The sequence below is a fragment of the Pantoea sp. At-9b genome (assembly GCF_000175935.2).
Taxonomy (GTDB): domain Bacteria; phylum Pseudomonadota; class Gammaproteobacteria; order Enterobacterales; family Enterobacteriaceae; genus Pantoea.
In genome coordinates this window covers 2,989,352-3,047,022 of record NC_014837.1, presented here as the reverse complement: position 1 = coordinate 3,047,022, position 57,671 = coordinate 2,989,352, and the positions used below count along the sequence as shown (strand labels likewise).

The following is a 57,671-nucleotide window of genomic DNA, read 5'->3' as shown; positions in this document are numbered from 1 at the left end:
GCAGATTCGCGGCACCGCGCTGGGCGGTTTCTCGGCGTTTCAGGACATTGCTTACGGTGCCAGCGGCCCGTTGACCGGATTACTGGCCACGGCGCTGGGTTACGGTTCGGTCTATGCCGCAGGTGCCTGCTGCGCGGTTCTGGGCATCGTGGTCACCTGGCGTTTTGCCCGGAGCGCGACAACAGCGTAACCAGCTTATCGCAGGCACTGACAATTTCACCGGGTGTCAGTGCGGCGAAACCCAACAGCCAACCCGGCTGCCACGCCGGTCCCGCATACAGCGGCGACAGCCGTGGCAGCTGCAATCCTAATGCTTGCCCTTGGGCGGTGAGCGTCGCTTCTTCCCCCTGTAATAACCGTACTGTCAGTTGCAAGCCGCCGGTCGCCGGGAACGCTGCCAGCCACGGGGCACAGCGCGTGCTGAGTTGTTGGAGCAGCACATCACGACGGCTGTGGTACAGCTGGCGCATCAGGCGCAGGTGGCTGGCGAAATGTCCCTGCTGGATAAATTCGGCGGTGATCGCCTGTGGCAGCAACGCGCTGTGGCCGTCCAGCACGCTGCGGGCACGGCCCAGCGCATCTACCAGCGCGGGAGGCACCACCATCCATGCCAGTCGCAGCGAGGGAAATAAGGATTTGGAAAATGTCCCAAGACTGATCACCCGGCTATCCGCTTCCAGTCCTTGCAACGCCGGTTGCGGACGTTCGTCATAGTGAAATTCGCTGTCGTAATCATCCTCAATCAGCCAGCTCTGCTGCTGACGCGCCCAGGCCAGCCACGCAAGGCGACGTGCGAGACTCATCGGTGTCCCGGTCGGATAATGGTGTGACGGGGTGAGATAGACCAGCTTTGCGTTGCCATCGAGTGGCACGGCACCGGCGGCATCCAGCGGCATCGCCCGGCAGCGGGCACCCGCAGCGAGAAACGCATTGCGCGCACCGGGATAACCCGGTTCCTCCAGCCAGACATCGTCGCCACTATCCAGAAACATCAACGCCAGCAACTGTAACGCCTGCTGGGAGCTGGTCAGGATCAACACTTGCTCGGCGCTACAGCGTACACCGCGTGACAGCGCCAGATAATCAGCCAGCGCCTGGCGTAGCGGCGCATAGCCACCAGGGTCGCCATACCCCATCACTTGACTGCCGAGTGAACGTTGTACGCTGGCGCTGATGCGACGCCAGGTGGTATGCGGAAAGGCGCGTAGTTCCGGCGAACCGGCGGCAAAGGCAGAGGGAAAAGGCGGGTCCTGACACCCCCCGGTCGCCAGAACCTGGCTGCCACGCGCAGAAAAGCGCAGGCCACTGCGCGGCTGCTCTTGCGGCGTGCGCGGCGGCATAGCAATCGCAACAAACGTGCCACGTCCGCTGTGACGTTGCAGATAGCCTTCACTCTCCAGTTGGGCATAGGCGGCCTCCACCGTTACCCTTGAGAGGCTGAGGTCACTGGCGAGCTGACGACTGGAAGGGATCTTCTGCCCGTAACGCAGATGGCCGCTGGCAATCGCCTGACGTAATGTCGCGCACAACCGTTCGCGCAGACCGCCCTGGCTTTGATGGCTGAACAGGGTCAGCAGAGGGGATGGTGTCATAGTGGTCTTATCATCGGGTGAAAAGTGGTATCAATATGCAGACCACTTTGCCGTACACTGAAGGAAATTCAAAGCAGGAGAATGCGATGTCATCTGTCTTAGCCTTTCCCCCAGCCAGCGCCTCCGCAAGCATGGCCTATTTACAACACAAGCTGGCGTACTACACCGACGCCTGGGATTTAGCCGAAGATATGGCGAACGGTTGCGATGCGATCGTGGTATTCGACGCCCGATCGTATGAGGTGTATCAGGCCGGACATCTTTGCGGTGCTCTCTCGTTGCCGCACCGCACCATCAGCGCCGCCACCACTGCGCATCTGGATCGGCAAAAAGTCTATATCACCTATTGTGATGGTATTGGCTGCAATGGCTCGACCAAAGCGGCACTGAAGCTGGCGGCATTGGGTTTTCAGGTGAAGGAACTGATTGGCGGGTTGGATTTCTGGAAACGTGACGGTCATCCGCTGGCATGGGGCAGCGCGCCGGGCGAATGGCCTGCCGCCGCGCCTGCCGCCTCGTGCGGTTGTTAAATCACAGGAAAATCCACAGCAGGAAAATAAACACCACCAGCGCCAGACTGAGGGTCAACGCCGGGCGCTGGGCCAGCGGTGCAGGCAGTTGACTGAGCCAGGAGGGTGCCCAGATCGGTTGCGGGCGCAACTCGCTGCCGGCCAACGGCTGTTCGAGATTTTTCTCGGCGCGACGGCTGAACAGCAGGTTGAGTAAATCCTGAGTTTGCGCGGGCGTCAGCACCGTCTGCGGTGTGGCCTGGAAACGCTGCTGGCTGTAATCCTCCAGCAGGCGTTGTTCGCTGGAGGTTAGCGGCTGTTTGAGCGAACTTTCCAGCATGTGCAGCGTGGGGGCGCTCTGTTGACTGAGCGTCTGGCGGACCTGCAAATATTGCGTCAGCAACGGGAAATGGCGCGACGGAATCGGGTCGCCACTCTTCAGATTCACCAGCTTGAGCACATCCTCCAGCACCTTCACCGGCGACTCACCGGTCGTGGCGGCCAGACGTGTCACTTGTTGATTCAGTGCCTGATGTTCAGCAGGCAGCAGGGTACGATCGCTGATGCGCGTTTGTTGTGGCTGCGGAATCGCTATCTGCCCATTCTGCAACATGGTCAGCACCTGACGCAGTTGATCCGGCGACAGCGCGCTCAATACCGTCTGATTAAACTGCTGGCGGATAAAATCACTCACCGCCTGACGATTGTTCCCCTGCGGCAGTTTTTCCAGCAGTTGCTGCAACAGCTGGCGCGTGGCATGGCTATCCTGCACCTGAGTCAGGCGACTGTTGAGATGTTGTTCGGCAGCAGGAAAATGGCGCGATTGCAGTTCCGCATCGTTCTTGACGCCAACTTCATGACGCACCCCGGCCCACAGTTCAGGGGCTTTCAGGGTGCTGAGCGACATAATACGCACGATCAGGCGTTCCAGCGTGGTGCGCTGTGCCGGGCTTAACGGCTGCTCGCCAGCAGGTCCGCCGGGACGGCCAGTGGCGTTGGTGAGAGGGGAACGATCGCCCGCGGGCACACCGGGACCGCTAATAGGTTGCATGGCGGAATCCTTGAAAACCGAGTCAGATCCGGGTGCGCCGGAAAAACGAGGCCATATGATAGCAAATGCCCCCGGGAAATCCACGGGGGCAGCCGAAGGCAGGGAATTATTTTAGCTCAACCAGACGCACGCGTTTACGCCGCCAGCGTTTCCAGAGGGGGGGAACAATCAGCACCGCCACGGCCAGTACCAGCAATACTTTGCAGATCAGGCTTTCCCACAGGATCGGCAGGTTACCGTTGCTGATCGACAATGCGCGACGCAGGTTTTGCTCCAGCATCTCCCCCAGCACAAAGCCGAGGATCAGCGGCGACATCGGGAAATCCATTTTACGCAGGATATACCCGAAAATGCCCAATCCGACCATCAGCAGCAAGTCGAAGGTGGTACTGTGCACCGCATACACGCCCACCGCCGAAATGGCCGCAATCGCCGGAACCAGAAACCACAGCGGAATCGTCAGCATGCGCGCGAACAGGTTGATCATCGGGATGTTCATAATCAGCAGCATGACGTTGCCAATCAGCAGCGCAGCGATCAATCCCCAGACGATATCCGGCTGTTCGGTAAACATCGCCGGGCCAGGGGTGATGTTATACAGCGTCAGTGCGCCAACCATCACTGCTGTGGTGCCGGAACCGGGAATGCCCAGCGTCAGCATCGGGATAAACGAACCGCAGGCCGAGGCGTTATTCGCCGCTTCCGGGGCGGCCACACCACGAATGTCGCCTTTGCCAAACTGATCGCTACCGCTGATCTTTTTCTCGCTCATATAGGCGATGGCGCTGGCAATGGTGGCCCCGGCACCGGGCAGTACGCCAACAAAGAAGCCGATAAAGGAGGCGCGCAGGGTGGCACCGGTCGCCATCGCCGCTTCTTTCATGTTGAACAGCATGCGACCGCTGGCGCGTACCATCTTCTGACCGCTGCTGGTGGATTCCAGCATCAGCAGAATTTCGCTTACCGAGAACAAGCCAATCACCACCACCACGAACTGAATGCCGTCGGAGAGATGCACGCTGTCAAAGGTGAAGCGATAGACGCCGGTGTTGGCATCGACGCCCACGGTCGCCATCCCCAGCCCCATCAGCGCCGCGAGGAACGACTTCAGCGGGTTGTGGCTCATCATGCTACCGAGGCAGGCGATGGCGAACACCATCAACGCAAAATACTCCGCCGGGCCAAACGCCAGCGACCAGTTCGCCAGTAGCGGCGCGAACAGGATGATGCCGAGGATGGCAATGGTGGAACCGACAAACGAACTGACGGCGGAAATCGACAGCGCCACCCCCGCTTTGCCCTGCTGCGCCATTGGATAGCCATCCAGTGCCGTCATAATGGCTCCGGCGTCACCCGGCACATTGAGCAGAATCGACGAGATGCGCCCACCATATTCACAGCCGATATACACCGTTGCCAGCAGAATCAACGCCGATTCAGCGGGGAGGTGCAGGGCAAAGGCCAGCGGCATCAGGATCGCCACGCCGTTAATTGGCCCAAGCCCCGGCAGCAAACCGACAATGGTGCCAATAAAACAGCCGATCAGGGCGATCATCAGGTTTTCCGGCGTCATGGCGACGGCGAAACCTTGCATCAGAAAAGACCAGGTATCCATCATAATCTCCCGTTAACTGAACCAGCTACCCACCGGCAGCGTGACATCCAGCAGATGATCAAAGGCGTAAAACAGCGCTATGCCCATTACGCCGCCAGAAATCACCGCCGCCCACCAGCGTGCGCCAAACAGCAGGCCAATGCCGAAGGTCAACAGGGTGGTGCAAAGGGCAAACCCCATACGTTCAAACAGCCAGCCATACAGCATCAACATCAGACACAGAACGATAAGTTTTCTCAGCGTGGCTGGCGCGGGCCAATGTACGGCATCGGGTTGGCGCAACAGCATCAACACCGAACACAAGGCCATCAGCCCGAGCAGCAGCATCGGGAAGGGGCGTGGGCCGACCGGCTCGTAACTGTATTCGCTCTGGATTTGCCAGGCGATAAACAGTCCGGCGATACACAGCAACAGCCAGACGGAGGCAAAAATACGATCGCTCATATTGCCCCCTTATTTCGCCAGACCGAACGATTTAGCCTGTTCACGATAGGTGGCGACCTGTTTTTTGACATACGCGTCTAACTCGCTGCCAAACAGGTTGAACTCAAACAGGCCGCGCATATCGCGCTGCTGCTGGAACTCTTTGGTGGTCACCAGCTTTTTAAACGCATCCTCCCACCATTGATAATCGGCATCGCTCACTTTTGGCCCCAGGTAGTAACCACGGATAATCGGCCATTCAACGTTGAAGCCCTGTTCTTTGGCGGTGGGAATTTGCGCCAGTTCGCCCGGTAGACGTTTGTCAGCCATCACCGCCAGCACACGCATTTTGCCACCTTGCAAATGGGGCACCATTTCACTCATATCACCCGAAACCACCTGGATATGGTTGCCGAGCAGCGCCGTCACCGGTTCGCCACCCCCTTCAAACGCGACATAACGCATGTTGCGCGGATCAATACCGGCCTCTCGCGCCAGCAGCGCGGTTTTCATCCAGTCCTGACTGCCGATTGACGCACCGGCACCCACCACCACTTTGGTAGGATCTTTTTTCATCGCTTCCATCAATTCACCGAGGGTTTGCCACGGTGCATCGTTACGTACCGCCACCATGCCGTAGTCCGTACCGATGGCGGCCAGCCACTTCACGTCGTCCACCGAATAGCGGCCAAACTTACCTTGTGACAGGTTAAGTAGCGAACCACCGGAGAAGGCGACCAGCGTGCCTGCTTCCGCCGGGCGCTGGGCAATAATGGCGTTATAAGCCACGGCACCGACGCCGCCCGGCATGTAAGTGACGCGCATCGGCGTGGTAATTTGCCCGGTTTCCTGCAATGACACCTGCAACAGCTTGCAGGTGAGGTCAAAACCGCCGCCGGGTTTAGCCGGGGCAATGCATTCGGTGCGTTCCGGCGTTGCCGCCCATGTCAGCGAAGCAGCCAGCGCCAACACGCTGGCAGCAAGGGAGGTGCGAATCTTGTTTTTCATGTGTCGCTCCATTGAGGGTTACAGTTTGTGATTGCCGCCGAACATTCGCGGTTAATGGATTGTTAAGGGGTTAGCCTTTCATTTACCTTTCACTTTTCAGGGAAAATGGCGGGGTGTGACATGCGTCTCTTACTGGTGGAAGACACGGTTGAGCTGGCGGGCTGGTTGCAAAAAGCACTGACGCAAAAGGGATTTGCGGTGGATTGGGTCGCGGATGGTGTGGCGGCGGACCATGTGCTACAAAGCGAAGAGTATGCGCTGGTGGTGCTGGATGTGACCCTGCCGCGTATGAATGGTCTTGAGGTGCTGGCGCGTCTGCGGCGACGCGGGCAGCAGGTACCGGTACTGCTGCTGACCGCGCGCAGTGCACTGGCACAACGGGTGCAGGGACTCAACGCCGGAGCCGATGATTATCTCACCAAACCTTTCGAACTGGATGAGCTGGAGGCACGCTTGCGTGCCTTGCTGCGTCGTGGTCACGGCCAGATGCCACAATCACAGGTGATAGGCCAGCTTGAGCTGGATAATCAGGGTTGTTTCCTGCTGAATCGGAAGCCTTTGCGTCTGACGCCGCGCGAAGCCAGCGTGCTCACCACGCTGATGCGCCGACCTGGCCATCCGGTATCGCGCCAGCATCTGTATGAACAAACTTTCACGTTATGTGATGAAGCCAGCCAGGAAACGATTGAGTTATATGTCCATCGGGTGCGCAAAAAACTGGCGGGCAGCGACGTGGCGATTGTCACGTTGCGCGGCCTGGGCTACAGCCTTGAGTGCCAGCGATGCGGTTGATCCACTCACTGCGCGGCGAGCTGCTGGCATGGTTGGGGCTGCCGTTGTTGCTGTTGTGGGGCGTATCGGTTTATACCCACTACTACAGCGCGCTCCAGGCGGCCAATCAAGCCTATGACCGATCGCTGCTGGCTTCAGCGCGCACCGTGGCTGAACGGCTGGTGGTGCGTCAACAGCAGTTACAGGTGGATGTGCCTTGGGTGGTGCTCGACAGTTTTGAACGCAATATGAGCGACCAGCTTTTTTATCAGGTGATTTCGCCGCAAGGGCAAACCCTGTCAGGCTATGACGATTTGCCGCCACTGCCGCGCAATGCTCCACTTTCTACGCTGTTTCCGGCATTGGTGCATTTTTACGATGGGCGCTACCGTCAGCAACCGATCCGCGTGGTGGCCCTGTGGCAGCCGGTGAGTGACGAAGGCGTGCAGGGCATGGCGCTGGTGCTGGTCGCGGAAACACTGAATTCACGCCATGCCTTTGCGGAAGGGTTATTGCGTACCGCGTTGATTAGCCAGAGCATTCTGGTACTGATGACGCTATTGCTGGCCGGTTGGTTACTGCGCAAGGTGCTGCGCCCGTTGCGGCGATTGTCGCGGCTGATGCTGCGGCGCGCACCCGGCGAACTGACGCCGCTGCCATCGCTGTTGCCATGGTCAGAACTGCAACCGCTGATCATCGCCTTCAACCGTCATCTGGAGCGTTTGCGCGGTTTGCTGGCGCGTCAGGAGCGCTTCAGCGCCGATGTGTCGCATCAGTTGCGGACGCCGTTAACCATTTTGAAAACCCAGGTGGGCGTCGCGTTGAACAGCGACGATCCACAGCAATGGCGCGAAAGCCTGCACGGTATGCGTCATACGCTCGATGACACCGTACAGCTGACCGATCGCCTGTTACAACTGGCACACATCAAAGCGCGTCACGGTGAAGATAAATCCATGACGCGTGTTGATCTGGCGGCGATAGTGCAGCAGGCGTGCTTTAGCGGCTATGCGGCGGCGCGACATAAACAGATCGATCTCGGCTATGAGGGAGCCAGTCATTGCGAGGTACAAGGTGATGCCCTGTTACTGGCCGAACTGTGTGCCAATTTACTGGATAACGCCATCAAGTACACCCCGGCGCACGGCACCGTCACGGCAAGAATCAGCGCCGTAGGGCTGGAGATTGAGGACAGCGGTCCGGGGATTGAGGATGCGCACCAACAGCGGGCGCTGCAACCGTTTTCCCGACTTGATCATGGACAGCAGCAACCTGGCACGGGCATCGGGCTGGCGTTAGTGAAGGATATCTGCACCTGGCACGGTGCACATTTGCGCTTGGATCGTAGCCCGCAGTTGGGCGGGCTACGGGTGACCATCAGTTTTCATTGACCGGCGGTGACACGACGCGGACACGACGCAGTGGCGTGCGCAGACGCTGCGCCAGAATCACCCCCAGCAGCGTCATCCCGCCGCCGATCCAGTGATACGCATGCAACTGTTCATGCAGAAACAGCACCGCAATGATGGCGGTGAATGCCGGGACGAAATTCATAAAGATGCTGGTGGTACTGGCACCCAGGCGCTGTACGCCAAGGATCCACAGGAAAGGCGCGATAATCGACGCGAACAAACCGGCAAACAGCACCAGCGGGATATTGTGCGTGTTCAGTGACACATCCGGCGCGCGCAGGAAACCGGGCAACAGCAACAACACACCAAAAACAATCTGCACATACAAACTCTGCCAGGTGGGCAGCGGAATTGCCCAACGTTTGGTGAGCACGCCGTACAACGCATAAGAGGTGGAGGCCGCCAGCATCATCAACTCACCGTTGCCGAGACGCTGATCCAGCAACTGGGCCGGGTTACCGGCGCTCACCAGCCACACCAGACCAGCAAACGACAACAACCCGCCAAACAAAATGCCGCGTGTCGGTGCCAGGCGTAATACCACCAAGCTCAGCAAAATGGTCAGCAGCGGAATGGTCGCGCCGAGGATCCCCATCATCACTGCCGATACGCTGTGCGCCGCATAATAGGCCAGGCTTTGATACAACACCATGCCAAGCAGACCGAGGATCAATAAGCGCCCGCTACTGGCCACAATTTGGCGACGATGACGCCAGACGCCCGGCAACGCAAACGGCGTCAGCACCACCAGCGCCAGAATCCAGCGATAGAATGAGATCGCGGCAGGATCGATGCTACCGGCGGAGAGTTTGCTCACGATGGTGTTGATCGACCAGATCAGCACCGCCACCAGTGGAAACAGAAAGTTCATCGTACAGCTCCTGAAAGTAAACGCGAATAGTTTACATTTGACCGGTTTAGAGCAGATAATTAAAATCGGACAAAAATCATTGATGACCGGACAGAATGAATTTACAGGTCGAGTATCAGCCGCCCGTTGATGCGTCGCAATTGCGCTACTTTATGCGCTTCGAACAGGCCAACGCTAAAACCGAATACCTGCCGCATGCTCACGCCTGGGGGCAGGTGATTTTCGTCAAAAGCCACGTGCTGGAGATGGAGGTGGAAGGGGAGCGTCTGCTGACCCCGGCTGATATGCCGATCTGGATACCTCCCGGTCATCGCCACAGTAGCTATAACCATCGGCAGTCGCTGTTTCGTACCTTTAATCTGGCGACGGACTTGTGCGATGGCTTGCCGCAACAAGCTTGTCTGCTGAATGTCGATACCATCGTTCATGCCATTATGGACGAGTTTGCCCGGCGTGGCCTGGAGCAGCCGCTCAGCGATGCCGACTGGCGCTTGTGTGAGGTACTGGGCGATCGACTGCGCCTCGCGCCAGTCCAGAAAAGTTACCTGCCTGGCTCGAATGACAAACTTCTCGCTCCGATCCTGCATGCTTTGCAGGTGCACCCTGGCGATAACACGACGCTGGCACAATGGGCAAAGCGCGTATTTACCACCGAGCGCACGTTGGCGCGACGTTGCCAGCAGCAACTGAATATGTCGTTTAGCGAGTGGCGACAGCGCCTGCGTTTTTTACGTGCTATCACCTTGCTGGAGCAGGGCATCAGCGTCCAGGCCATCGCCCATGAGCTGGGCTACAGTTCCGCTTCTGCACTGATTGTGATGTTTCAACATCAGGCGGGCACGACACCGGATCGCTATCGTAGTCGGTTAGGTTAATCAAAGGCTTTGTGCCAGAATATGGCCCTTGCGAATTTACAGGACAGCCGTGGTGAAAATTCTCGTCGATGAAAACATGCCTTACGCCCGTGAACTCTTTAGCCGTACCGGCGAAGTGCGGGCCGTGCCGGGACGTCCCTTACCGGAAGCGGAACTGGCCGATGCCAGCGGGCTGATGGTGCGCTCGGTGACCAAAGTCAACGCCGCATTACTGGCGGGCACGCCGGTGAAATTTGTTGGCACCGCCACGGCGGGTACTGACCATATCGATGAGGCTTCGCTGGCGGCGGCGGGCATCGCGTTCTCGGCCGCGCCGGGCTGTAACGCCATTGCGGTTGTGGAGTACGTCTTCTCATCGTTGCTGTTGCTGGCAGAACGCGATGGCTTTGCGCTGCGCGATCGTACCGTGGGGATTGTGGGTGTCGGTAATGTTGGTGGCCGCCTGCACAAACGTTTGCAGGCCTGGGGGGTGAAAACCCTGCTGTGTGACCCGCCGCGTGCCGATCGTGGCGATGCGGAAGATTTCCGATCGCTGGATGAGGTAGTGGCCCAGGCGGATATCCTGACCTTCCATACCCCGCTGTTTAAAGATGGGCCCTATAAAAGCTGGCATTTGGCCGATGCGGCCTTGTTGATGGCGCTGAAGCCCAACGCCATTCTGATCAATGCCTGCCGTGGCGCGGTGGTCGATAACGCCGCGTTGCTGGATGTATTGAACATTCGCCAGGATCTCAGCGTGGTGCTGGACGTGTGGGAACCGGAACCGGAGCTGTCGCTGGAATTGTTGGATAAGGTGGATATCGCCACCGCCCATATCGCCGGTTATACCCTCGAAGGCAAGGCGCGCGGCACTACGCAGGTCTTTGAAGCCTGGTGTGCGTTTCTCGGCCAGCCACAACAGGTGCCGCTGGAAAGCCTGTTGCCCGCACCGGAATTTGGCAGCATTACCTTACACGGCAAGCTTGATCAGCCAACGCTGAAACGCCTGGTGCACCTGGTGTATGATGTGCGCCGTGATGATGCGCCGCTGCGCAAAGTCGCGGCGATTCCGGGCGAGTTTGATCGCCTGCGTAAGCAATATGAAGAACGTCGGGAATGGTCGTCATTGCAGGTGATCTGCGATGATGCAGAGGCGGCGGCGATGTTGAATCAACTCGGTTTCCGCGCCAGTCTGCAGCACAGTTAAACGGCCCCTGGCGGGATAAATCTTAATTCTTGGGCGGTGAAGGTCACCGCCTTCTGTTTTTATGTCATTGTCTGGAGTAAACCAACATGTCTGACGGCTGGAATATTGCGCTATTGGGCGCGACAGGCGCAGTAGGGAACGCTGTACTGGAACTGCTGGCTGAACGCCAGTTCCCGGTTGGTGAGATATATCTGCTGGCGAGCGAGAACAGCGCGGGTGAAACTCTGCGTTTTGATGGCCGTTCGGTACGGGTACAGGATGCGGCGGAATTCGACTGGGCGCAGGCGCAGCTGGCATTTTTTGCCGCGGGTCGTACCGCCTCAGCGCGTTACGCCGAAGAAGCGGCCAGCCAGGGTTGCCTGGTGATCGACAGCAGCGACATGTTCGCGCTGGAGCCGGACGTGCCGCTGGTGGTGCCGGATGTGAATCCACAGGTGCTGGCGGATTATCGTAATCGCAACATCATCAGCGTGGCGGATAGTCTGGCCAGCCAGTTGCTGAGTGCAATCAAACCGCTGGTGGATGCGGCTGGTCTGGGGCGTTTGCAGGTGACTAACCTGATTTCGGTCTCCAGTGATGGCAAGAGCGCCGTGGATGCTCTGGCGGGTGAAAGCGCGCGTTTGTTGAATGGCGTACCGGCGGATGAACATTATTATGGCCGTCAGCTGGCGTTTAACCTGTTGCCACAGCAGGTCGACAGCAACGGCAGCGTCGAGAGCGAACGTCGTCTGGTTGATCAGGTGCGCAAAGTGTTACAAGACGAAGGCCTACCGATTGCGGTGAGCAGCGTGCAGGCTCCGGTGTTCTACGGGAATGCGCAGATCGTGCATCTGGAGAATCTGCGTCCGTTGTCGGCAGAAGAAGCACGTGATGAGCTGGCACGCGCCGAGGATATCCGCCTGAGCGACGAAGGCGATTATCCGACGCAGGTCCAGGACGCCTCCGGTAACGGCGAGCTGAGCGTGGGCTGTGTGCGCAACGATTACGGTATCCCTGAGTTGCTGCAATTCTGGTCAGTGGCGGACAACATTCGCTTCGGCGGTGCGCTGATGGCGGTAAAAACCGCTGAGAAGCTGGTGCAGGAGTATTTGTATTAATGTTGTCTGAAGGTAACACGCATAAGCTGGCGCTGGGTATTGAGTATGACGGCAGCCGTTATTATGGCTGGCAGCGGCAGCAGGAAGTACGCAGCGTGCAGGAAAAGCTGGAAAAAGCGCTGTCGAAAGTGGCTAACCATGACGTGAGCGTGTTCTGCGCCGGACGAACCGATGCCGGTGTGCATGGTACGGGGCAGGTGGTGCATTTCGAAACCACCTCACAGCGTGCCGATGGGGCCTGGACGCTGGGCGTCAATGCCAACCTGCCGCCGGATATCGCCGTGCGTTGGGTCAAAGCGGTGCCGGAAACGTTTCATGCGCGCTTCAGCGCGACGGCGCGGCGTTACCGCTACGTGATTTACAATCAGCGGCTGCGTCCGGCGATTCTCGGCAGCGGTGTCACGCATTTTTATCATCCGCTAGATGTGGAAAAGATGCAGCGCGCCGGGCAATGCCTGCTGGGCGAAAATGATTTCACCTCATTTCGTGCCGTGCAGTGCCAGTCACGGACACCGTGGCGCAATGTGATGCATCTCAACGTCACGCGCCAGGGACCGTATGTGATTGTGGATATCAAAGCGAATGCGTTTGTGCATCATATGGTGCGCAACATAGTAGGCAGCCTGATGGAAATTGGCTGCGGCAATCAGCCGGAAAGCTGGATGGCAACGCTGTTGGCAGCGAAAGATCGCACGCTGGCCGCAGCGACCGCCAGAGCCGAGGGGTTGTATTTGGTGGCGGTGGATTATCCATCCCACTTTGCGTTACCTCAGCCTGCGCTGGGACCATTGTTCCTCGCGGATTAATTGTTACTCGAAGGATGTAAGGAGCCTGGCTTTATGGAGTTCATCCATTTTATCGTCGATTTTATTCTGCATATTGATGTGCATTTGGCCGAGCTGGTGGCGCAGTACGGCATCTGGATTTACGCCATTCTGTTCCTGATTCTGTTCTGTGAAACCGGCCTGGTGGTGACACCGTTCCTGCCGGGGGATTCGCTGCTGTTTGTTGCCGGGGCGCTGGCGGCACTGCCGAGTAATGATCTCAATGTGCATCTGATGGTGGCCCTGATGGTGATCGCTGCCATTCTCGGTGACGCTGTGAACTACACCATTGGCCGTCTGTTTGGCGAGAAGTTATTCCGTAATCCCAACTCCAAGATTTTCCGTCGCAGCTATCTGGATAAGACCCACGCTTTCTACGATCGTCACGGTGGCAAAACCATAATACTTGCACGCTTTGTACCAATCGTGCGAACCTTTGCCCCCTTTGTGGCAGGGATGGGGCACATGTCCTATCGTCACTTCGCGCTCTTTAACGTTGCGGGTGCATTGCTGTGGGTATTGCTGTTCTCTTACGCGGGCTATCTGTTTGGTGATTTGCCGGTGGTGCAGGAGAACCTGAAACTGTTGATTGTCGCTATCATTGTGGTGTCGATTCTGCCGGGCGTGATTGAAGTCTGGCGTCATCGTCGTCAGGCGCGTCAGCAAAAACCTCAGTAAGCCCGTAACCAGATTTTTATCCACAGCGAGAAGCGGTTGTGGTTTAATGAGCGACATTTACGGCCTGCTGAAGGTGATTTCAGCAGCAATGAGAAGACTGGACCAGGTCGGTTTTAAACAGAAAGGTCATCAATGAGCTGGATTGAACGCATACTTAACAAAAGCAATATTACGCCGACGCGCCGTGCCAACATCCCGGAAGGGGTCTGGACCAAGTGCGACAGCTGTGGCCAGGTGCTGTATCGCGCCGAGCTGGAGCGTAATCTTGAGGTCTGCCCGAAGTGCGACCATCACATGCGCATGCACGCCCGTGAGCGCCTGCATAGCCTGCTGGATGAAGGAACGCTGGTAGAATTAGGTAGCGAGCTGGAACCGAAGGATCTGTTAAAGTTCCGTGACTCGAAGAAGTACAAAGATCGTCTGGCGGCGGCTCAGAAAGAGACCGACGAGAAAGATGCTCTGATCGTGATGAAAGGCCAGCTGCACGGCATGCCGATCGTTGCTGCTGCGTTTGAGTTCTCCTTTATGGGCGGCTCAATGGGTTCTGTCGTGGGTGCGCGTTTCGTGCGTGCGGTTGAGCAGGCGTTGGAAGACAACTGCCCGCTGATCTGCTTCTCCGCCAGTGGCGGTGCGCGTATGCAGGAAGCGCTGATGTCGCTGATGCAGATGGCGAAAACCAGCGCAGCACTGGCGAAAATGCAGGAACGCGGTCTGCCGTATATTTCAGTACTGACTGACCCGACCATGGGCGGCGTATCAGCCAGCTTCGCGATGCTGGGCGATCTCAACGTGGCGGAACCGAAAGCGTTGATCGGCTTTGCCGGTCCGCGTGTTATCGAACAAACCGTCCGCGAAAAACTGCCGCCGGGCTTCCAGCGCAGTGAGTTCCTGATTGAAAAAGGCGCGATCGATATGATCATCCGTCGTCCGGAGATGCGCTTTAAGCTGGCCAGCCTGCTGGCGAAAATGATGAACCTGCCAGCGCCGCTGCAGGATGGTGATCAGCCGATTGCGGCTGAGCCGGAGAGCAACGAGGCCTGACAGGCAACGGAAAGGCGCAGTAATGCGCCTTTTCACCAATGCACCGTATAAAGTTAGTTAACGGGACACATGGACACTCTTCACCTTCCTCAAGCCACGTCGCCTTTGGCCACGTGGCTTCATTATCTTGAACATCTGCATTCTCAGCCTATCGAACTGGGGCTGGACCGTATTCAGCGCGTCGCCGCACGCCTTGACCTGCTCAAACCTGCGCCATTTGTCTTCACCGTTGCCGGTACTAACGGCAAAGGCACCACCTGCCGCACGCTGGAAACCTTGCTAATGGCGGCCGGATACCGCGTAGGCGTCTACAGCTCGCCGCATCTGGTGCGTTACACCGAGCGGGTGCGCGTTCAGGGCGCTGAGCTGGATGAAGCGCTGCACAGCGCCAGCTTCGCGGACATTGAAGCCGGGCGCGGTGACATTTCTCTGACCTACTTCGAGTTCGGCACCTTATCGGCATTAAATCTGTTCCGGGCGGCGAATCTTGATGTGGTGATCCTCGAAGTCGGCCTTGGCGGACGTCTGGATGCGACCAATATTGTTGATGCGGATGTTGCCGTGATCACCAGCATCGCACTGGATCATACCGACTGGCTGGGACCGGATCGCGAAAGCATTGGCCGCGAGAAAGCGGGCGTGTTTCGTGGCGGCAAACCGGCAGTGGTGGGCGAACCCGCTATGCCGCATACCATCGCCGAAGTGGCGGCAGAGAAGGGCGCGCAGTTGTCGCAGCTTAACCGTGACTGGCAATGGCAACAGCAGGGCGACAGCTGGACATTGCAGGATGCGCAGGGTGAATTGCGTGACCTGCCGCTTCCACAAGTACCGCTCCCCAACGCCGCTACCGCGCTTATCGCACTGCGTGCCTCAGGGTTGACGGTGAGCGAAGCGATCATCCGTCAACATCTGCCGCTGGCCATTTTGCCGGGCCGTTTCCAGACGGTGAGCACTGCGCCACGTGTGATCCTCGATGTGGCACATAATCCTCATGCCGCTTATTATCTGGCTTCACGTCTGGCTGAATTGCCGCGTGCGGGTAAGGTACATGCGGTGGTTGGCATGCTGCATGATAAAGATATCGCCGGGACACTGGCGGCGCTGGCACCACAGGTGGATAGCTGGTACTGCGCACCGCTTGACGGCCCGCGTGGCGCAACAGCGGAGCAGTTGATTGCCCACCTGGCGAGCGGCGAGGCATTTACTACCGTAGACTCAGCATGGCAGGCGGCACGTCAGCAGGCCAAACCCGAGGATGTGATTCTGGTGTGTGGATCTTTCCACACCGTGGCACAGGTAATGGAATCGATGGCAGCGGAGAACGGCAGTGGCAAGTAAGTTTCAGAACCGTTTGGTGGGCACGGTAATCCTGGTGGCGGTTGGCGTCATCGTGTTACCGGGTTTGCTGGACGGCAAGAAAAAGCACTACAAAGAGGAGTTCGCTGCCATTCCGCTGGTACCGAAACCGGATGACCAGCAGGACAGCGAAATGGTGCCGCCGGTAACGCAGTCACTGCCTGCCCAGCCGCCGGAAGGTGCGGGAGCAGCACAGAGCGAAGCCAATGGCAAAACCACCACCACCACCGCACCTGCTGAGAATAGCAGCCCGCAACCTGCGGAGCACAGCGAACCCACGGTGGTGACACCGCCGCCGGTGCATCAGACGGTGAAACCAAAACCGGTGGAAACGCCAAAACCCAAACCGGTCGAGCAACCGAAACCGAAACCGGTGGAGCCGAAGCCCGTCGAGCAGCCGAAGCCGGTGGAAACCGCTAAACCGGTTGAAACACCGAAGCAAAGCGAAGCGGAAGCCCCCAGCGGGCAGGCTTACGTGGTCCAGCTCGGCGCGTTGAAAAACGCGGCCAAGGTAAACGAGATCGTCGCACAGCTGCGCCTGTCGGGTTATCGCGCCTTTACCGTGCCATCGACGCCGGTACAGGGGCAGATCACCCGTATTTATGTCGGGCCGGATGCCTCCAAGGCGAAGATGCAAGCCGCTCTGGGTGAGCTAAAAAACCTCTCCGGACTGGGTGGGGTGGTGAAACCCTACAGCACACGCTAAACCGTTGATAAGCCGCGCCGATAGCTGAAAAAGGCGCGGCATAGCACGGAGTGTTCAGTGCGATGCTGGATAAAAATTGATTATATTTCAGTGGATTATAATGCTGAAGTGGCCTGGGGCGAGGAAAGTTTTTTTCATCGCCCTTTTTATGGATGCAGAACCGGAAAACCCTACGCAAACGTTTTCTTTTTCTGTTAGAATGCGCCCCGAACTGGATGCAGGGGTGCAATCGCGCTGGCGCTGGAAGAGTTCATGATCTGGATTGATTACGTCATTATTGCGGTAGTTGGTTTTTCGGCCCTGGTCAGCCTGGTTCGTGGGTTTGTCCGGGAAGCCTTATCTCTCGTTACCTGGGGATGTGCGTTTTTTGTCGCCAGTCACTACTACGCCTACCTTGCAGTCTGGTTTACAGGTTTTGACGACGAACTGGTTCGCAACGGCATTGCTATCGCGGTGCTCTTCGTTGCCACCCTGATTGTGGGTGCCATCGTGAACTATGTGATCGGCACGCTGGTTGAAAAGACCGGCCTGTCGGGAACCGACAGGGTGTTGGGGGTCTGTTTCGGGGCGTTGCGTGGCGTGCTGATCGTTGCCGCTATTCTCTTCTTCCTCGATACATTCACCGGCTTCTCGAAAAGCCCGGACTGGCAGCAGTCCCAACTCATTCCCCAGTTCAGTTACATCATCAGGTGGTTCTTCGACTATCTGAAAAGCACGTCCAGTTTTTTACCCCGGTGACGCCATCGGGAGTGCGGCTAATGAGGAAATGACAACATGTGCGGTATTGTTGGTATCACCGGTTTTATGCCAGTAAACCAGTCGATCTATGACGCGTTAACGGTGCTGCAGCACCGCGGGCAGGATGCCGCCGGCATTTGTACCATCGATGCGCTAAACTGCTTTCGTTTGCGCAAAGCCAACGGGCTGGTGAGCGATGTCTTCGAAGCACGCCACATGCAGCGTTTGCAAGGCAACATCGGGATTGGTCACGTTCGCTACCCGACTGCGGGCAGCTCCAGCGCCTCTGAAGCGCAACCTTTCTATGTGAACTCCCCTTACGGCATTACGCTGGCGCACAACGGTAACCTGACCAACGCGCACGAACTGCGTAAACAGCTGTTCGAAGTGGGTCGCCGTCACGTCAACACCACCTCAGATTCCGAAATCCTGCTGAATATCTTTGCGCAGGAACTGGACCGTTTTCAGCACTACCCGCTGGAAGCAGACAATATTTTTGCCGCTGTGGCTGCGGTGCACCAGCAGGTGCGCGGGGCATACGCGGTGGTATCCATGATTATCGGTCACGGTATGGTGGCCTTCCGCGACCCGAACGGTATCCGTCCGCTGGTACTCGGCAAGCGTGTCATTGCTGATGGTCGTACCGAGTACATGGTCGCGTCGGAAAGCGTGGCGCTGGATACGCTGGGCTTTGAATTTATTCGTGACGTCGCACCGGGCGAAGCGGTGTACATCACCGAGCAAGGCCAGCTGTCGACCCGCCAGTGTGCTGAAAACCCAAAAAGCAATCCGTGCCTGTTCGAGTACGTTTACTTTGCGCGCCCGGATTCCTTCCTCGACAAGATTTCGGTCTACAGCGCGCGCGTGCGTATGGGCACCAAGCTCGGCGCGAAAATTGCCCGCGAGTGGGAAGATCTCGACATCGACGTGGTGATTCCAATCCCGGAAACCTCCACCGATGTGGCGCTGGAAATCGCCCGTATTCTGGATAAGCCTTATCGTCAGGGTTTTGTGAAAAACCGTTATGTGGGCCGTACCTTTATCATGCCGGGCCAACATCTGCGCCGCAGCGCGGTACGTCGTAAGCTGAATGCCAACCGTGCCGAGTTCCGTGACAAGAACGTATTGCTGGTGGATGACTCCATCGTGCGTGGCACCACGTCTGAGCAGATTATTGAGATGGCACGTGAAGCGGGCGCGAAGCGCGTTTATCTGGCCTCTGCGGCACCGGAAATTCGTTTCCCGAACGTCTACGGTATCGATATGCCGAGCGCCACCGAGCTGATTGCGCATGGCCGTGAAGTGGAAGAGATCCGCCAGCTGATTAAAGCTGACGCGTTGATTTTCCAGGATCTGGATGATCTGATCGAAGCGGTACGCGAAGAAAACCCGGATATCGCGCAGTTCGAGTGCTCGGTGTTTAACGGTGTCTACGTGACCAAAGACGTCGACCAGCGTTATCTCGACTATCTCCAGTCACTGCGTAATGATGATGCCAAAGCCATTGCGCGCCAGACTGAAGTCGAAGGTCTGGAACTGCATAACGAAGGTTAAGTGGTGTTGCCCGCTTTTAATCAATGATTAAAAGCGGGCAACTTCGGCAAAGAGTTTGACTGCTTATATTTCCCGTCAGCCTTTCCTGAATAAACTTTGTTATTAATATCTTTCAAGGCAATCACTTCGGTGGTTGTCTTTTTTGTTTCGTCGAAAAACGTTCAGCTTCCCGTTCATTCCCTACTTATAAGTTCCGCTGGCTGCAAATGATAAAACTATGATAATGGTCTGCTTCCCTGGTGGAATTTTGTCAAAAAGTAACGCCGGCGGCTTTTCATACTTATCAGATTTAAAGTTTTAGCGCAGTCATGCAGTGCAGGATAATTATTGTGATGGATCATCTGGTTCGTCATTTTCATCGACGATTACGCGTTGGGGTTTTCAGATGTCATACCGGTCATGCCAGGAAATCAGGAAATAAAAATCAGGATAAACTTATCATAAATATCTGTGAAAAATCTCATTACTGTTTTTAGCGTAGTGAATAGAGAATGCCCGGCGAAAAAAGCACAGGAGGACATTATTTTGCCCCTTGCTTAATGATTACAAGCGTCTTCACTTTGCTGGGTTATTTATAAAATGAGATTTAAGAAGTTTAAACTTTCCGCTATTTATACCGCGATTTTTATGCAGCTGGCAGCGTCAACGGTGGGTGTCACCGGCCTCGCACATGCGCGGAGTACGCCATATCAGGATATGGCGGTTGAGTCGACGATCATAAAATCAGGTCAAAGCGTTGCGGATATTGCCCGCGATAATAACCTGATGATCGACCATTTATGGGAAATCAACTCTTTCGCCTATAGCAATAAAGCGGCTTTCCTTGCCGCGACGGCAGGCCAGACCATTTGGATCCCTGCGGCAAAACCGGCTGCTACCACGTTACCGCTGGCACCTGCCACGGTCCAGGTCGCGAAACCCGGCAAGGTTGATGGCAAAGTGGACGACAAAACCACTAATGTGCGTCAGTTCGGTCAGGACCAACTGAATACCTTGGCCAGCGAGCAGGCAGAAACCTGGCTGAACGGTTTCGGCGGCTCTTCCCGTGTCGCTATCAGCTCAACGCAAAATTTTGCGAAATACAACTATGCCGGTGATGTGTTGCTTCCGCTGTGGAACAGCCGTGAAGATTTCATGATCTTCAGCCAGTTGGGGGTACGCCATGCTGATGACCGTACTACCGGTAATATTGGCCTCGGTGCGCGTTATTTTGGCGAGGGCTGGATGCTGGGTAATAACGTCTTCTTTGATAATGATTTCAGCGGCAGCAACCGTCGCATCGGGCTAGGGGCTGAGCTGGGAACGGATGCATTGCGTCTGGCCGCAAATGGCTATTTTAAACTCACGGGCTGGCATGATTCGAAATTTATTGCCGATCACGATGAACGTCCGGCCAATGGCTGGGACATTGAGCTGTCAAGCTGGCTGCCGGTCTACCCACAGCTGGGAGGCAAGGTAAAATATGAACAATATTATGGTGATAACGTTGCCTTAATCAGCCGTGGCCGCCTGCAACATAACCCTTCCGCTGCCACGTTGGGCGTAAACTGGACGCCCATCCCGCTGGTATCGATTGATGCCGGTCATCGTATGAGTATGCAGCGCGGCGAGGACACCACGGTCGGGCTGAACCTGAACTGGAATTTTGGTCGTTCACTCGACTGGCATCTGTCGCCTGATGCCGTAGAAACGCAGCGTAGCCTGGCCGGATCGCGTTACGATCTGGTGTCACGCAACAACGAAATCGTCATGGATTACCGTGAGCAGACGGTGATCACCTTCTCGCTGGCAAATGCCATCCAGGGCGTGGAAAGCACGACACATTCACTTGGTGTCAGTGTTTGGGCGAAGCATGGTCTGGGCAAAATTGTCTGGGATGATGCGACGCTGGTTAATGCGGGCGGTAAAATTGTCGGCAGCGGTGCTAACTCGGTGCTGGTGTTGCCAGCCTATAAAGACGGTGCCGATAACCGTTACACCCTAAGTGCTATCGCATATGACAACAAAGGGAAAGCCTCTCCGCGTGCGCAGGTGCAGATCACGGTAGAAAAAGCGCAACAAGTGGTGCCAGATGTGCCGGAAGAGCCGGTTCAGCCTGAAGATCCGACCCAGCCAGAAGAACCCGCACAGCCGAATTACGCCGTTGCGACGCTCTCTCTGGGACAGGATGAACTCACGGCCAATGGTAGCGACCAGACTCATGCGGTGATTGAGCTGAAAGACAAAGACGGCAACCCGTTGAGCAACGAAGCCGGCAATCTGCGTCTTGAAGCGACCCTCCATGATACGATGCAGCGCGCCAGCTCCCGCGTGACCATTGGACAAGTCCGTGAGTTAGGTAAAGTGCAGGGTAACTATGTGGTGGATCTGACCGCCGGACATGAAACCGGTGTGGTAACCCTGGTGCTGTATCATGGCAACCAGCAGGTAGGACAGCCGCTCACGCTGAAGCTAAAAGCTAAAGAAGCGGAAGTGGTTAAGGTGACGAACCTGGCTTTTGTCAGCACGGAAAACAAGTTTGTCGCGGGTAGCAAGGCCACCTTCACGGTGAAAGCCACCGACATCAATGGTAAGCCGGTGAAGGATGCGATCCTCGAATTTACCGATCTCAATGGTAAAACTATCGCTGCTGACAATGGTGGCAAAACCGATGAGCAAGGTAACGTGTCGGCTTCACTGGTTGAGAAAAAAGCGGGTAACTACAGTGTGACCGTTCGTGTCGCGGGTGAGAAAAAACCGGTAGTGATGAAGCCTTATATCGTGATTGCTGATGTGAATTCGGCACGCATTTGGCAGAGTCAGTCGACAGAGGGGAAAATTAAACCCGGAACGATACAGATGAGTAAACCTGCGACCTTTACCATCATCCTGCGCGACCGTTATGACAACCCGATTATTGGTGAGAAGGTTTCCGTCCTGACGGAAGACGATAAAGACGGGAAACGGGTCAATATCCAGTTGCTCAACAATAGCAAGACGGATGTAAAAGGTGGCATCAGTGGAACAGCGGCCATTGCGGTACCACACAGTAAAACCACGACCTATGTGCTTAAGGTCATGCTGAATGGCAAACGCGTTGACGGTCCGAAACCTAAAATTATGTTTGTCCGCTGCTAATCATTTTAGGCAGTAACAATGCCTTATCCTGCAAGGTAATCGCTCCGGCGATTACCTTTTTTTGTTTTCTTTTCCTGCTGCGGGTTATGATTAGCTTTTACCTGCATAGCAAGATCATTATGAAACGACTCATCATTGGTATTTCCGGTGCCAGCGGCGCTGTTTACGGCGTGCGCCTGCTACAAGTGCTGCAACCGCTGGCGGAAGTGGAAACCCATTTAGTGATGAGCCAGGCCGCGCGTCAGACACTGGCGCTGGAAACCGATTTCAATCTGCGCGATGTGCAGGCGCTGGCTAATGTGGTGCATGATGTACGCGATATTGCGGCCAGCATCTCCTCGGGTTCGTTCAAGACCCTTGGCATGGCAATTTTGCCATGTTCGATGAAAACCCTGTCCGGCATTGTGCACAGCTACAGCGACAGTCTGCTGACGCGTGCTGCCGATGTGGTATTGAAAGAACAGCGCAAACTGGTGCTGTGTGTGCGCGAAACACCGTTGCATGTCGGGCATTTGCGGATGATGACCACCGCCGCAGAACTGGGTGCGGTAATCATGCCTCCGGTTCCGGCGTTTTATCATCGTCCGCAAACTATCGGGGAACTGGTAGATCAAACGGTCAATCGCGTGCTGGATCAGTTCGATATTGAGTTACCGCAGGATCTGTTTACCCGCTGGCAAGGCGCTTAAATGGTGCAGTCACGCACAAAAGTGGTGCAAAATATCGCGCGCGATCACTCTTCGTGCATTTCATGCACCAAAAGTTAACAATGTCGCTTTTTCCTGCTCACTTCGCTGTTATATTTCCCTCACAAACTAAGTGCTTGCGCCCCTGGTGGACGCAGTATTTAGTGCGCCTGTACAGGGTTTCGCCAATTTGCATAACTGGCATGAAACATGCACATTAATCAGCGCAAACACATCACGCAGCACATAACAAAAAGCACTTCACTTGAGGGTTACCTATGAAAAAGCGAGTTCTGGCTCTTTCTCTGATGCTGGCCATGTCCAGCGCCGCGAGCGTGTTCGCGGCGGTACCGCATACGCTACGCATCGGGACTGACCCGACTTACCCGCCGTTTGAATCCAAAAACGCGCAAGGACAGTTAGTGGGTTTTGATATTGATTTGGCTAACGAAATCTGTAAGCGCATCAAAACTAAATGTACCTATGTGGAAAGCGATTTCGATGCACTGATCCCCTCGCTGAAAGCGAAGAAGATCGATGCCATCATCTCTTCCCTCTCCATTACTGAGAAGCGTCAGGAAGAGATTGCTTTCTCTGAGAAACTCTACGCTGCCAACGCCCGTCTGGTTGCGCCGAAAGGCTCGACCATTCAGCCGACCATTGAGTCACTGAAGGGCAAAAACATTGGTTTGTTACAGGGCACCACGCAGGAAACCTACGCTAACGAATACTGGCGTCCGAAGGGTGTGACGGTTACGCCATACGCTAACCAGGACCTGGTCTATCAGGACCTGAATGCGGGCCGTATCGATGCCGCGTTCCAGGATGAAGTGCAGGCAAGTGAAGGCTTCCTGAAGCAGCCGGTAGGTAAAAACTACGCCTTTGCTGGCCCGGCAGTGAAAGATGATAAAATCTTTGGCGTCGGTACCGGTATGGGCCTGCGTAAAGATGATGCGGACCTGAAAGCGGCTATCGACAAAGCCTTCGATGCGATGCGCAAAGACGGTACTTACGACAAGATTGCGAAGAAATATTTTGATTTTAATGTGTACGGTGACTAATCGTCCTGTCTAAAAGGCTGCCCGCGTAAGGCGGGCAGTGCTTCGTTAACTTCCCCACGACAGGATCTATTCCATGCTGTATGGCTATTCTGACGTCATTTTGAAAGGCACCCTGGTCACGCTGGAACTGGCGCTCAGTTCAGTGGTGCTGGCCGTTGTGCTCGGTTTAATTGGCGCTGGCGCCAAACTTTCCCGCAGTCGCCCACTGGCGATGCTGTTCGAAGGCTACACCACGTTGATCCGTGGCGTGCCGGACCTGGTGCTGATGCTGCTGATTTTCTACGGTCTGCAGATCGCCCTGAATGCCCTGACGGATGCGCTGGGCGTGGCGCAATTTGATATCGACCCGATGGTGGCCGGTATTATCACGCTGGGCTTTATCTACGGTGCTTACTTTACTGAAACCTTCCGTGGCGCGTTCCTTGCGGTGCCGAAAGGGCAGATTGAGGCAGCCACCGCTTTCGGTTTTACCGGTTCGCAAACCTTCCGCCGCATTCTGTTCCCGGCGATGATGCGTTTTGCCCTGCCGGGCATCGGTAACAACTGGCAGGTAATCCTGAAAGCGACGGCGTTGGTGTCGTTGCTCGGCCTGGAAGATGTGGTAAAAGCCACCCAGTTGGCCGGGAAAAGTACCTGGCAGCCGTTTTACTTCGCGATTGTCGCCGGGGTGATTTATCTGGTGTTTACCACGCTGTCGAACGGCGTGTTGTGGTGGCTTGAACGCCGCTACTCGGTAGGTGTGAAAAGGGCAGAGCTATGATCGATATTATTCACGAGTATTGGAAATCCCTGCTCTGGACCGATGGTTACCGTTTTACCGGTGTCGCCATCACCCTGTGGCTGTTGATTATTTCAGTGGCGATTGGCGGCTGTCTGGCGGTGTTGCTGGCGATTGCTCGCGTGTCGCCCAACCGTTTTGTTTCCACCCCGGTGTGGTTATTTACTTACGTCTTCCGTGGCACGCCGCTGTATGTGCAACTGTTGGTGTTCTACTCGGGTATGTATACGCTGGAAGTGGTGAAAGGGTCTGAATTGCTCAACGCCTTTTTCCGCAGCGGCCTCAACTGTACTTTGCTGGCGTTTACCCTCAATACCTGTGCTTACACCACCGAAATCTTTGCGGGCGCGATTCGTGCGGTGCCGCACGGGGAAATTGAAGCGGCCCGCGCTTATGGTTTCTCCACCTTTAAATTGTATCGTTGCATCATTCTGCCGTCGGCGCTGCGCACTGCGCTGCCTGCCTATAGCAATGAAGTGATCCTGATGCTGCACTCCACCGCGCTGGCGTTTACCGCCACGGTGCCAGACCTGCTGAAAATTGCGCGCGATATCAACTCGGCGACCTATCAGCCGTTTGTCGCGTTCGGCATTGCTGCGGTGTTGTACCTGATTATCTCTTACGTGCTGATTAGCGTGTTCCGTATGGCGGAGCGCCGCTGGCTGGCGCACGTGAAACCCTCTTCGTCGCATTGAGTATCACTATGGCTGAAAATAAATTAAGCGTTACCGAACTGCACAAGCGTTACGGTGAACATGAAGTCCTGAAAGGCGTGTCATTACAGGCAGATGCCGGTGACGTTATCAGTATCATTGGCTCCTCAGGTTCCGGGAAAAGTACCTTTCTGCGCTGCATTAACTTCCTCGAAAAACCGAGTGAAGGCACCATCGCGGTCAATAATGAGCAGATCAACCTGGTGCGCGACACTGACGGTCAGTTAAAGGTATCCAACAAAGAACAACTGCGTTCCTTGCGTACCCGCCTGACGATGGTGTTCCAGCACTTCAACCTGTGGAGCCATATGACGGTGTTGGAAAACGTCATGGAAGCACCGATTCAGGTATTGGGACTGAGCAAAGCAGAAGCGCGTGAACGTGCCATCAAGTATCTCGACAAAGTCGGGATTGATGAACGCGCCCGTGCCAAATATCCGGTGCATCTCTCCGGTGGTCAGCAGCAGCGTGTCTCTATTGCCCGTGCGCTGGCGATGGAGCCGGAAGTGTTGTTGTTCGACGAACCGACCTCCGCCCTCGACCCGGAGCTGGTGGGTGAAGTGCTGCGCATCATGCAGAAGCTGGCCGAAGAGGGGAAAACCATGGTGGTGGTGACGCACGAGATGGAGTTTGCCCGTCACGTTTCCAGCCATGTGATTTTCCTGCATCAGGGGAAAATTGAGGAGCAGGGTGCGCCGAATGAGCTGTTCAACAACCCCAAAAGCCCGCGCCTGCAACAGTTCCTGAAAGGTTCATTGAAATAACCGATCCCGCGTAGCGGCGCGATTTATCGCGCAGATTTTACCGGCAGCGCGCCCGGAATTGCGCGATAAATCGCGCCGCTACGATCAGGTTCTCCGTTTATGCGGCGGTATCCTGTAATGCCTCCTGCAAGTCATACCAGCGGAAGCCAAATCCTGACTCCTCCAGCCGTTTCGGCAACACATGCTGACCACCCAGTACCAAAACCGCGGACTCACCCATCATCAGCTTAATGGCGCTGGCCGGGGTGCGCATAAAGGCGGGGCGGTGCATCACATGCCCCAGAGTGGCAGCAAACTGCTCGTTACGCACTGCATAGGGGGAGACCAGGTTAAATGGTCCCTCCAGCGGATTATCAATCAGCCACCAGATAGCATTGACCAAATCATCAATATGAATCCACGGCAGGTACTGTTTACCGCTGCCAATCGGGCCACCAACGCCGAGTTTGAACGGCAGTTTCATCTTCGGTAATGCCCCGCCTTCCTTCGCCAGTACCACGCCGGTCCGCAGCAGGCACACCCGCGTGCGTTCGCTCTGTGCCGCCAGCGCTAATTGCTCCCAGCGTGCGCACAGCATATGGGTAAACTCTTCGTGACCCGGATCGTCCTCCGTCAACACCAGATCGCCGGTATCCCCGTAGAATCCAGTGGCTGAACCAGAGATCAAAAATTTTGGCGGTTGGCTGCTGGCATTGATCAGCGATACGATGCGTTCGGTGATCTGCCAGCGGCTTTCACACAGCCGCTGTTTTTGTTCGGCGGTCCAGCGTTTGTCGGCGATCGGTTCACCGGCAAGGTTAATCACGCCATCCACCCCATTTAAATCTTGCTGCTGCGCCAGACCAGACCAGCAAGCCACGCGCGGGTCCAGTTTTTCGCGTGCGGCGGCGACATCGCGCGTCACCACGCTCACCTGCTGACCCAGTTGCAATAGCCGCGGGATCAGATGGCGACCAATTAAACCGGTGCCGCCGGTAATAAGCAGATGCATGTTGAGCCTCCTTGTGCTTGTTCTGTGCTCAGTTTCAGCATAGAAGAGAAGCGTATAGCTGGCGTGACCGCGCCGACGCTTACGATGAAAAAACCTCAGCCTCCACTGGTCTTACCCCATCAACAACCGGCCTGTCTGGCATTGCCTAACGCACTAAAAATCGGTAAACATGAAGCACTCCTGATGCATATCCGAGGCAGCCGATGAATTACCCGAACATGACGTTGTGGTCCGATGCTTCTTTCTTCAGCCCTTATGCAATGTCGGTCTACGTAGCACTGACCGAAAAGGGCATCCCTTTCACCCTGAAACGTGTTGACCTGTCGCGTAATGCGCAATGGGATGATGAATATCGTGCGTTGTCACTGACCTGCCGGGTGCCGACCTTGCAGATTGACGATCTGATCCTCAACGAGTCCTCGGCGATTGCCGAATATCTTGAGGAGCGTTTTCCGGCACCGGAATATGAACGCCTGTATCCACGCGATCGTGAAAAGCGCGCCCATGCCCGTGAGATCCAGGCGTGGGTACGCAGTGATTTTATGGCGCTGCGTCAGGAACGGCCTACCGAAGTGTTGTTTGCGGGCGAACGTTTTGCGCCGCTGACCCCGGCGGCCCAGCAGGCAGCGGAAAAGCTGATCAGCGCGGTACAGCGTCTGTTACCGGATGGGCAGCAGAATCTGTTTGGCGAATGGTCGATTGCCGATACCGATCTGGCGGTGATGATTAATCGTCTGGCGTTGCATGGCGATACGTTACCGGTGAAGTTACAGCACTATGCCGAGTTCCAATGGCAGCGTGCTTCTGTGCAGCTGTGGCTGGCCGAATCAGGCAAACAACGCTAAGCACGAAGAGGTCTTGCGATAGGGAAAAGAACCCTTTACCTTACCGCTCACTCTAATAAAGAACAGTAACAGGCGCGTGCCCGGCACGCCTAAACAGAAAAGGGTTACGGATGGTGGATCAACCTGCAGCTGACGGTATCGAATGGGTAGATATCGTTAACGAAGAGAATGAAGTGATTGCGCAGGCCAGCCGCGCACAGATGCGTGCGCAGTGCTTGCGTCATCGCGCCACCTATATCGTGGTGCACGACGGCATGGGAAAAATTCTGGTGCAACGTCGGACCGAAATCAAAGACTTCATGCCAGGCAAGCTTGATGCGACCGCCGGTGGCGTGGTGCAGACCGGTGAAGATATGCTGGAATCGGCGCGGCGCGAAGCGGAAGAAGAACTGGGTATCGCCGCCGTGCCGTTTGCCGAACACGGTAAATTCTACTTCGAAGATGAACATTGCCGCGTCTGGGGCGGTTTGTTCAGTTGCGTTTCACACGGTCCTTTTGCGATGCAAGAGGAGGAAGTGGATGAGGTGTTCTGGATGACGCCGGAAGAGATCACCGCGCGGTGTGATGAGTTCACCGATGATTCACTGAAAGCCCTGTCGCTATGGTTAAGTCGTAACAGCGATAACTAAAACAAAGGCGCCAGTTTGGCGCCTTTGGTCTTAATGGGCCGGATGCGACTGACGCATGCGCTCACCGCGACGCCGTAGGATCTCCATCACAATCAACAATATCAGCGATGCCCCAATCATCAGCGAGGCCGCTGCGGCAATGGTCGGGTCGAGGTTTTCACGAATCCCGGCAAACATCTGGATGGGCAACGTGCGCTGGCTCGGACTGGCGAGGAACAGCGTCACCACCACTTCATCGAATGAGGCGGCAAAGGCAAATAGCGCGCCAGAAAATACCCCCGGCGCAATCAGCGGCAGGGTGATTTTGCGAAACGTCAGCAGCGGAGAGGCACCGAGGCTGGCGGCGGCACGCGACAGGTTGGTGTCATAGCTTTTCAGCACGGCCACCACGGTAATCACCACAAAGGGTACGCCGAGCAAGGTATGGGCCAGTACCAGGCCGAAATAGCTATTCAGCAACGACAGCCGGGCAAAGAAGAAAAACATCCCCACCGCGATGATCACCACCGGTGCCACCATTGGCGAAATGATGATCGCCATCACGATGCCTTTACCGCGAAACTCGCCACGCACCAGTCCCATCGACGCCAGCACGCCGAGGATGGTGGCCAGCAGCGTCGCCAGTGGCGCAATCAGTAAACTGTTGCCCAGCGCCCCCAGCCACTCCTGGGAATGGAAGAAGGTTTGATACCAGCGCAGGGAAAAGCCGCTCAGCGGATAGCTGAGGAACGAGCTGGCATTAAACGACAGCGGCACGATCACCAGAATCGGCAGAATTAAAAACAGCAGTACCGCTGCGCCATAGAAGTTGAAGAACGCGCCCCACAGGCGCAGCAGGGTAGAACCTTGTTGTTTCATCTTCACCACTCCTTAACGCGCCGCCGCTTCGGCGGGGGTACGGGTAACACGAACATAGACGATGTACAGCAGCATCACGATGATCAACAACTGGCTGCCCAGTGCCGCGGCCATGCCCCAGTTCATGGTGCTGTTGGTAAAGAAGGCAACGAAGTAGCTGACCATCTGGTCGTCAGGGCCGCCAAGCAGCGCCGGGGTAACGTAATAGCCAATCGCCATCATAAACACCAGCAACGCACCGGCGGTGATGCCCGCGAAGGTTTGCGGCACATAGACACGCCAGAAGGCGAGGAACGGGTGCGCACCCAGCGAGATCGCGGCGCGCATGTAACTCGGCGAAATACCTTTCATTACCGCGTACAGCGGCAGCACGATAAACGGCAGCAGGATATGGGTCATCGAGATATAGACGCCGAGGCGGTTAAATACCAGCGTCAGTGGATGATCGATCAGACCAATCCCCATGAGCGCGCGGTTGATCAACCCGCCCGATTGCAGCAACACAATCCAGCTGGCGGTGCGCACAATTAACGACGTCCAGAACGGCAGCAGCACCAGAATCATCAGCAGGTTAGCGCGACCTGACGGCTGCTTCGCCAGCCAGTAGGCCAGCGGATACCCGATGCCCACACACAGCAGGGTCACGACGGTTGCCATCCATAAGGTACGCAGCAGCACATTGACGTACAGCGCCTGGTCAGCGGGTTGGCTGACGATTGCGCCGGTTTGGGCATCGACTTTACGGTCAAAGGCTGACAGCAGGTAAAGGCTGGTCAGGGGCCTGGCGGCGCGTTGCAGGGTGCGCCAGGTGGTGATCTCTCCCCACTGTGGCTGTTTGGCAATCAGGGTGTTTTTCACGTCAACACCATTGGCCGGTGCCTGGCGGGGGACCGCGAGGATCAGACGACGATAGCTGGCATCTTCGTAGCTGAGACGCTTCGCCACACTGGCGATTTGTCCCTGATCGCGAGCGGCGATTAACTCTTTCGCCAGCAGGGCGTAAAGATGTTCATCCGGCAGCGTTTCCCCCGACCATGCCTGCAAGGCTTTGCTGGTTTGCGGCAGCGCTTCAGGCAGCTCTGGGTTATTGATGCTTTGGCTGAGGATCGAGCCAATCGGGAAGAGGAAGCAGACCACCACGAACACCAGCAACGGCGCAATCAGCAGCAGCGAACGCCGGGTTTTGGCAAACTCACTGCGTTGCAGGCGCTGGCGCAGTGTCGGTTCGTTGGCGCTGAGCGCCGACTGTGCTGGAGGGTCCAAAACGGGATTTTGGCTCATGGCCGGACTCCTTACTATTCAACATATTGCACATCACCCTCTCCCGTCTTGCGGGAGAGGGGCGGGGTGAGGGGACAGACCGCAACACCCCGCGCGATAAATCGCGCCGCTACCGGAGGGTTTACTTCGCGGCCCAGCTGTTAAAGCGCTGTTCCAGATCTTCGCCGTGTTCCAGCCAGAAATTGGCATCCACCTGCACCGATTTCGCCAGGTTATCCGGCGCGGTTGGCAGCTGCTTCAGACGCGCAGGCTCCAGCAGCGATCCGGCTTTGATATTGGTCGGACCGTAAGGGATGTTTTCGGCGTAAACTTTCTGGTTTTCCGGCTGGTTGGCAAAGGCGATAAACTGTTCCGCCAGCGCCTTATGTTGCGAACCTTTGACGATGGCCCAGTTATCCAGGTCATACAGGCCGCCGTCCCAGACGATTTTGAAGTTGTGGCCTTCAGCCTGCGCGGTGCCGACACGGCCGTTGTAGGCCGAAGCCATCACCACGTCGCCCGACACCAGCCATTGCAGCGGCTGTGCACCCGATTCCCACCACTGAATGTTTGGTTTCAGTTCATCCAGTTTTTTGAAGGCGCGATCGACACCGGCCGGGGTCGCCAGCACTTTGTAGACATCTTCACGCTTCACGCCATCGGCCATAAGCGCGATTTCGAGGGTATATTTGGCACTCTTACGCAGCGCGCGTTTGCCGGGGAATTTCTTCACATCCCAGAAGTCAGCCCAGCTGGTTGGCGCGGTTTTCAGTTTGTCGGCGTCATAGGTCAGTACGGTTGACCAGACAAAAATCCCGGCACCGCATTCGCTCACACTGCCAGGAATAAAATCGCTTTTGTTTCCCAGCTTGCTCCAGTCAAGGGTCTCGAACAGTCCTTCTTCGCAGCCACGCAGCAGTTCCGGGGTTTCCAGCTCAACCACATCCCAGCCTACCTGTTTGGTTTCGACCATTGCGCGGATACGTGCCATTTCACCGTTGTACTCACCCGCGTCAATGGTGCCATGGCCTGCGGCGGTGAACGGTTTATAGAATGCTTTGTCCTGGGCGTCTTTATTGGTGCCACCAAAAGAGATCACAGTCAGGGTTTCTGCCTGTGCTTGCAGTGCTATGGTAGCGAAAATGAGTACAGCTAACTTTTTAACCATCCCACAACTCCTGAATTATTATTGATGTGCAGGCGAACCTGCGTGGTGTTTGCAATGCAGCTTTTATGCCAGGTAACCGGCGCGTCGCTGGAACGGAGCGACGCGCCGGGGGAGACTTAGTGTTGTGCCAGAATGCCGGTCAGCAGTTGCAATGCGCTGTTGAACTGCGCGTCCGGAATGGTGAGCGGATAGAGAAAGCGGATCACGTTGCCATGTACGCCACAGGTCAGCAGAATCAGACCCTGTGCCAGCGCCTGTTGCTGGATGGAACGGGCGATATCGGCAGAGGGTTTGCCCGCGGCATCGTTAAATTCTGCGGCGATCATCGAACCACGGCCGCGTACTTCAACCAGTGCGCGACAACCGGCACCCTGCAAGGTTTCGGTGAGTTTTGCACCCAGCTGATTGGCACGCTGGCACAGTTGTTCTTCATCGATGACGTCGAGCACCGCATGTGCAGCGGCAATCGCAGGTGGGCTACCGGCGTAGGTGCCGCCGAGGCCGCCCGGTTGCGGCGCATCCATCACTTCGGCCCGGCCCGCCACTGCTGACAGCGGCATACCGCCCGCGAGGCTTTTGGCCATGGTGATCAGGTCAGGTTTGACGTCGTAATACTCGCAGGCAAACAGCTTGCCGGTACGGGCAAACCCGCTCTGAATCTCGTCGGCAATCAGCAGAATGCCATGCTGATCGCACAGCTTGCGCAGTGCGCTGACAAATTCTGGCGGCGCGACGTTGAAACCGCCTTCACCCTGAATCGGTTCAAAAATAATGGCCGCCACCTGCTGCGGGCTGATGTCGCATTTGAAAATCGCTTCGATGCTTTCCAGCGCTGCGGCGACACTGTGGCCGTGCAGGGCATTCGGATAGCGGGCGTGGAATACCGAACTGGCGAACGGACCAAAGCCGGTTTTATACGGCACCACTTTGCCGGTCAGCGTCATGGTCATATGGGTACGGCCATGAAACGCGCCAGTGAAGGCGATGATGCCAGGGCGTCCGGTGGCGGCGCGGGCAATCTTCACCGCGTTTTCGACCGCTTCCGCGCCGGTGGAGAAGAAGGTGGTTTTAGCCGGACCGGCTACCGGAACGCGTTCGTTCAAACGTTCGGCCAGGCTGATGTAATTTTCGTAAGGGATGACCTGGAACGCCGTGTGGGTGAAGCAATCCAGTTGCTGCTTCACTGCCGCCATCACTTTGGGATGGCGGTGACCGGTGTTCAGCACCGCGATGCCTGCGCTGAAATCGGTGTATTCGCGGCCCTGATGATCCCAGAGCGTGGCATTTTCCGCTTTCACGGCATAGAAATCGCACATCACACCCACACCACGCGGGGTGGCGTTTAAACGACGTGCCTGTAATTCGCTGTTACTCATAGCTCAACCTCATCATGTGATTCGCCGGCTGATTGCATGCCGGAAAACTGCCCTGCTTGCTTTTTAGCGTTTTCAGGGTTTTATAATCCAGAGCCAGTTTTTTTTATTTTGAGGAACCAATTTTGCGCAGCTTACTGGGTGACCTGCTGTTTCAGCGTTTAAATCAGCTCTCCGGCGGCCCGTTGGCGAAGCGCCTGTACGATGCGTTGCAGGGGGCGATCCAGGAAGGGGCCATTGCCACCGGCGTGCGCCTGCCTGCCAGCCGTGACCTGGCGCGGGAGTTGTCGGTATCGCGCAATACGGTGCTGGCGGCCTACGAAAAATTGCAGTCGGAAGGTTATCTCGAGACGCGTACCGGAAGTGGTACCTTCGTCAGCCTGGTACTGCCGGAGGAAAGCCCGGAAGTGGCCCCGGCACCAGCGGTTGCCAGGTCACAGGGGATGAATACTATCCGCCTGTCCCGGCGTGGATCGCGATTACTGTCACAAAGTGGGGCGGGGGCGTTCCAGTGGGGAGCGTTTATGCCCGGCGTGCCGGACGTCAGCTACATGCCGCACGACATCTGGCGCAAAATCCAGCTGCGCATCAGCCGCCGCCTGCCGGTGGAATCCCTGAGCTATGCCAATCACGGCGGCTGCGTTGAGCTGCAACAAGCGCTGGCCGAGTATCTGCGCGTGATCCGTTCGGTCAACTGCACCGCGGAGCAGGTGCTGGTCACGGCTGGCACCCATCAGTCGCTCGATTTGCTGGCGAAAATGCTGTGCGATCCGGGGGATAGCGCACTGGTGGAGGAGCCGGGTTACTGGGGCATCCGCAATGTGCTGGCGGTCAACGGTATCGACTTGATCCCAACCGAAGTGGACGAGCAGGGACTGGTGCTGCCACCGGAGCAGCATGACCGGCCTGCACCACGCCTGATCTGCGTGACGCCTTCGCACCAGTACCCGCTGGGGGCGGTGATGAGCCTGCAACGCCGCCATGAGTTATTAAATCGCGCCAAAAGTAGCGGCAGCTGGGTGGTGGAGGATGATTATGACGGTGAGTTCCGTTTTGCCGGCAGTCCGATTCCGGCGCTCCAGGGGTTATCGCCTGATGCGCCGGTGATTTACCTCGGTACGTTCAGCAAGACGCTCTATCCCGGTATTCGCCTGAGTTACATGGTGGTGCCTAAACCGCTGGCGGCGCGCATGAAAATGGCCCATTCGGAGCTGTATCGCGGTGGCTATGGTCTGGTGCAACTGACGCTGGCGGAGTTTATTCGGGAAGGCCACTACGCGGCGCACGTGCGCCGCATGCGGCAGATTTACAGCCGTCGGCGCGCGGCACTGGTGGCGTTGATTAGCGAAACGCTGGGTGCGTCCTGGGTGGTGCACCACAGCAACGCCGGATTGCACCTGATTCTGGGTTTACCGGAGAGCATCGACGATGTGGCGTTCAGCGCCGAGTTGGAGCAAAACGGTGTGCTGACGCGCCCGCTCTCGTCGTACTACCAGCGTGGCACCCTGCGTCGTGGGTTGCTGCTGGGCTACGCCTGCGTTGATGAAACGCAGATGGCCACCGCCTTCGCACCGATTTTGCAACGCTTACAGCATCACCTCAAAACCACACCTGTCGCTCAGTGACCCTGTAGTGCCCTGGCACGGTGCAGGGCACGTAATCAGTGCACTTCGGTTATTTTTAACATTTATGTAACTTATGCCTTTAAAAGGCAATAGAAATCAATAGCCTGCGATTTTTGATTCAGGCTAATTTTGTAGTTAAATTGTCAAATTTCTCTTGTGTTCCTGAAATGCGATGTGGTAGTGCTAAAAAAAGAGCCGCCAGCATGTGCATTTTTAGCTTGTTCATGCAGGAACCGTGCCTGGATTACATTTCCTTCACGCATTACGAGAGAACGTCATGAGAAATTTCGTTAGTTTCAGGAACATAAAAAAGAGTTACGACGGCGATAAGCTGGTGGTACGTAACCTCAATCTTGACGTGGAGGAAGGGGAGTTTCTCACGCTGCTTGGCCCATCCGGCTCGGGTAAAACCACCAGTCTGATGATGCTGGCGGGCTTTGAAACGCCGACCGATGGCGAGATTTTATTGCGTGATAAACCGTTGCATACGCTGCCGCCGCACCAGCGCGATATCGGCATGGTGTTCCAGAACTATGCATTGTTCCCGCATATGACGGTGGCGGAAAACCTCGCGTTTCCGCTGTCGATCCGCCGGATGAACAAAGCCGATATCAAATCGCGCGTGGATCGTATTCTGGATATGATCAAACTGACTTCGCTGGCGGATCGTTACCCGGCGCAAATGTCCGGTGGACAACAGCAACGCGTGGCCCTGGCGCGTGCCCTGGTGTTCGAGCCGAAGCTGGTGCTGATGGATGAACCGCTTGGGGCGCTGGACAAGCAGCTACGTGAACATATGCAGATGGAGATCAAACAGTTACACGACATGCTTGGCCTGACGATCGTCTATGTGACGCACGATCAGAGCGAAGCGATGACCATGTCCGATCGGGTGGCGGTGTTTAACGATGGCATGATTCAGCAGATGGACAGCCCGGATAAACTTTACGAGCAGCCGGAAAATGCCTTCGTCGCGCAGTTTATCGGTGAAAACAATAGCTTGCTGGCTACCCAGGTGGCACAGAACGGGGATTTTTATCAGGTAAAACTGGATGATGGTACGCAACTGGATGCGTTGAAAGTGCGTCCCAGCTCGCCGGGTAAAAAGATCCAACTCAGCATTCGTCCGGAGCGTGTGAATGTCAATGCACCAGAACAGGGCGATCAGATCGTGCAGGCGCAGATCCAGCAGTTTATTTACCTTGGTGACCATGTTCGCATGCTGACCAGCGTAGCGGGGCAGGGTAACTTTATGGTGAAACTGTCGCCGTCGAAGATGGATAAAAGCTGGCAGCCGGGCGCACAGGTGACACTGTCGTGGCAGCCCCAGCATCTGCGGGCATTGGATGTGATGTTGCAGTAATGCAGTAATGCGCGATAAATCGCGCCGCTACGCGGAACGGCATGCATCTGTAGCGGCGCGATTTATCGCGCAAAAAAAGGCGTCCGAGGACGCCTTCAAGGTCTTAGCCTTCAGCCTGCTGTGACTGAATCGCCGTCAGCGCGATGGTGTAGACGATATCATCCACCAGTGCACCGCGTGACAGGTCGTTTACCGGCTTGCGCATCCCCTGCAACATCGGCCCGATAGAAATCAGGTCAGCGGAACGCTGTACCGCTTTGTAGGTGGTGTTACCGGTGTTCAGATCCGGGAAGATGAACACCGTTGCACGACCCGCAACCTGCGAGTTCGGGGCTTTGGATTTCGCCACGTCTTCCATAATGGCGGCGTCATACTGCAACGGACCGTCGATCACCAGATCCGGACGTTTTTCCTGTGCGATACGCGTTGCTTCACGTACTTTCTCAACATCGCTACCGGCACCAGAGTTACCGGTGGAGTAGGAGATCATCGCCACGCGCGGATCGATACCGAAGGCTTTGGCAGAATCGGCGGATTGAATTGCGATTTCAGCCAGCTGTTCCGGGTTCGGGTCTGGGTTGATGGCGCAGTCGCCATATACCAGCACCTGCTCCGGCAGCAGCATAAAGAACACCGAAGAAACCAGTGAGCTGTTCGGCGCGGTTTTGATCAGCTGCAACGGTGGACGGATGGTGTTGGCCGTGGTGTGCACCGCACCGGAGACCAGGCCGTCGACTTCGCCGCTTTCCAGCATCATGGTGCCGAGCACCACGTTGTCTTCCAGCTGTTCCTGCGCGACCACTTCGGTCATGCCTTTGCTCTTACGCAGTTCAACCAAGCGCGGCACGTAGTTCTCACGTACTACTTCCGGATCAACAATCTCGATACCTTTGCCCAGTTCAACACCCTGAGCGGCGGCAACGCGTTGGATCTCGTCCGGGTTACCCAACAGCACACAGGTGGCGATACCACGTTCAGCGCAGATGGCAGCCGCTTTCACGGTACGTGGCTCGTCGCCTTCCGGCAGTACGATGCGTTTGCCCGCTTTGCGTGCCAGCTCGGTCAGTTGGTAACGGAAGGCTGGCGGCGACAGGCGACGGCTGCGCTCTGAGGTTGCCGTGAGTGATTCGATCCAGTCGTTGTTAATGTAGCTGGCAACGTATTCCTGCACTTTCTCGATGCGCTGTGTATCGTCAGCCGGAACTTCAAGGTTGAAGCTTTGCAGGCTCAGCGAGGTTTGCCAGGTGTTGGTTTTCACCATAAATACCGGCAGGCCAGTCTGGAAGGCGCGTTCGCACAGACGACCAATCCGTTCATCGATCTGATAGCCACCGGTCAGCAGAATGGCACCAATCTCCACGCCATTCATCGCGGCCAGACAAGCTGCGACCAGTACGTCAGGGCGGTCTGCTGAGGTCACCAGCAGGGAACCCGGACGGAAATGTTCCAGCATATGCGGAATGCTACGGGCGCAGAAGGTGACGGATTTCACCCGACGGGTATGGATATCACCTTCATTGATGATGTCAGCGTTCAGGTGGCGAGACATATCAATCGCACGGGTGGCAATCAGGTCAAAACTCCACGGCACACAACCCAGTACCGGCAGCGGGCTGTCGGCAAACAGCTGCTTCGGATCGATGTTGGCGATGCTGGCTTTGGAAGAGTCGTCAAAGATCTCTGACAGGTCCGGACGGGTACGGCCTTGTTCATCCACCGGGGCATTCAATTTATTGATGATCACGCCGGTGATGTTTTTGTTCTTGCTGCCGCCAAAGCTGCTTTGCGTCAGTTCGATACGCTCTTTCAATTGGGCCGGTGAATCGTTGCCCAGTGCGGTCACGAATACGATTTCCGCATTCAGGGTTTTAGCGATTTCATAGTTGAGCGCAGAAGCAAATTGATGCTTGCGCGTTGGCACCAGACCTTCAACCAGCACCACTTCGGCGTCTTTGGTGTTTTCGTGGTAGCGGGCGATGATCTCTTCCATCAGCACGTCCTGCTGGTTGGAACCCAGCAGCGACTCAACGCGTGACATCAGCAGCGGTTCGGCGGCTGGGATCGCGGAGTTCTTACGGATGATAGTGGTGGTCTGGTCCGGCGTATCGCCGCCAGCGCGCGGCTGGGCGATTGGCTTGAATACGCTCAGGCGCACGCCTTTGCGTTCCATTGCACGGATTACGCCAAGGCTGACGCTGGTCAGGCCGACGCTGGTGCCGGTTGGAATGAGCATAATTGTACGAGACACGTTATATCCTCTCTGGTATTGCAATGGCTCAAAACAACTCCGTCAGCCTGAGCTGACGGAGAGAAGCATTTATGCGGTAAGACGCGCAGCGTCTTGGGCGATGACCCACTCTTCGTTGGTCGGGATCACCAGGGCCGGGCGAGTCCCTTCTTTGTTAATGAAGCCAGACTTGCCGAAACGCGCGGCCAGGTTACGTTCGTGGTCCACTTCGAAGCCGATCAAGCCCAGTTTCTGCAACGACAGTTCACGTACCATCGCGGCATTTTCACCGATACCACCGGTGAACACGACCGCATCCAGACGGCCTTCCATCAGGGAGGTGTAGCCACCGATATACTTCGCCAGACGATGACAGAATACGTCCATGGCGCGTTTGGCATCTTCTTTAGTGGTGTAGTTATCTTCCACGTAACGGCAGTCGCTGGTCACTTCAGTCAGACCCAGCAGGCCAGACTCTTTGGTCAACAGTTTGTTGATGGCATCGACGCTCATGCCGAGGGTATCGTGCAGGAAGAACACGATTGCCGGATCGATGTCACCGCTGCGGGTACCCATCACCAGACCTTCCAGCGGTGTCAGACCCATTGAGGTGTCAACGCACACGCCGTTGCGGATTGCTGAAACGGAACCGCCATTGCCGAGGTGGCAGGTGATCACGTTCAGTTCTTCAACCGGTTTGCCCAGCATTTTGGCCGCTTCCTGGGTCACATAATAGTGACTGGTGCCATGCGCGCCATAACGACGCACGCCGTGCTCTTTGTACAGTTTGTACGGCAGTGCATAGAGATAAGATTCTTCAGGCATTGTCTGATGGAAAGCTGTATCAAAAACCGCCACATTCTTGTCTGACAGATGCGGGAAGTTTTTCATCGCTTCATCGATACCGATCAGGTGGGCCGGATTGTGCAGCGGAGCAAAGGAAGACGCGTCTTTGATACCCTGGATAACGGACTCATCAATCACGACAGAATGGGTCAGCTGTTCACCACCGTGCACGATGCGATGACCGATTGCAGCGATTTGTGCCGACAGCTCTGGTTTTTGTGCCAGAATAGTTTTAACAATGAAGTTGAGGGCTTCGCTATGCGCGGCACCCGCACCCAGAGGGGCTTCCTGTTTGCTACCTTCCAGTTTCCATTTGATGCGTGCTTCGGGCAGATGGAAGCATTCAGCCAGACCGGAGAGATATTCGTCGCCGCTGGCGGGGTTGAGGATGGCAAACTTGAGTGAGGAGCTGCCGCAGTTCAGAACCAGAACTAACTTCGTCGACATGGAAGTACCTATTGGTTAAATAGTGGCGAAAAATAACGCGATCAGACTAACAGCGTAGTCCATGAAAGCTGGTAAATTAATGATTAACATCATGCGGTAGTCAAAAAGAGACCGTTCCGCAAAAAATTTTGGTAATTTTACGCGAATTTTTGAAATCCGCTTAGCGAAACATGGCTCTAAACTGTTCTTTAATTGAGCAGAAGCTTCCGGTAATGTTGCTAAAACGGCGTCAGAATACTCAGTGTCACCCTTAAAGACAAAAACTTTTGAAGGATGTCACGTAAAGTTGTGTAGTTATCAGTTTATTTTAAATGTTGTAAGAATAGTTGAGGTCTATCATGGCGAATGACACTGACAATCCTGGCTGGTTCGGCTTATTTCAGCGCGGACAGCACTACATGAAGACCTGGCCAGCGGACAAACGCCTGGCACCCGTTTTTCCTGAAAATCGGGTGGCGACGGCAACGCGTTTTTCTATACGTTTTATGCCGCCGTTGGCCATTTTTACCCTGACCTGGCAAATCGCGATGGGTGGACAACTGGGACCGGCTGTGGCGACGGCGTTGTTCGCCTGTAGCCTGCCGATGCAGGGCCTGTGGTGGCTGGGTAAACGCTCGGTGACGCCGCTGCCGCCAACCTTACTGCAATGGTTCCACGAAGTACGGGCCAAACTGGAAGAGGCCGGACAGGCGATTGCCCCGGTGGAAGGAAAACCGACCTATCAGGCGCTGGCTGACGTACTGAAGCGTGCCTTTAAGCAACTCGATCGAACCTTTCTCGACGATCTTTGATCACCAGAGACTTTCGCCGCGACAGAATTCGCTGCTTATCTGGGGTCAAATCAAAGAAAAGTGGTGCGGACATACCCGCATCACTGCTGTTGTGCAATCATTTCTCCATTGGTTTAAATTTTAAACGGTCGCAACGACCCTGGAGAACATCATGGAAATGACCCACGCACAGCGGCTCATCCTGTCGAATCAATACAAAATGATGGCGATGCTGGAGCCGGATAATGCCGAACGCTACCGCCGTTATCAGACCATCATCGAACGCGGCTATGGCTTGCAACTGCGCGAACTCGACAAAGAGTTTGGTGAGCTGAATGAAGCGACCTGCCGCACCCTGATCGATATCATGGAGATGCATCACGCACTGCATGTTTCCTGGTCCAATCTGAAAGAGCGTTCGCAGATTGAAGAGCGTCGTCTGGCGTTTCTCGGCTTTGATGCCGCGACGGAAGCGCGTTACCTCGGGTATGTACGCTTTATGGTCAACACTGAGGGGCGCTACACTCAGTTCGATTCTGGTACTCATGGGTTTAATGCCCAAACGCCAATGTGGGAAAAATATCAAAGAATGCTGGCGCTGTGGCACACTTGTCCGCGTCAGTACCATTTAAGCGCGAACGAAATCGCGCAAATTCTCAATGCCTGAAGAAGGAGTAGCGAGTGACGTACAGAGGTTTTCTGTTTGATTTGGATGGCACGCTGGTGGATTCACTGCCTGCTGTAGAACGCGCGTGGACGCAGTGGGGCGCACGTCATGGTTTTTCAGCCCATGAAATCCTGAGCTTCATCCATGGCAAACAGGCGATCATGTCGCTACGCCATTTTATGGCAGGGCAGAGTGAGGAAGCGATTCAGGCGGAGTTTTTACGCCTGGAGAATATTGAGGCGTCGGATACGGACGGTGTACATGCCTTACCCGGTGCGCAGGCACTGCTGGCAACCCTGAACGAATTGCAAATTCCATGGGCGATTGTGACTTCGGGTTCGATTCCGGTTGCCCATGCGCGTCACAAAGCAGCGGGTCTGCCGGCACCGGCGGTGTTTATCACCGCTGAGAATGTCAAACGCGGTAAGCCAGAACCGGATGCTTATCTGCTCGGAGCCGAGAAGCTGGGGCTGACCGCGCGCGAATGCGTGGTGGTGGAAGATGCTCCAGCAGGGGTGCTGGCGGGGCTGAATGCGGGCAGCGCGGTGATCGCCGTGAATGCGCCAGCCGATACACCACGTCTTAGCGATGTGACCTTTGCGCTGACCACGCTGGAAGCGCTGGTGGTGACCGGTGACGGGCAGGGCGGTTTTACCCTGTCGCTGAACGCATAATCATCATCCGTAGCGGTGCGCCGCTACGGATCGGTTTTACAGTGGCGTATCCTGCGAAATCTCGTCGAGTGACAGGCTAAAGCTGGGAATAAACACCTCGACGAAGTAATCCATTTCCGGCGAACGACGTTGCGCCAGCGTTTTCTCCAGACGCGCTTTCGCCAGCAGGAACTCATTGTTTCCGGCTGACAGCTCTTCAAGACACTTCACGTAGGCGCACAGGGCATCGGCTTGTTTCACCACTGCCTGCTCGGCTTCGCTGTGCAGATGTTCATCCAGCAGCGGGCGGTAGGCGTCCTGCAATTCAGGCGGCAACATTTCAATCAATTTATGCTGCGCGATCTTCTCTATTTTCTTGTATTCGTGGGCGATTTGCGCGTTGTAGTACTTCACCGGGGTCGGTAGATCACCGGTCAGCACTTCACTGGCATCATGATAAAGCGCCAGCATGGCGATGCGCTCCGCGTTCAAATTACCGTTAAATTTTTTGTTCTTAATGATCGCCAGCGCATGGGCCACCATCGCCACCTGAAGACTGTGTTCAGAGACGTTTTCAGTGCGCACGTTGCGCATCAGCGGCCAGCGGTTGATCAGTTTGAGACGGGAGAGATGGGCGAAAAAATGGCTTCGGGTCATGAGCAGTTCCTGTCGTATAACGGGGAGAGAGGACTCTCCCCGAAATACCACAACTATACGCGTCTGCGGCTACTGACGATACCCTTGCAGGAAACGACCAAACTTACTGATAGCCATTTCCAGATCGTCGACGCGCGGCAGGGTCACAATACGCACATGATCCGGCCACGGCCAGTTGAACGCGGTGCCCTGAACCAGCAGTACTTTTTCCTGTAACAGGAAATCGAGCACCATTTTCTGGTCGTCGAACAGGTTGAATTTCTTCGCATCGATACGCGGGAACATATACAGCGCACCCTGTGGTTTCACACAGCTGACACCAGGAATATCATTGATCAATTCCCATGCGCGCTGGCGCTGCTCATATAACCGCCCACCGGGTGCGATAAATTCGCTGATGCTCTGATAGCCGCCCAACGCTGTCTGGATGGCGTGTTGTGCCGGTACGTTGGCACACAGACGCATTGAGGCCAGCATTTCCAGACCTTCAATATAACCTTTAGCGTGCTTTTTCGGGCCGTTCAGCACCATCCAGCCCTGACGGAATCCGGCAACGCGATAGGTTTTGGACAGGCCGTTAAAGGTGACAGTCAACAGATCCGGTGCCAGCGCCGCAATCGAGTGATGCTGGGCTTCGTCATACAGGATTTTGTCGTAGATCTCATCGGCGAAGATGATCAAGTTATGCTGACGCGCAATCTCGACAATTTCCAACAGCAGTTCTTTGCTGTATACCGCACCGGTCGGGTTGTTCGGGTTGATGATCACGATACCGCGCGTGCGTGGCGTGATTTTACTACGGATATCATCAAGGTCCGGGAACCAGTCCGAGGATTCATCACACAGATAATGAACGGCTTTACCGCTGGAAAGCGAAACGGCGGCAGTCCATAACGGGTAATCAGGCGCGGGGACCAACATCTCATCGCCGCTGTTCAGCAAGGCCTGCATGGCTTGCACGATCAGTTCGGATACGCCGTTACCAATATAGATGTCTTCAACGGTCATATCGCGCATTTCGCGCGCCTGATAATGCTGCATGATCGCTTTGCGTGCGGAGTAGAGACCTTTGGAGTCACAATACCCCTGCGCGCTGGGCAGGTTGCGGATGACATCAACCAGGATTTCATCGGGGGCTTCAAAACCAAACGGGGCAGGGTTGCCAATATTGAGTTTGAGAACTTTGTTGCCTTCTTCTTCGAGACGTTTCGCCTCTTTCAGTACCGGTCCACGGATGTCATAACAGACATTATCGAGCTTTCCGGATTTATCAATTTGAAAATTCATCGCTACCGCCTTAACGGGCAGAGTCCTTTTAACCTGCCACAAAAAACAAACCCGCCCAATTTACTCCTCTCCCCGTAACAAAAGAAGGGTCACCACAGGTTTTGGCGTGTTTGGCAATTTTTTAAGCTAGTGCTGGGTGAAAAGATATCTTAGACTAATTAAAGTGGTTTAATTGTCCAGTAAAGTAAAGAATGTTGAAATTTAATGCTGAGTGAGGTGAGGTGATCTGTAAACTCCTTTATCCAGACAATAATGGTGTGTTTTTAAAAATTTTTATTCACAACTGCGGTTGCAAATCATTAGCGACGTAATGAAATAGTTAAAGAATATTTGTCAGAAGCCGAATAAGTCATCATTCCAGGTACATCCTCCGCTGGCGTTAGAAAATGCGCTTCATTCTCATCGGGTTTCAATCGGTTAAATCAGGGATGTACCGGGTTAAGACGGCCCGGGTCAACCAGCTATAAAGAGCATTTGTGCTGAAACTTAAGCTTTCCCTGAGAAGTTTAGGAACCTGGGGGGCTTAAAAAATGAGCAGTGTTGTGGCAGGATGTGCTGGAAAGGGGTTTTGGTCAAAAATTACAAGGTTTGTGATAAAAACATTTCCCTTTCTGGTGCAAAAATGATTAAGTATAATTTATTATTTGATGCAGTTTACCTCTTCGCATCAGCATAACATGCAGTTATCATTTTTTTGATCCGCGGGTTTTTTGGGCGGAGAACCAGGCAACTACACAGCTTCCTGCATTTGCGCGATTTACGCTTTCGGCCCGAGAAGTTGTTCTGTCTTTGTGACGCCGCTGCTCTGTCTTCAGAGTGACGTAATCGTTGGAATCCGCCTGATACAGTTTTTTCATGACAGTCTCCACACAGGACTGTCATTAAGCACCATTATCTCTTATCCCAATGATAAGCAAGGTAATACACCAGGGTAGTAGTTTGTAAAAAATCTTATAAGTGAAGAAAAAACATGACTAATGCAAATCGTCCGATACTGAATCTCGACCTCGATCTGCTGAGAACTTTCGTCGCCGTTGCTGACCTGAACACCTTTGCAGCTGCGGCTGCAGCCGTGTGCAGAACGCAATCAGCAGTAAGCCAGCAGATGCAGCGTCTGGAACAATTGGTAGGTAAAGAGCTGTTTGCCAGACATGGACGTAATAAATTGCTGACGGAGCATGGCATCCAACTGCTGGGCTACGCCAGAAAGATCCTTCGTTTTAACGACGAAGCTTGTACCTCTCTGATGTACAGCAATATTCAGGGCGTGCTGACCATTGGCGCTTCTGATGACACATCTGACACCATCCTGCCATTCCTGCTCAATCGCGTGACGTCGGTCTATCCGAAACTGGCGATTGATGTCCGTGTAAAGCGTAATCCATTTATGATGGAAATGCTGAACCAGGGCGAAGTGGATTTGGTGGTGACCACCTCCAGTCCGGGTAACTTCACTCATCAGGTGCTGCGCACGTCGCCGACCTTGTGGTACTGCGCGGCTGACTACATCTTCCAGCGCGGTGAAGCGATTCCACTGGTGCTGCTGGATGAACCCAGCCCGTATCGCGACATGGCGATCGACCATCTGAACGAAGCCGGCATTCCGTGGCGCATCTCTTATGTTGCTTCCACATTGGCGGCGGTGCGTGCGGCGGTAAAAGCCGGGCTTGGCGTCACCGCACGTCCGGTCGAGATGATGAGTCCTGAGCTGCGCGTGATGGGTGCCGCGGAAGGTTTACCGGTGCTGCCGGATACCCAATATCTGCTGTGCCGTAACCCGGACAGCGATAACGAGCTGGCGCTGGCGATTTTTAATGCCATGCAGTCAACTAACGATCCGTACAACCTGAGCGCGAACCCGGACGGTACGCTGCTGCTGGATGACGAAGAGTAATCACATTTTGAGTCGATAATCGTTCTCAAATAGAACATCGGCCAATTGTTAAAACTCACATAAATAAGCCTTAGCCTGGTTTTTATCGGTTAAGGCTTTTTTTATGCAGTTTTTCTGGTGTTAATCAGGCGAAATTAGCACCAAATCATTCCCTGCCTTCCGAATAAATGAAATGCGTTCCATTTTTAATCGAAGTGGAATGATTTTATCATTTCGTGCCATCTTCTTCTGGGCGCTTGCCTGGCTCTTTTGCCGTTTTTTACAGCAAAAAGCACTGTTATGTGTTCTGGATCAAAAAAATAGCCCTGAAAAGGACAAGGAAATCCGGTTAATACCTGTCAAAATATGATTGTTAAATGCACGATCCATGCATGTGAATACCCGCTACACTAAAATTAACCTCACAAACTGAAGCGATTTAGCTGGCGCTATGGACCTTGTATGTTAATAATATGCTGCGGATGTAAAATAATGTTTGGATACTTTTGTCAAAGTTGACAAAAGGTTATAGAAAGGAGTAAAAAACCCCATAAAATTGCTGCTTAATTGATAATGACAGCAAAGTTTATAAGGTTTTTTATCCTTCCCTTGAATCGATGTGGTGTGTTTGCTGCGACAGTGCAGGATGCCAGCGCCACTTTTGATGAGTAAGCAAAGAGTATGTCGACAACCACTGAAGTGATCGCTCATCACTGGGCATTTATTGTATTTATCGTTATCGCGTTCGGTCTCTGTGCTTTCATGTTGACCGGTGGCTGGTTGTTAGGTGGACGCGCCAAAGCGCGCTACAAAAACACCCCATTTGAGTCGGGCATTGACTCGGTCGGTGACACCCATATTCGCCTCTCCGCAAAATTCTATTTGGTTGCGATGTTCTTCGTAATTTTCGACGTCGAAGCCCTCTTTTTATACGCATGGTCGACCTCCATTCGCGAAAGCGGTTGGGTCGGCTTTGTCGAAGCCGCAATTTTCATTTTGGTGCTGCTGGCAGGCCTGGTTTACCTGGTTCGCATCGGTGCGCTGGATTGGGCGCCTGCGCGTCGTCGCGTTGTCGTCAAATCGGTCCCGATCAGTCACAGCCACACCAACCCTCATAAGCAGTAAAAGCGAGGCAAAAAGATGGACTACACGCTGACACGCGTAGACCCAAACGGGGGCGATAACGATCGCTATCCGCTGCAAAAACAGGAGATTGTCGCCGATCCTCTGGAGCAGCATGTTCACCGCAGCGTCTACATGGGCAAACTTGAGCATGCCCTGCACGACATGGTGAACTGGGGGCGTAAAAACTCTCTCTGGCCGTACAACTTCGGCCTTTCCTGTTGCTACGTGGAGATGACCACGTCATTCACTGCGGTGCATGACGTGGCGCGTTTTGGTGCGGAAGTTATGCGTGCCTCCCCGCGTCAGGCTGACTTCATGGTGATTGCCGGTACGCCCTTTACCAAAATGGCACCGGTGATTCAGCGTCTGTATGACCAGATGCTGGAACCGAAGTGGGTCATCTCGATGGGTGCCTGTGCCAACTCTGGCGGTATGTATGACATCTACTCCGTGGTGCAGGGCGTAGATAAATTCCTGCCGGTGGATGTGTATATCCCAGGCTGCCCGCCGCGCCCGGAAGCTTATATGCAGGCACTGCTGCTGTTACGCGAGTCCATCGGTAAAGAGCGTCGTCCGCTCTCGTGGGTGGTGGGTGATCAGGGTGTGTATCGCGCCAATATGCAGTCGGAACGCGAAAGAAAACGCGGTGAACGCATTGCCGTCACCAACCTGAGAACACCCGACGAAGTGTAAGCTACCCGTACACGGATGGAGCCACGGCCGCAGCAGAACACCACAATTTAATGTGAGCCGCCATCCTGACGCCTTCTTTTGAGTGCCTGATTACAGGCCGGAATGGTGAGTAACGTATGACAGATTTAACCACGCAAGATCTCGCTCAGCCTGCATGGCAAACCCGGGATCACCTGGACGACCCGGTGATCGGCGAGCTGCGTAACCGTTTTGGGCCGGACGCCTTTACTGTTCAGGCCACCCGCACCGGCATCCCGGTGGTTTGGGTGAAACGCGAACAAATACTGGAAGTGATTGAATTCCTGCGTAAGCTGCCGAAGCCTTACGTCATGCTTTATGATTTGCATGGCATGGATGAGCGTTTACGTACCAACCGCGCCGGGTTACCTGCCGCGGATTTTTCCGTTTTCTATCATCTGCTATCCATTGAACGCAATCGCGACATCATGCTCAAGGTCGCGTTGTCTGAAAATGATATGCATCTGCCAACCATCACCAAGATTTTCCCGAATGCCAACTGGTATGAGCGCGAAACCTGGGAGATGTTTGGTATGACCTTTGATGGTCACCCGCATCTGACGCGCATCATGATGCCGCAGACGTGGGAAGGGCATCCGCTGCGCAAGGACTATCCGGCGCGCGCCACCGAATTCGATCCCTTCACGCTGACCAAGCAAAAAGAAGACCTTGAGATGGAGTCGCTGACCTTCAAGCCGGAAGATTGGGGCATGAAGCGCAGCACCGCCAATGAGGACTTTATGTTCCTCAACCTCGGTCCGAACCACCCGTCTGCGCACGGTGCGTTCCGTATCATTCTGCAACTGGATGGCGAAGAGATTGTCGATTGCGTCCCGGATGTCGGTTACCACCACCGTGGTGCCGAGAAGATGGGCGAGCGTCAGTCCTGGCACAGCTACATCCCGTACACCGACCGTATCGAGTATCTCGGCGGTTGCGTCAACGAGATGCCGTATGTACTGGCAGTCGAAAAACTGGCCGGTATCACCGTGCCGGATCGCGTCAATGTGATTCGCGTGATGCTGTCAGAGCTGTTCCGCATCAACAGCCACCTGCTGTATATCTCTACCTTTATTCAGGACGTCGGCGCGATGACGCCGGTGTTCTTTGCCTTTACTGACCGTCAGAAAATCTATGACGTGGTGGAAGCTATCACCGGTTTCCGTATGCACCCGGCATGGTTCCGTATTGGCGGTGTGGCACATGATCTGCCGAAAGGTTGGGAACGTCTGCTGCGTGACTTCCTCGACTGGATGCCAAAACGTCTGAAAGAGTATGACAAAGCGGCGCTGCGCAACCGCGTGTTGATGGGCCGTTCACAGGGCGTTGCGGCGTACAACATGGACGAAGCACTGGCCTGGGGCACCACCGGTGCGGGTCTGCGTGCCACTGGTCTTGATTTTGACGTGCGTAAATGGCGTCCCTATTCAGGTTACGAGCATTTCGATTTTGAGATTCCGGTCGGTGCGGGCATCAGCGATGCCTACACCCGCGTGATGCTGAAAATGGAAGAGATGTGGCAGTCGCTGCGTATTCTGGAGCAGTGCCTGAAAAACATGCCGGAAGGTCCGTTCAAAGCGGATCACCCGCTGACCACGCCGCCGCCGAAAGAGCGCACGCTACAGCATATCGAAACCCTGATTACCCACTTCCTGCAGGTTTCCTGGGGTCCGGTGATGCCGGCCAACGAATCCTTCCAGATGATTGAGGCAACCAAAGGGATCAACAGTTACTACCTGACCAGCGACGGCAGCACCATGAGCTACCGCACCCGCGTGCGCACGCCGAGCTTCCCGCATCTGCAACAGATCCCGTCGGTGATCCGTGGCAGCCTGGTATCCGACCTGATCGTTTACCTCGGTAGTATCGATTTTGTTATGTCAGACGTGGACCGCTAATTATGCACGATCAAAAAATTGCCATCCAAACGATCGACCCTAATGAGGTCTTTGTGCTGAGCGAGGCAGAACACCACGCGATTGAGCACGAAAAACACCATTACGAAGATGCGCGCGCGGCTTCGATTGAAGCCCTGAAGATCGTGCAGAAACAGCGTGGCTGGGTGCCCGATGGCGCGATTAACGCCATCGCTGAGGTACTCGGTATTCCGGCCAGTGACGTGGAAGGGGTTGCGACGTTCTATAGCCAGATTTATCGCCAGCCGGTTGGCCGCCATGTGATCCGCTACTGCGACAGCGTGGTGTGCCATATCACCGGTTATCAGGGCATTCAGGCCGCTTTAGAACAAAACCTGCACATCAAACCGGGCCAGACTACGCCAGACGGCCGCTTTACGCTGCTGCCGACCTGTTGTCTGGGTAACTGCGATAAAGGCCCGACCATGATGGTGGATGAAGACACTCACGTGCATCTGACGCCGGAAGGTATCGCCACTTTACTGGAGCAGTATCAATGACCATCAAACAGATCATTCGTACTGCGGAAACGCATCCCCTGACCTGGCGTCTGCGCGATGACAAACAGCCGGTGTGGATTGATGAATATCGCAGCAAAAACGGTTACGTCGGTGCCGAGAAAGCACTGAAAGGCATGAGCCAGGATGAAATCGTCGCCACCGTGAAAGACTCCGGTCTGAAAGGTCGCGGTGGTGCAGGCTTTAACACCGGCCTGAAATGGAGCCTGATGCCGAAAGATGAATCCATGAACATCCGTTACCTGCTGTGTAACGCCGATGAAATGGAACCGGGCACTTATAAAGACCGCCTGCTGATGGAACAAATGCCGCACCAACTGGTGGAAGGCATGCTGATCAGTGCGTTTGCCCTGAAAGCGTACCGTGGCTACATCTTCCTGCGCGGTGAATATATCGAAGCAGCGGCCAACCTGCGTAAAGCCATTGCCGAAGCCACCGAAGCGGGCTTTATCGGTAAAAACATACTCGGCACCGGTTTTGATTTCGAGTTATTCGTGCATACCGGAGCGGGTCGCTACATTTGTGGTGAAGAGACGGCGTTAATCAACTCACTGGAAGGGCGTCGCGCTAACCCGCGTTCCAAGCCACCGTTCCCGGCCAGTGCTGGCGTCTGGGGCAAACCGACCTGTGTTAACAACGTTGAGACGCTGTCGAACGTGCCGGCCATCTTCCTTAATGGGGTGGAGTGGTACAAGAACATCTCAAAAAGTGAAGACACCGGCACCAAAATGATGGGCTTCTCGGGTCGCGTGAAAAATCCGGGTGTCTGGGAGCTGCCGTTCGGGACTACCGCACGTGAAATCCTTGAGGATTATGCCGGTGGTATGCGCGATGGCCTGAAGTTCAAAGCCTGGCAACCGGGCGGTGCGGGCACTGACTTCCTGACTGACCAGCATCTCGACCTGCCGATGGAATTTGCCAGCATTGGTAAAGCCGGTAGCCGTCTGGGAACCGCGCTGGCGATGGCCGTGGATCACGAGATCAGCATGGTCTCGCTGGTGCGCAACCTGGAAGAATTCTTTGCCCGCGAATCCTGCGGCTGGTGTACGCCGTGCCGTGATGGTCTGCCGTGGAGCGTGAAAATCCTGCGCGCGCTGGAGCAAAAGCAAGGTCAGCCGGGGGATATCGAAACCCTGCAACAACTTTGCCGTCAGCTTGGCCCAGGTAAAACCTTCTGTGCGCACGCGCCGGGTGCCGTCGAGCCGCTGCAAAGCGCGATTAAATATTTCCGTGAAGAGTTTGAAGCCGGCATTGCGCCGCAGGTGTTTGGCAATACCCGCGCTATTGGCGGTATTCAGCCTAACCTGCTGAAAGCGCGCTGGTAATCAGCCGCCGTACACGGATTACCCTGTGGCGAGAGCATCGCGGCAGGGGAAAGAAAGAGATGTTTAACGCTCGTCCCCGGACGGGCCTTACGGAAGCATATTCACTATGGCTACAATCCATGTAGACGGTAAAGAGTATGATGTGAACGGGGCGGACAACCTGCTACAGGCTTGTCTCTCCCTGGGCCTTGATATTCCTTATTTTTGCTGGCATCCGGCGCTGGGAAGCGTGGGTGCCTGCCGCCAATGTGCGGTAAAGCAATTCCAGAATGCCGAAGATACCCGCGGTCGCCTCGTCATGTCCTGCATGACGCCGGCGTCGGACGGCACCTTTATCTCCATCGACGATGGCGAAGCGAAAGAGTTTCGTGAAAGCGTAGTGGAATGGCTGATGACCAACCATCCGCATGACTGTCCGGTGTGCGAAGAGGGCGGTAACTGCCACCTGCAAGATATGACGGTGATGACGGGCCACAGCTTCCGTCGCTATCGCTTCACCAAACGTACCCATCAGAATCAGGATCTCGGTCCGTTCATTTCCCATGAAATGAACCGCTGTATCGCCTGTTATCGCTGCGTGCGTTATTACAAAGATTATGCCGACGGCAAAGACCTGGGTGTCTACGGTGCGCATGATAACGTCTACTTCGGTCGTCCGGAAGACGGCACGCTGGAGAGCGAATTCTCCGGCAACCTGGTTGAAATCTGTCCGACCGGGGTGTTCACCGACAAAACCCACTCCGAACGCTACAACCGTAAGTGGGATATGCAGTTTGCGCCGAGCATTTGCCAGCAGTGCAGCGTGGGTTGTAACACCAGCCCGGGCGAGCGCTATGGTGAGCTGCGTCGTATCGAAAACCGCTATAACGGCACGGTAAACCACTACTTCCTGTGTGACCGTGGTCGCTTTGGTTATGGTTACGTCAACCTGAAAGATCGCCCACGTCATCCGGTGCAACTGCGCGGTAATGACTGGGTCACGCTGAATGCTGAACAGGCCGTGAACGCGGCGGCAGATGTGTTGCGTCAGGCGAAAAAAGTTATCGGTATCGGTTCCCCGCGCGCCAGCATTGAAAGCAACTTTGCGCTGCGTGAACTGGTGGGCGCAGAAAACTTCTCCACCGGGATGCCGGCAGGTGAGCAGGCGCGCCTTGAACTGATGCTGAAAGTGCTGCGTGAAGGTGGCATCTATACCCCGTCACTGCGCGAGATTGAAAGCTACGATGCGGTGCTGGTGCTGGGTGAAGACCTGACTCAGGTCGGTGCCCGTGTCGCACTTTCGGTGCGTCAGGCGGTGAAAGGTAAAGCACGCGAAATGGCAGCGGCGCAGAAGGTGGCCGACTGGCAGATTGCGGCGATCCTGAACATTGGTCAGCACGCGAAACACCCGTTGTTCGTGACTAACGTCGATGAAACCCGTCTGGATGATATCGCGGCATGGAGCTACCGCGCTCCGGTGGAAGATCAGGCGCGTCTGGGCTTTGCGATCGCCCACGCGCTGGACGACTCTGCGCCAGCCGTGAACAACTTTGATAAGTCTCTCGACGGCAAGCTGGATGTCGTGGTGCAGGCGCTGGCAGGGGCGAAAAAGCCGCTGATCATCTCCGGTACTCACTCTGGCAGCACCGCGATGATTGAAGCGGCCGCCAACGTGGCTAAAGCCCTGAAAGCACGCGGTGCGGATGTCGGTATCACGCTGCTGGCGTCAGCCGCTAACAGCATCGGCCTCGGCCTGATGGGTGGCGCATCGCTGGATAGCGCGCTGGCCCAACTGAGCAACGGTGAAGCCGATACGCTGGTGGTGCTGGAAAACGATCTTTACCGTCACGCGCCGAAAGCGACGGTGGATGCGGCGCTGGCGAAGGCTGACAACGTGATTGTGGTTGATCATCAACGCACTACGACACTGGAAAAAGCCAACCTGGTGTTCTCAACCGCCAGCTTCGCGGAAAGTGATGGCACCTCGATCAACCACGAAGGCCGCGCCCAGCGCTTCTTCCAGGTTTTCGATCCGGCTTACTATGACAACAGCGTGGTGATGCTGGAGAGCTGGCGTTGGCTGCACTCGCTGCACAGCACGGTTGAAAGCCGTCAGATTGACTGGACGCTGCTCGACCATGTGATTGATGCGGCGGTGGCTGCTCTACCGCAACTGAAAGGTATCAAGGACGCGGCACCGGATGCCAGCTTCCGTATTCGCGGACAAAAACTGGCGCGTTCACCGCATCGCTACAGTGGTCGTACTGCTGCGCGTGCCAACATCAGCGTGCACGAACCACGCCAGCCGCAGGATAAAGACACGATGTTCGCCTTCTCAATGGAAGGGAACAACCAGCCGGGCGCTGCGCGTTCGCAGATCCCGTTCGCCTGGGCACCGGGCTGGAACTCCCCGCAGGCGTGGAACAAATTCCAGGCCGAAGTGGGTGGCAAGCTGCGCAATGGTGATCCGGGCGTGCGCCTGTTTGACGCTGCGGACAGCGTACTGCCGTGGTTCAGCGCGATTCCGGACAGCTTTGTCGGTGGCAGCCAGTGGCGTGTCGCGCCTTACTATCAGCTGTTTGGTAGCGAGGAGATGACCCAGCGTTCTCCGGTATTCCAGAAACGTATGGCCCCGGCCACCCTGGTGATTAACCCGGCCGATGCGGAAAAACTGGGCGTCAACAATGGTGCTGCGGTGGAGCTGGTGTGTGCCGGTGAAACGCTGCGCCTGCCAGTGCGCTTCTCCAGCGCGTTGCAGGCCGGGCAGGTTGGTCTGCCGCTGGGTATGCCGGGCGTACCGCCGTTCCTCTCCGGTGCGCAAATTGACAAATTGCAGGAGGCGGCGCAATGAGCTGGCTGACACCGGACGTTATTGACATCCTGATTAGCATCGTCAAAGCCATCGTCATCTTGTTGGTGGTGGTGGCTTGTGGTGCCTTCATGAGTTTTGCCGAGCGTCGTCTGCTCGGCCTCTGGCAGAACCGTTACGGACCGAACCGTGTAGGTTGGGGCGGCTCGCTGCAATTAGCAGCGGACATGCTGAAAATGTTCTTTAAAGAGGACTGGGTTCCGCCCTTTACCGACCGTTTTATCTTTACCCTGGCACCGGTGATTGCGTTTGTTTCGCTGCTGCTGGCGTTTGCCATTGTGCCGGTATCGCCGACCTGGATGGTGACCGACCTGAACATCGGTCTGTTGTTCTTCCTGATGATGGCCGGTCTGGCGGTGTATGCAGTGCTGTTCGCGGGTTGGTCGAGTAACAACAAATACTCGCTGCTGGGCGCAATGCGTGCTTCCGCGCAGACCCTGAGCTATGAAGTGTTCCTCGGTCTGTCGCTGATGGGCGTGGTGGCTCAGGCCGGTTCGTTCAATCTGAACGCCATCGTCGAAAGCCAGGCTCACCTGTGGAACATCATTCCGCAATTCTTTGGCTTCCTGACCTTCTGTATCGCTGGCGTTGCGGTGTGTCACCGTCACCCGTTTGACCAGCCGGAAGCGGAACAGGAACTGGCCGATGGTTACCACATCGAATATGCCGGGATGAAGTTCGGTCTGTTTTTCGTGGGTGAATACGTGGCGATCACCACCGTTTCAGCGCTGATTGTGACGCTGTTCTTCGGTGGCTGGCAGGGGCCGTTCCTGCCGCCGTTCATCTGGTTCGCCATTAAGACCGCGTTCTTCATGATGATGTTTATTCTGATTCGTGCTGCGCTGCCGCGTCCACGCTATGACCAGGTGCTGTCGTTCGGCTGGAAAGTGTGTCTGCCGTTGACGCTGTTGAACCTGCTGGCGACCGCCGCAGTGATTCTGTCTGCGCAGTAAGGGGTTTTGAGATGACTTTAAAAGATATTGTCGTTGGCTTCGGCACGACAGTGCGCAGTATCTGGATGATAGGCATGCATGCCTTCGCCAAACGCGAAACCCAGATGTACCCGGAAGAGCCGGTGTACCTGCCGCCGCGCTACCGTGGTCGTATTGTACTGACGCGCGACCCGGACGGCGAAGAACGCTGTGTGGCCTGTAACCTGTGCGCGGTCGCCTGTCCGGTCGGCTGTATTTCGCTGCAAAAAGCGGAAATGCAGGATGGCCGCTGGTATCCGGAATTCTTCCGCATCAACTTTTCACGCTGCATTTTCTGTGGTCTGTGCGAAGAAGCCTGTCCGACCACCGCTATCCAGCTGACCCCGGATTTCGAACTGGGTGAGTTTAAGCGTCAGGATCTGGTGTACGAGAAACAGGATCTGTTGATCTCCGGTCCGGGTAAATATCCGGAGTACAACTTCTACCGCATGGCGGGTATGGCAATTGACGGCAAAGGGAAGGGCGACGCAGAAAACGAAGCCAAACCGATCGACGTCAAAGGCTTGTTACCTTAAGGAGCCAGCTATGGAATTTGCGTTTTATCTTTGCGGTCTGGTGGCGGTGTTGACGACGCTTCGCGTTATCACCCATACCAATCCGGTACATGCGCTGCTGTATCTGATTGTTTCGCTGCTGTCGATTGCTGGCGTCTTCTTCTCCATGGGCGCTTACTTTGCCGGTGCGCTGGAAATCATCGTCTATGCTGGCGCGATTATGGTGTTGTTCGTGTTCGTGGTGATGATGCTGAACCTCGGCAAATCTCAACAGGATCAGGAGCGTGAATGGCTGAAGCCGTCGCTGTGGATTGGTCCTGGCATCGTTTCCCTGCTGCTGTTGGTGGTGATGATTTATGCCATCAGCACCGCGCACGATCAGGGGATTGATGGCACGGTCATCGATGCCAAAGCGGTGGGTATCAGCCTGTTTGGTCCTTACGTACTGGCGGTGGAGCTGGCATCGATGCTGCTGCTGGCCGGTCTGGTTGTTGCCTTCCATATTGGACGTGAAGAGCGTCAGGGCGAGGTGTTAAGCAATCGCCCGGCAGAGGCGCAAGGGAATAAGGAGGAGCACGCATGATCCCGTTACAACACGGCCTGATTCTGGCTGCTGTGCTGTTTGTTCTCGGCCTGACCTCACTGGTGCTGCGCCGTAACCTGCTGTTTATGTTGATTGGTCTGGAGATCATGATCAACGCCGCTGCACTGGCACTGGTGGTCGCGGGCAGCTACTGGGGACAAGCCGACGGTCAGGTCATGTACATCCTGGCCATCAGCCTCGCGGCGGCGGAAGCCAGTATCGGTCTGGCGCTGTTGCTCCAGCTCTATCGTCGTCGTCAGACGCTGAACATTGACACTGTGAGCGAGATGCGCGGATGAACCTTCTCTACTTAACTGTTTTATTTCCGCTGATTGGCTTCCTGCTGTTGGCGTTTTCCCGTGGTCGCTGGTCGGAGAACCTGTCTGCCGCTATCGGGATGGGGTCAGTTGGTCTGGCTGCCCTGACCACGATTTTTGTCGGCATGGATTTCTTCAGTCAGGGACAGCAACCTTTCACCCAGGCGCTCTGGACCTGGATGCAGGTTGGTCACTTTGACATCAAAGTCAATCTGGTGCTGGATGGCCTGTCGCTGACCATGCTGTCGGTGGTCACCGGTGTAGGTTTCTTTATCCACATGTTCGCCTCCTGGTACATGCGGGGTGAAGAGGGCTACTCACGCTTCTTCGCCTACACCAACCTGTTTATCGCCAGCATGGTGGTTCTGGTGCTGGCCGATAACCTGATGCTGATGTACCTCGGCTGGGAAGGGGTGGGTCTGTGCTCCTACTTGCTGATCGGTTTCTACTACAGCAACCCGGAAAACGGCAAAGCGGCGATGAAAGCCTTTATCATTACCCGTGTGGGTGATGTGTTCCTCGCGCTGGCGTTGTTCATTCTCTACAACGAACTGGGCACGCTGAACTTCCGTGAACTGATGGAACTGGCTCCGGCACATTTCGCCGCCGACAACCACATGCTGCAATGGGCAACCTTGCTGCTGCTGGGCGGTGCGGTCGGTAAATCGGCACAGTTGCCGTTGCAGACGTGGCTGGCAGATGCGATGGCCGGTCCGACGCCGGTCTCTGCATTGATCCACGCCGCCACGATGGTAACGGCAGGTGTCTATCTGATTGCCCGTACCCATGGCCTGTTCCTGTTGACGCCGGACGTGCTGCATCTGGTGGGTATTGTGGGGGCTATCACCCTGGTGCTGGCGGGTTTTGCCGCGCTGGT

General features: G+C 55.6%; 55 protein-coding genes (2 of these 55 running past the window's edge). 39 read left to right on the top strand and 16 right to left on the bottom strand.

Annotated features, from left to right (window positions below; genetic code table 11):
- A protein-coding gene (locus PAT9B_RS13970) for an MFS transporter (protein WP_013509929.1) crosses the window boundary here: on the top strand, positions 1-190 show its 3' portion. The gene continues 992 nt to the left of window position 1, outside the view; only the last 190 of its 1,182 coding nucleotides appear in the window; its start codon lies off the left edge, out of view; its stop codon occupies positions 188-190.
- Here the strand turns inward: PAT9B_RS13970 and PAT9B_RS13965 are convergent.
- Entirely contained in the window at positions 153-1,592 is a 1,440-nt protein-coding gene (locus PAT9B_RS13965; RefSeq protein ID WP_013509928.1) for a PLP-dependent aminotransferase family protein, read from the bottom strand. The two genes, PAT9B_RS13970 and PAT9B_RS13965, sit on opposite strands and share 38 nt — an antisense overlap.
- Positions 1,593-1,678: 86 nt before the next feature.
- On the opposite strand from PAT9B_RS13965, the gene PAT9B_RS13960 reads away from it, so the two are divergent.
- Entirely contained in the window at positions 1,679-2,122 is a 444-nt protein-coding gene (locus tag PAT9B_RS13960) for a rhodanese-like domain-containing protein (RefSeq protein WP_013509927.1), read from the top strand.
- A gap of 1 nt (position 2,123) precedes the next feature.
- Here PAT9B_RS13960 and flk read toward each other — a convergent pair whose 3' ends face one another.
- The 4 genes from flk to PAT9B_RS13940 form a co-directional block, all read right to left on the bottom strand.
- Complete coding sequence (flk, locus tag PAT9B_RS13955) at positions 2,124-3,152, bottom strand: flagella biosynthesis regulator Flk (RefSeq protein ID WP_013509926.1); 1,029 nt, start codon at positions 3,150-3,152, stop codon at positions 2,124-2,126.
- A gap of 106 nt (positions 3,153-3,258) precedes the next feature.
- On the bottom strand, positions 3,259-4,767 hold the full coding sequence (locus tag PAT9B_RS13950) for a tripartite tricarboxylate transporter permease (RefSeq protein ID WP_013509925.1): 1,509 nt from the start codon (positions 4,765-4,767) through the stop codon (positions 3,259-3,261).
- Positions 4,768-4,779: 12 nt separating this feature from the next.
- Positions 4,780-5,211 carry a tripartite tricarboxylate transporter TctB family protein gene (locus PAT9B_RS13945; RefSeq protein WP_013509924.1) on the bottom strand — a complete coding sequence of 144 codons (432 nt, stop codon included), beginning with the start codon at positions 5,209-5,211 and terminating at the stop codon, positions 4,780-4,782.
- A gap of 9 nt (positions 5,212-5,220) precedes the next feature.
- A complete protein-coding gene (locus PAT9B_RS13940) occupies positions 5,221-6,198 on the bottom strand; it encodes a tripartite tricarboxylate transporter substrate binding protein (RefSeq protein ID WP_013509923.1) in 978 nt (325 codons plus the stop codon).
- Between the two features lie 120 nt (positions 6,199-6,318).
- Between PAT9B_RS13940 and tctD the strand changes: the two genes are divergently transcribed.
- Positions 6,319-6,990, top strand: coding sequence for a transcriptional regulator TctD (tctD, locus tag PAT9B_RS13935; RefSeq protein WP_013509922.1), 672 nt, complete (start codon positions 6,319-6,321; stop codon positions 6,988-6,990).
- Complete coding sequence (locus PAT9B_RS13930) at positions 6,981-8,360, top strand: sensor histidine kinase (protein WP_013509921.1); 1,380 nt, start codon at positions 6,981-6,983, stop codon at positions 8,358-8,360. Before tctD ends, PAT9B_RS13930 begins: the two co-directional genes overlap by 10 nt.
- Here PAT9B_RS13930 and PAT9B_RS13925 read toward each other — a convergent pair.
- The gene (locus tag PAT9B_RS13925) at positions 8,347-9,252 is read right to left on the bottom strand and encodes a DMT family transporter (RefSeq protein ID WP_013509920.1); all 906 of its coding nucleotides are present in this window, start codon (positions 9,250-9,252) and stop codon (positions 8,347-8,349) included. The two genes, PAT9B_RS13930 and PAT9B_RS13925, sit on opposite strands and share 14 nt — an antisense overlap.
- A gap of 95 nt (positions 9,253-9,347) precedes the next feature.
- Here PAT9B_RS13925 and PAT9B_RS13920 point away from each other — a divergent pair, with 95 nt between their 5' ends.
- The 16 genes from PAT9B_RS13920 to hisP all read left to right on the top strand — a co-directional run bounded on the left by PAT9B_RS13920 (position 9,348) and on the right by hisP (position 26,426).
- Complete coding sequence (locus tag PAT9B_RS13920) at positions 9,348-10,127, top strand: helix-turn-helix domain-containing protein (protein WP_013509919.1); 780 nt, start codon at positions 9,348-9,350, stop codon at positions 10,125-10,127.
- 52 nt (positions 10,128-10,179) lie between these two features.
- The gene (gene pdxB / locus PAT9B_RS13915) at positions 10,180-11,313 is read left to right on the top strand and encodes a 4-phosphoerythronate dehydrogenase PdxB (protein ID WP_041525826.1); all 1,134 of its coding nucleotides are present in this window, start codon (positions 10,180-10,182) and stop codon (positions 11,311-11,313) included.
- An 86-nt stretch (positions 11,314-11,399) separates the two neighbouring features.
- Positions 11,400-12,410 carry an aspartate-semialdehyde dehydrogenase gene (locus PAT9B_RS13910; protein WP_013509917.1) on the top strand — a complete coding sequence of 337 codons (1,011 nt, stop codon included), beginning with the start codon at positions 11,400-11,402 and terminating at the stop codon, positions 12,408-12,410.
- The gene (gene truA, locus PAT9B_RS13905) at positions 12,410-13,216 is read left to right on the top strand and encodes a tRNA pseudouridine(38-40) synthase TruA (protein ID WP_013509916.1); all 807 of its coding nucleotides are present in this window, start codon (positions 12,410-12,412) and stop codon (positions 13,214-13,216) included. Before PAT9B_RS13910 ends, truA begins: the two co-directional genes overlap by 1 nt.
- Before the next feature lie 33 nt (positions 13,217-13,249).
- Entirely contained in the window at positions 13,250-13,912 is a 663-nt protein-coding gene (locus PAT9B_RS13900; RefSeq protein WP_013509915.1) for a DedA family protein, read from the top strand.
- Positions 13,913-14,044: 132 nt separating this feature from the next.
- Positions 14,045-14,953 carry an acetyl-CoA carboxylase, carboxyltransferase subunit beta gene (gene accD, locus PAT9B_RS13895; protein WP_013509914.1) on the top strand — a complete coding sequence of 303 codons (909 nt, stop codon included), beginning with the start codon at positions 14,045-14,047 and terminating at the stop codon, positions 14,951-14,953.
- 69 nt (positions 14,954-15,022) lie between these two features.
- The gene (gene folC, locus PAT9B_RS13890; protein ID WP_013509913.1) at positions 15,023-16,291 is read left to right on the top strand and encodes a bifunctional tetrahydrofolate synthase/dihydrofolate synthase; all 1,269 of its coding nucleotides are present in this window, start codon (positions 15,023-15,025) and stop codon (positions 16,289-16,291) included.
- A complete protein-coding gene (gene dedD, locus PAT9B_RS13885) occupies positions 16,281-17,015 on the top strand; it encodes a cell division protein DedD (RefSeq protein ID WP_013509912.1) in 735 nt (244 codons plus the stop codon). Before folC ends, dedD begins: the two co-directional genes overlap by 11 nt.
- A 252-nt stretch (positions 17,016-17,267) precedes the next feature.
- Positions 17,268-17,753 carry a colicin V production protein gene (gene cvpA, locus PAT9B_RS13880; protein ID WP_013509911.1) on the top strand — a complete coding sequence of 162 codons (486 nt, stop codon included), beginning with the start codon at positions 17,268-17,270 and terminating at the stop codon, positions 17,751-17,753.
- A 36-nt stretch (positions 17,754-17,789) separates the two neighbouring features.
- On the top strand, positions 17,790-19,307 hold the full coding sequence (purF, locus tag PAT9B_RS13875; RefSeq protein WP_013509910.1) for an amidophosphoribosyltransferase: 1,518 nt from the start codon (positions 17,790-17,792) through the stop codon (positions 19,305-19,307).
- 579 nt (positions 19,308-19,886) lie between these two features.
- Positions 19,887-22,424, top strand: coding sequence for an inverse autotransporter beta-barrel domain-containing protein (locus PAT9B_RS13870; protein ID WP_013509909.1), 2,538 nt, complete (start codon positions 19,887-19,889; stop codon positions 22,422-22,424).
- Between the two features lie 119 nt (positions 22,425-22,543).
- On the top strand, positions 22,544-23,113 hold the full coding sequence (locus PAT9B_RS13865; protein WP_041525974.1) for a UbiX family flavin prenyltransferase: 570 nt from the start codon (positions 22,544-22,546) through the stop codon (positions 23,111-23,113).
- 275 nt (positions 23,114-23,388) lie between these two features.
- Complete coding sequence (argT, locus tag PAT9B_RS13860) at positions 23,389-24,171, top strand: lysine/arginine/ornithine ABC transporter substrate-binding protein ArgT (RefSeq protein WP_013509907.1); 783 nt, start codon at positions 23,389-23,391, stop codon at positions 24,169-24,171.
- 73 nt (positions 24,172-24,244) lie between these two features.
- The gene (locus PAT9B_RS13855) at positions 24,245-24,931 is read left to right on the top strand and encodes a histidine ABC transporter permease HisQ (protein ID WP_013509906.1); all 687 of its coding nucleotides are present in this window, start codon (positions 24,245-24,247) and stop codon (positions 24,929-24,931) included.
- On the top strand, positions 24,928-25,644 hold the full coding sequence (locus PAT9B_RS13850; protein WP_013509905.1) for an ABC transporter permease: 717 nt from the start codon (positions 24,928-24,930) through the stop codon (positions 25,642-25,644). Before PAT9B_RS13855 ends, PAT9B_RS13850 begins: the two co-directional genes overlap by 4 nt.
- Before the next feature lie 8 nt (positions 25,645-25,652).
- Positions 25,653-26,426: a histidine ABC transporter ATP-binding protein HisP gene (gene hisP / locus PAT9B_RS13845; RefSeq protein WP_013509904.1), complete on the top strand. Its 774-nt coding sequence runs from the start codon at positions 25,653-25,655 to the stop codon at positions 26,424-26,426.
- A 97-nt stretch (positions 26,427-26,523) separates the two neighbouring features.
- Here hisP and PAT9B_RS13840 read toward each other — a convergent pair whose 3' ends face one another.
- Positions 26,524-27,417, bottom strand: coding sequence for a TIGR01777 family oxidoreductase (locus PAT9B_RS13840; protein ID WP_013509903.1), 894 nt, complete (start codon positions 27,415-27,417; stop codon positions 26,524-26,526).
- A 203-nt stretch (positions 27,418-27,620) separates the two neighbouring features.
- Here PAT9B_RS13840 and yfcF point away from each other — a divergent pair, with 203 nt between their 5' ends.
- Together yfcF and yfcD are read left to right on the top strand one after the other, a co-directional pair.
- On the top strand, positions 27,621-28,262 hold the full coding sequence (gene yfcF, locus PAT9B_RS13835; protein ID WP_013509902.1) for a glutathione transferase: 642 nt from the start codon (positions 27,621-27,623) through the stop codon (positions 28,260-28,262).
- A 110-nt stretch (positions 28,263-28,372) separates the two neighbouring features.
- Positions 28,373-28,891 (top strand): NUDIX hydrolase YfcD, encoded by a 519-nt coding sequence (gene yfcD, locus PAT9B_RS13830; protein WP_013509901.1) that lies wholly within the window; start codon positions 28,373-28,375, stop codon positions 28,889-28,891.
- A gap of 30 nt (positions 28,892-28,921) precedes the next feature.
- On the opposite strand, the gene PAT9B_RS13825 is transcribed toward yfcD, so the two are convergent.
- The 4 genes from PAT9B_RS13825 to PAT9B_RS13810 all read right to left on the bottom strand — a co-directional run bounded on the left by PAT9B_RS13825 (position 28,922) and on the right by PAT9B_RS13810 (position 33,553).
- Positions 28,922-29,749, bottom strand: a complete 828-nt coding sequence (locus PAT9B_RS13825; RefSeq protein WP_013509900.1) for an ABC transporter permease — start codon at positions 29,747-29,749, stop codon at positions 28,922-28,924.
- A gap of 12 nt (positions 29,750-29,761) precedes the next feature.
- Positions 29,762-31,030, bottom strand: a complete 1,269-nt coding sequence (locus tag PAT9B_RS13820; RefSeq protein WP_013509899.1) for an ABC transporter permease — start codon at positions 31,028-31,030, stop codon at positions 29,762-29,764.
- A 121-nt stretch (positions 31,031-31,151) separates the two neighbouring features.
- Positions 31,152-32,177 (bottom strand): ABC transporter substrate-binding protein, encoded by a 1,026-nt coding sequence (locus PAT9B_RS13815; protein WP_013509898.1) that lies wholly within the window; start codon positions 32,175-32,177, stop codon positions 31,152-31,154.
- Positions 32,178-32,293: 116 nt separating this feature from the next.
- Positions 32,294-33,553, bottom strand: coding sequence for a 4-aminobutyrate--2-oxoglutarate transaminase (locus PAT9B_RS13810; RefSeq protein WP_013509897.1), 1,260 nt, complete (start codon positions 33,551-33,553; stop codon positions 32,294-32,296).
- Positions 33,554-33,675: 122 nt separating this feature from the next.
- Here PAT9B_RS13810 and PAT9B_RS13805 point away from each other — a divergent pair, with 122 nt between their 5' ends.
- The gene (locus PAT9B_RS13805; RefSeq protein ID WP_013509896.1) at positions 33,676-35,175 is read left to right on the top strand and encodes a PLP-dependent aminotransferase family protein; all 1,500 of its coding nucleotides are present in this window, start codon (positions 33,676-33,678) and stop codon (positions 35,173-35,175) included.
- Positions 35,176-35,452: 277 nt separating this feature from the next.
- On the top strand, positions 35,453-36,538 hold the full coding sequence (locus PAT9B_RS13800; protein ID WP_013509895.1) for an ABC transporter ATP-binding protein: 1,086 nt from the start codon (positions 35,453-35,455) through the stop codon (positions 36,536-36,538).
- Between the two features lie 103 nt (positions 36,539-36,641).
- Here the strand turns inward: PAT9B_RS13800 and pta are convergent, their stop codons facing one another.
- Complete coding sequence (pta, locus tag PAT9B_RS13795; RefSeq protein WP_013509894.1) at positions 36,642-38,786, bottom strand: phosphate acetyltransferase; 2,145 nt, start codon at positions 38,784-38,786, stop codon at positions 36,642-36,644.
- Positions 38,787-38,855: 69 nt separating this feature from the next.
- Entirely contained in the window at positions 38,856-40,058 is a 1,203-nt protein-coding gene (gene ackA, locus PAT9B_RS13790) for an acetate kinase (RefSeq protein WP_013509893.1), read from the bottom strand.
- A gap of 338 nt (positions 40,059-40,396) precedes the next feature.
- On the opposite strand from ackA, the gene yfbV reads away from it, so the two are divergent.
- The 3 genes from yfbV to PAT9B_RS13775 all read left to right on the top strand — a co-directional run bounded on the left by yfbV (position 40,397) and on the right by PAT9B_RS13775 (position 42,169).
- On the top strand, positions 40,397-40,849 hold the full coding sequence (gene yfbV, locus PAT9B_RS13785; RefSeq protein WP_013509892.1) for a terminus macrodomain insulation protein YfbV: 453 nt from the start codon (positions 40,397-40,399) through the stop codon (positions 40,847-40,849).
- Between the two features lie 151 nt (positions 40,850-41,000).
- Complete coding sequence (locus PAT9B_RS13780; protein WP_013509891.1) at positions 41,001-41,495, top strand: YfbU family protein; 495 nt, start codon at positions 41,001-41,003, stop codon at positions 41,493-41,495.
- Positions 41,496-41,509: 14 nt separating this feature from the next.
- A complete protein-coding gene (locus PAT9B_RS13775) occupies positions 41,510-42,169 on the top strand; it encodes a sugar phosphatase (protein ID WP_013509890.1) in 660 nt (219 codons plus the stop codon).
- Positions 42,170-42,205: 36 nt separating this feature from the next.
- Here the strand turns inward: PAT9B_RS13775 and yfbR are convergent, their stop codons facing one another.
- From yfbR to PAT9B_RS30950, 3 genes are all read right to left on the bottom strand, one after another.
- On the bottom strand, positions 42,206-42,805 hold the full coding sequence (gene yfbR, locus PAT9B_RS13770; protein WP_013509889.1) for a 5'-deoxynucleotidase: 600 nt from the start codon (positions 42,803-42,805) through the stop codon (positions 42,206-42,208).
- Between the two features lie 69 nt (positions 42,806-42,874).
- Positions 42,875-44,092, bottom strand: coding sequence for a pyridoxal phosphate-dependent aminotransferase (locus tag PAT9B_RS13765; RefSeq protein WP_013509888.1), 1,218 nt, complete (start codon positions 44,090-44,092; stop codon positions 42,875-42,877).
- Between the two features lie 686 nt (positions 44,093-44,778).
- The gene (locus tag PAT9B_RS30950; RefSeq protein WP_013509887.1) at positions 44,779-44,949 is read right to left on the bottom strand and encodes a hypothetical protein; all 171 of its coding nucleotides are present in this window, start codon (positions 44,947-44,949) and stop codon (positions 44,779-44,781) included.
- 113 nt (positions 44,950-45,062) lie between these two features.
- Between PAT9B_RS30950 and lrhA the strand changes: the two genes are divergently transcribed.
- From lrhA to nuoL, 12 genes are all read left to right on the top strand, one after another.
- Complete coding sequence (lrhA, locus tag PAT9B_RS13760) at positions 45,063-45,986, top strand: transcriptional regulator LrhA (protein WP_007889314.1); 924 nt, start codon at positions 45,063-45,065, stop codon at positions 45,984-45,986.
- A 660-nt stretch (positions 45,987-46,646) separates the two neighbouring features.
- Positions 46,647-47,090 (top strand): NADH-quinone oxidoreductase subunit A, encoded by a 444-nt coding sequence (locus PAT9B_RS13755; protein ID WP_013509886.1) that lies wholly within the window; start codon positions 46,647-46,649, stop codon positions 47,088-47,090.
- A 15-nt stretch (positions 47,091-47,105) separates the two neighbouring features.
- On the top strand, positions 47,106-47,783 hold the full coding sequence (locus PAT9B_RS13750; RefSeq protein WP_013509885.1) for an NADH-quinone oxidoreductase subunit B family protein: 678 nt from the start codon (positions 47,106-47,108) through the stop codon (positions 47,781-47,783).
- Positions 47,784-47,899: 116 nt separating this feature from the next.
- Positions 47,900-49,699: an NADH-quinone oxidoreductase subunit C/D gene (gene nuoC / locus PAT9B_RS13745; RefSeq protein ID WP_013509884.1), complete on the top strand. Its 1,800-nt coding sequence runs from the start codon at positions 47,900-47,902 to the stop codon at positions 49,697-49,699.
- Positions 49,700-49,701: 2 nt separating this feature from the next.
- Complete coding sequence (gene nuoE / locus PAT9B_RS13740) at positions 49,702-50,217, top strand: NADH-quinone oxidoreductase subunit NuoE (protein ID WP_013509883.1); 516 nt, start codon at positions 49,702-49,704, stop codon at positions 50,215-50,217.
- Between the two features lie 2 nt (positions 50,218-50,219).
- Positions 50,220-51,560: an NADH-quinone oxidoreductase subunit NuoF gene (gene nuoF / locus PAT9B_RS13735; protein ID WP_190274665.1), complete on the top strand. Its 1,341-nt coding sequence runs from the start codon at positions 50,220-50,222 to the stop codon at positions 51,558-51,560.
- 106 nt (positions 51,561-51,666) lie between these two features.
- Positions 51,667-54,390, top strand: coding sequence for an NADH-quinone oxidoreductase subunit NuoG (gene nuoG, locus PAT9B_RS13730; protein WP_013509881.1), 2,724 nt, complete (start codon positions 51,667-51,669; stop codon positions 54,388-54,390).
- On the top strand, positions 54,387-55,361 hold the full coding sequence (gene nuoH, locus PAT9B_RS13725; RefSeq protein WP_013509880.1) for an NADH-quinone oxidoreductase subunit NuoH: 975 nt from the start codon (positions 54,387-54,389) through the stop codon (positions 55,359-55,361). The genes nuoG and nuoH overlap by 4 nt, the downstream gene beginning before the upstream one ends.
- Before the next feature lie 11 nt (positions 55,362-55,372).
- The gene (gene nuoI / locus PAT9B_RS13720; RefSeq protein WP_013509879.1) at positions 55,373-55,915 is read left to right on the top strand and encodes an NADH-quinone oxidoreductase subunit NuoI; all 543 of its coding nucleotides are present in this window, start codon (positions 55,373-55,375) and stop codon (positions 55,913-55,915) included.
- A gap of 10 nt (positions 55,916-55,925) precedes the next feature.
- Complete coding sequence (gene nuoJ, locus PAT9B_RS13715) at positions 55,926-56,477, top strand: NADH-quinone oxidoreductase subunit J (RefSeq protein WP_013509878.1); 552 nt, start codon at positions 55,926-55,928, stop codon at positions 56,475-56,477.
- Positions 56,474-56,776 carry an NADH-quinone oxidoreductase subunit NuoK gene (gene nuoK / locus PAT9B_RS13710; RefSeq protein ID WP_013509877.1) on the top strand — a complete coding sequence of 101 codons (303 nt, stop codon included), beginning with the start codon at positions 56,474-56,476 and terminating at the stop codon, positions 56,774-56,776. Before nuoJ ends, nuoK begins: the two co-directional genes overlap by 4 nt.
- Positions 56,773-57,671 carry the 5' end (the start) of an NADH-quinone oxidoreductase subunit L gene (gene nuoL, locus PAT9B_RS13705; protein ID WP_013509876.1) on the top strand. It continues 937 nt past the right edge of the window, so the window shows 899 of its 1,836 coding nt (coding positions 1-899); it begins with the start codon at positions 56,773-56,775; its stop codon lies off the right edge, out of view. Before nuoK ends, nuoL begins: the two co-directional genes overlap by 4 nt.

Coding starts and splice junctions, on each gene's coding strand:
- PAT9B_RS13820 (WP_013509899.1), bottom strand. CDS start 31,030: ATGAGCCAAAATCCCGTTTTGGACCCTCCAGCACAGTCGGCGCTCAGC.
- yfbV (WP_013509892.1), top strand. CDS start 40,397: ATGGCGAATGACACTGACAATCCTGGCTGGTTCGGCTTATTTCAGCGC.
- nuoC (WP_013509884.1), top strand. CDS start 47,900: ATGACAGATTTAACCACGCAAGATCTCGCTCAGCCTGCATGGCAAACC.
- PAT9B_RS13945 (WP_013509924.1), bottom strand. CDS start 5,211: ATGAGCGATCGTATTTTTGCCTCCGTCTGGCTGTTGCTGTGTATCGCC.
- PAT9B_RS13815 (WP_013509898.1), bottom strand. CDS start 32,177: ATGGTTAAAAAGTTAGCTGTACTCATTTTCGCTACCATAGCACTGCAA.
- nuoG (WP_013509881.1), top strand. CDS start 51,667: ATGGCTACAATCCATGTAGACGGTAAAGAGTATGATGTGAACGGGGCG.
- PAT9B_RS13910 (WP_013509917.1), top strand. CDS start 11,400: ATGTCTGACGGCTGGAATATTGCGCTATTGGGCGCGACAGGCGCAGTA.
- nuoH (WP_013509880.1), top strand. CDS start 54,387: ATGAGCTGGCTGACACCGGACGTTATTGACATCCTGATTAGCATCGTC.
- nuoK (WP_013509877.1), top strand. CDS start 56,474: ATGATCCCGTTACAACACGGCCTGATTCTGGCTGCTGTGCTGTTTGTT.
- ackA (WP_013509893.1), bottom strand. CDS start 40,058: ATGTCGACGAAGTTAGTTCTGGTTCTGAACTGCGGCAGCTCCTCACTC.
- PAT9B_RS13855 (WP_013509906.1), top strand. CDS start 24,245: ATGCTGTATGGCTATTCTGACGTCATTTTGAAAGGCACCCTGGTCACG.
- PAT9B_RS13840 (WP_013509903.1), bottom strand. CDS start 27,417: ATGCATCTGCTTATTACCGGCGGCACCGGTTTAATTGGTCGCCATCTG.
- folC (WP_013509913.1), top strand. CDS start 15,023: ATGGACACTCTTCACCTTCCTCAAGCCACGTCGCCTTTGGCCACGTGG.
- PAT9B_RS13800 (WP_013509895.1), top strand. CDS start 35,453: ATGAGAAATTTCGTTAGTTTCAGGAACATAAAAAAGAGTTACGACGGC.
- PAT9B_RS30950 (WP_013509887.1), bottom strand. CDS start 44,949: ATGAAAAAACTGTATCAGGCGGATTCCAACGATTACGTCACTCTGAAG.
- hisP (WP_013509904.1), top strand. CDS start 25,653: ATGGCTGAAAATAAATTAAGCGTTACCGAACTGCACAAGCGTTACGGT.
- lrhA (WP_007889314.1), top strand. CDS start 45,063: ATGACTAATGCAAATCGTCCGATACTGAATCTCGACCTCGATCTGCTG.
- truA (WP_013509916.1), top strand. CDS start 12,410: ATGTTGTCTGAAGGTAACACGCATAAGCTGGCGCTGGGTATTGAGTAT.
- tctD (WP_013509922.1), top strand. CDS start 6,319: ATGCGTCTCTTACTGGTGGAAGACACGGTTGAGCTGGCGGGCTGGTTG.
- PAT9B_RS13920 (WP_013509919.1), top strand. CDS start 9,348: ATGAATTTACAGGTCGAGTATCAGCCGCCCGTTGATGCGTCGCAATTG.
- cvpA (WP_013509911.1), top strand. CDS start 17,268: ATGATCTGGATTGATTACGTCATTATTGCGGTAGTTGGTTTTTCGGCC.
- argT (WP_013509907.1), top strand. CDS start 23,389: ATGAAAAAGCGAGTTCTGGCTCTTTCTCTGATGCTGGCCATGTCCAGC.
- PAT9B_RS13925 (WP_013509920.1), bottom strand. CDS start 9,252: ATGAACTTTCTGTTTCCACTGGTGGCGGTGCTGATCTGGTCGATCAAC.
- PAT9B_RS13865 (WP_041525974.1), top strand. CDS start 22,544: ATGAAACGACTCATCATTGGTATTTCCGGTGCCAGCGGCGCTGTTTAC.
- PAT9B_RS13850 (WP_013509905.1), top strand. CDS start 24,928: ATGATCGATATTATTCACGAGTATTGGAAATCCCTGCTCTGGACCGAT.
- yfcF (WP_013509902.1), top strand. CDS start 27,621: ATGAATTACCCGAACATGACGTTGTGGTCCGATGCTTCTTTCTTCAGC.
- PAT9B_RS13940 (WP_013509923.1), bottom strand. CDS start 6,198: ATGAAAAACAAGATTCGCACCTCCCTTGCTGCCAGCGTGTTGGCGCTG.
- flk (WP_013509926.1), bottom strand. CDS start 3,152: ATGCAACCTATTAGCGGTCCCGGTGTGCCCGCGGGCGATCGTTCCCCT.
- yfcD (WP_013509901.1), top strand. CDS start 28,373: ATGGTGGATCAACCTGCAGCTGACGGTATCGAATGGGTAGATATCGTT.
- PAT9B_RS13825 (WP_013509900.1), bottom strand. CDS start 29,749: ATGAAACAACAAGGTTCTACCCTGCTGCGCCTGTGGGGCGCGTTCTTC.
- nuoE (WP_013509883.1), top strand. CDS start 49,702: ATGCACGATCAAAAAATTGCCATCCAAACGATCGACCCTAATGAGGTC.
- nuoJ (WP_013509878.1), top strand. CDS start 55,926: ATGGAATTTGCGTTTTATCTTTGCGGTCTGGTGGCGGTGTTGACGACG.
- PAT9B_RS13930 (WP_013509921.1), top strand. CDS start 6,981: ATGCGGTTGATCCACTCACTGCGCGGCGAGCTGCTGGCATGGTTGGGG.
- PAT9B_RS13810 (WP_013509897.1), bottom strand. CDS start 33,553: ATGAGTAACAGCGAATTACAGGCACGTCGTTTAAACGCCACCCCGCGT.
- yfbR (WP_013509889.1), bottom strand. CDS start 42,805: ATGACCCGAAGCCATTTTTTCGCCCATCTCTCCCGTCTCAAACTGATC.
- PAT9B_RS13960 (WP_013509927.1), top strand. CDS start 1,679: ATGTCATCTGTCTTAGCCTTTCCCCCAGCCAGCGCCTCCGCAAGCATG.
- PAT9B_RS13780 (WP_013509891.1), top strand. CDS start 41,001: ATGGAAATGACCCACGCACAGCGGCTCATCCTGTCGAATCAATACAAA.
- purF (WP_013509910.1), top strand. CDS start 17,790: ATGTGCGGTATTGTTGGTATCACCGGTTTTATGCCAGTAAACCAGTCG.
- PAT9B_RS13755 (WP_013509886.1), top strand. CDS start 46,647: ATGTCGACAACCACTGAAGTGATCGCTCATCACTGGGCATTTATTGTA.
- PAT9B_RS13965 (WP_013509928.1), bottom strand. CDS start 1,592: ATGACACCATCCCCTCTGCTGACCCTGTTCAGCCATCAAAGCCAGGGC.
- PAT9B_RS13900 (WP_013509915.1), top strand. CDS start 13,250: ATGGAGTTCATCCATTTTATCGTCGATTTTATTCTGCATATTGATGTG.
- PAT9B_RS13950 (WP_013509925.1), bottom strand. CDS start 4,767: ATGGATACCTGGTCTTTTCTGATGCAAGGTTTCGCCGTCGCCATGACG.
- PAT9B_RS13765 (WP_013509888.1), bottom strand. CDS start 44,092: ATGAATTTTCAAATTGATAAATCCGGAAAGCTCGATAATGTCTGTTAT.
- PAT9B_RS13870 (WP_013509909.1), top strand. CDS start 19,887: ATGAGATTTAAGAAGTTTAAACTTTCCGCTATTTATACCGCGATTTTT.
- nuoI (WP_013509879.1), top strand. CDS start 55,373: ATGACTTTAAAAGATATTGTCGTTGGCTTCGGCACGACAGTGCGCAGT.
- PAT9B_RS13750 (WP_013509885.1), top strand. CDS start 47,106: ATGGACTACACGCTGACACGCGTAGACCCAAACGGGGGCGATAACGAT.
- accD (WP_013509914.1), top strand. CDS start 14,045: ATGAGCTGGATTGAACGCATACTTAACAAAAGCAATATTACGCCGACG.